The sequence below is a fragment of the Thermodesulfovibrionales bacterium genome (genome assembly GCA_035686305.1).
Taxonomy (GTDB): domain Bacteria; phylum Nitrospirota; class Thermodesulfovibrionia; order Thermodesulfovibrionales; family UBA9159; genus DASRZP01.
Window position 1 is genome coordinate 1 of record DASRZP010000053.1, and the last position, 56,878, is coordinate 56,878.

The 56,878-nt window shown below is 51.7% G+C and carries 59 protein-coding genes and 1 pseudogene (1 of these 60 cut by a window edge); 46 read left to right on the forward strand and 14 right to left on the reverse strand.

What is annotated here, in order from left to right; translation table 11 throughout:
• The 3 genes from VFG09_06320 to VFG09_06330 form a co-directional block, all read left to right on the forward strand.
• Positions 1-626 (forward strand): DUF116 domain-containing protein (locus VFG09_06320; protein HET6514760.1); only part of this gene is annotated, 626 nt, incomplete at its 5' end.
• A 307-nt stretch (positions 627-933) separates the two neighbouring features.
• A complete protein-coding gene (locus VFG09_06325) occupies positions 934-1,134 on the forward strand; it encodes a cold-shock protein (protein HET6514761.1) in 201 nt (66 codons plus the stop codon).
• Between the two features lie 79 nt (positions 1,135-1,213).
• The gene (locus tag VFG09_06330; GenBank protein ID HET6514762.1) at positions 1,214-1,414 is read left to right on the forward strand and encodes a cold shock domain-containing protein; all 201 of its coding nucleotides are present in this window, start codon (positions 1,214-1,216) and stop codon (positions 1,412-1,414) included.
• A 453-nt stretch (positions 1,415-1,867) separates the two neighbouring features.
• On the opposite strand, the gene VFG09_06335 is transcribed toward VFG09_06330, so the two are convergent.
• Positions 1,868-2,746: a helix-turn-helix domain-containing protein gene (locus VFG09_06335; GenBank protein ID HET6514763.1), complete on the reverse strand. Its 879-nt coding sequence runs from the start codon at positions 2,744-2,746 to the stop codon at positions 1,868-1,870.
• A gap of 436 nt (positions 2,747-3,182) precedes the next feature.
• Between VFG09_06335 and rplU the strand changes: the two genes are divergently transcribed.
• From rplU to proB, 4 genes are all read left to right on the forward strand, one after another.
• Complete coding sequence (rplU, locus tag VFG09_06340) at positions 3,183-3,500, forward strand: 50S ribosomal protein L21 (GenBank protein ID HET6514764.1); 318 nt, start codon at positions 3,183-3,185, stop codon at positions 3,498-3,500.
• Positions 3,501-3,502: 2 nt separating this feature from the next.
• The gene (rpmA, locus tag VFG09_06345) at positions 3,503-3,778 is read left to right on the forward strand and encodes a 50S ribosomal protein L27 (GenBank protein ID HET6514765.1); all 276 of its coding nucleotides are present in this window, start codon (positions 3,503-3,505) and stop codon (positions 3,776-3,778) included.
• 121 nt (positions 3,779-3,899) lie between these two features.
• Positions 3,900-4,925: a GTPase ObgE gene (gene obgE, locus VFG09_06350; GenBank protein HET6514766.1), complete on the forward strand. Its 1,026-nt coding sequence runs from the start codon at positions 3,900-3,902 to the stop codon at positions 4,923-4,925.
• Between the two features lie 142 nt (positions 4,926-5,067).
• Positions 5,068-6,162 carry a glutamate 5-kinase gene (proB, locus tag VFG09_06355; GenBank protein ID HET6514767.1) on the forward strand — a complete coding sequence of 365 codons (1,095 nt, stop codon included), beginning with the start codon at positions 5,068-5,070 and terminating at the stop codon, positions 6,160-6,162.
• Between the two features lie 302 nt (positions 6,163-6,464).
• On the opposite strand, the gene VFG09_06360 is transcribed toward proB, so the two are convergent.
• From VFG09_06360 to VFG09_06395, 8 genes are all read right to left on the reverse strand, one after another.
• Positions 6,465-6,812, reverse strand: a complete 348-nt coding sequence (locus VFG09_06360; protein HET6514768.1) for a nitrous oxide-stimulated promoter family protein — start codon at positions 6,810-6,812, stop codon at positions 6,465-6,467.
• 122 nt (positions 6,813-6,934) lie between these two features.
• On the reverse strand, positions 6,935-7,453 hold the full coding sequence (locus tag VFG09_06365) for a DUF4416 family protein (protein ID HET6514769.1): 519 nt from the start codon (positions 7,451-7,453) through the stop codon (positions 6,935-6,937).
• Positions 7,454-7,483: 30 nt separating this feature from the next.
• Positions 7,484-8,011 (reverse strand): TlpA disulfide reductase family protein, encoded by a 528-nt coding sequence (locus VFG09_06370; GenBank protein HET6514770.1) that lies wholly within the window; start codon positions 8,009-8,011, stop codon positions 7,484-7,486.
• Between the two features lie 17 nt (positions 8,012-8,028).
• Complete coding sequence (locus VFG09_06375) at positions 8,029-10,467, reverse strand: ATP-dependent Clp protease ATP-binding subunit (GenBank protein HET6514771.1); 2,439 nt, start codon at positions 10,465-10,467, stop codon at positions 8,029-8,031.
• Between the two features lie 211 nt (positions 10,468-10,678).
• The gene (locus VFG09_06380) at positions 10,679-11,434 is read right to left on the reverse strand and encodes a nucleoside-diphosphate kinase (GenBank protein HET6514772.1); all 756 of its coding nucleotides are present in this window, start codon (positions 11,432-11,434) and stop codon (positions 10,679-10,681) included.
• A 17-nt stretch (positions 11,435-11,451) separates the two neighbouring features.
• Positions 11,452-12,378: a malate dehydrogenase gene (mdh, locus tag VFG09_06385; GenBank protein ID HET6514773.1), complete on the reverse strand. Its 927-nt coding sequence runs from the start codon at positions 12,376-12,378 to the stop codon at positions 11,452-11,454.
• A gap of 83 nt (positions 12,379-12,461) precedes the next feature.
• The gene (locus VFG09_06390; protein HET6514774.1) at positions 12,462-13,778 is read right to left on the reverse strand and encodes a hemolysin family protein; all 1,317 of its coding nucleotides are present in this window, start codon (positions 13,776-13,778) and stop codon (positions 12,462-12,464) included.
• A gap of 86 nt (positions 13,779-13,864) precedes the next feature.
• Positions 13,865-14,020, reverse strand: coding sequence for a hypothetical protein (locus VFG09_06395; GenBank protein HET6514775.1), 156 nt, complete (start codon positions 14,018-14,020; stop codon positions 13,865-13,867).
• 131 nt (positions 14,021-14,151) lie between these two features.
• On the opposite strand from VFG09_06395, the gene fabG reads away from it, so the two are divergent.
• The 4 genes from fabG to rnc all read left to right on the forward strand — a co-directional run bounded on the left by fabG (position 14,152) and on the right by rnc (position 17,168).
• The gene (fabG, locus tag VFG09_06400) at positions 14,152-14,892 is read left to right on the forward strand and encodes a 3-oxoacyl-[acyl-carrier-protein] reductase (protein ID HET6514776.1); all 741 of its coding nucleotides are present in this window, start codon (positions 14,152-14,154) and stop codon (positions 14,890-14,892) included.
• 70 nt (positions 14,893-14,962) lie between these two features.
• Complete coding sequence (gene acpP / locus VFG09_06405) at positions 14,963-15,193, forward strand: acyl carrier protein (protein HET6514777.1); 231 nt, start codon at positions 14,963-14,965, stop codon at positions 15,191-15,193.
• A 15-nt stretch (positions 15,194-15,208) separates the two neighbouring features.
• Positions 15,209-16,456 (forward strand): beta-ketoacyl-ACP synthase II, encoded by a 1,248-nt coding sequence (gene fabF / locus VFG09_06410; GenBank protein ID HET6514778.1) that lies wholly within the window; start codon positions 15,209-15,211, stop codon positions 16,454-16,456.
• Complete coding sequence (rnc, locus tag VFG09_06415) at positions 16,419-17,168, forward strand: ribonuclease III (protein ID HET6514779.1); 750 nt, start codon at positions 16,419-16,421, stop codon at positions 17,166-17,168. The genes fabF and rnc overlap by 38 nt, the downstream gene beginning before the upstream one ends.
• Here rnc and VFG09_06420 read toward each other — a convergent pair.
• Positions 17,145-18,119, reverse strand: a complete 975-nt coding sequence (locus tag VFG09_06420) for a potassium channel protein (protein HET6514780.1) — start codon at positions 18,117-18,119, stop codon at positions 17,145-17,147. The two genes, rnc and VFG09_06420, sit on opposite strands and share 24 nt — an antisense overlap.
• Before the next feature lie 177 nt (positions 18,120-18,296).
• Here VFG09_06420 and VFG09_06425 point away from each other — a divergent pair, with 177 nt between their 5' ends.
• The 9 genes from VFG09_06425 to VFG09_06465 all read left to right on the forward strand — a co-directional run bounded on the left by VFG09_06425 (position 18,297) and on the right by VFG09_06465 (position 26,495).
• The gene (locus VFG09_06425) at positions 18,297-18,563 is read left to right on the forward strand and encodes a hypothetical protein (GenBank protein ID HET6514781.1); all 267 of its coding nucleotides are present in this window, start codon (positions 18,297-18,299) and stop codon (positions 18,561-18,563) included.
• 128 nt (positions 18,564-18,691) lie between these two features.
• Positions 18,692-20,161 (forward strand): adenylate/guanylate cyclase domain-containing protein, encoded by a 1,470-nt coding sequence (locus tag VFG09_06430; GenBank protein ID HET6514782.1) that lies wholly within the window; start codon positions 18,692-18,694, stop codon positions 20,159-20,161.
• A complete protein-coding gene (locus VFG09_06435) occupies positions 20,151-21,200 on the forward strand; it encodes a polysaccharide deacetylase family protein (protein ID HET6514783.1) in 1,050 nt (349 codons plus the stop codon). Before VFG09_06430 ends, VFG09_06435 begins: the two co-directional genes overlap by 11 nt.
• Entirely contained in the window at positions 21,197-22,258 is a 1,062-nt protein-coding gene (locus tag VFG09_06440) for a tetratricopeptide repeat protein (protein HET6514784.1), read from the forward strand. Before VFG09_06435 ends, VFG09_06440 begins: the two co-directional genes overlap by 4 nt.
• A 149-nt stretch (positions 22,259-22,407) precedes the next feature.
• Positions 22,408-22,782 carry a fluoride efflux transporter CrcB gene (gene crcB, locus VFG09_06445; protein ID HET6514785.1) on the forward strand — a complete coding sequence of 125 codons (375 nt, stop codon included), beginning with the start codon at positions 22,408-22,410 and terminating at the stop codon, positions 22,780-22,782.
• Between the two features lie 9 nt (positions 22,783-22,791).
• A complete protein-coding gene (locus VFG09_06450) occupies positions 22,792-23,508 on the forward strand; it encodes a DUF190 domain-containing protein (GenBank protein ID HET6514786.1) in 717 nt (238 codons plus the stop codon).
• A gap of 13 nt (positions 23,509-23,521) precedes the next feature.
• Positions 23,522-24,715 carry an MFS transporter gene (locus VFG09_06455; protein ID HET6514787.1) on the forward strand — a complete coding sequence of 398 codons (1,194 nt, stop codon included), beginning with the start codon at positions 23,522-23,524 and terminating at the stop codon, positions 24,713-24,715.
• Positions 24,716-24,787: 72 nt separating this feature from the next.
• A complete protein-coding gene (locus tag VFG09_06460; protein HET6514788.1) occupies positions 24,788-25,708 on the forward strand; it encodes an ABC transporter permease in 921 nt (306 codons plus the stop codon).
• Positions 25,701-26,495, forward strand: a complete 795-nt coding sequence (locus tag VFG09_06465; protein HET6514789.1) for an ABC transporter permease — start codon at positions 25,701-25,703, stop codon at positions 26,493-26,495. The genes VFG09_06460 and VFG09_06465 overlap by 8 nt, the downstream gene beginning before the upstream one ends.
• 3 nt (positions 26,496-26,498) lie before the next feature.
• On the opposite strand, the gene VFG09_06470 is transcribed toward VFG09_06465, so the two are convergent.
• Entirely contained in the window at positions 26,499-27,173 is a 675-nt protein-coding gene (locus tag VFG09_06470) for a TraR/DksA C4-type zinc finger protein (GenBank protein ID HET6514790.1), read from the reverse strand.
• 136 nt (positions 27,174-27,309) lie between these two features.
• Between VFG09_06470 and VFG09_06475 the strand changes: the two genes are divergently transcribed.
• The 4 genes from VFG09_06475 to VFG09_06490 all read left to right on the forward strand — a co-directional run bounded on the left by VFG09_06475 (position 27,310) and on the right by VFG09_06490 (position 31,535).
• Positions 27,310-28,779 (forward strand): leucyl aminopeptidase, encoded by a 1,470-nt coding sequence (locus VFG09_06475; protein HET6514791.1) that lies wholly within the window; start codon positions 27,310-27,312, stop codon positions 28,777-28,779.
• On the forward strand, positions 28,766-29,494 hold the full coding sequence (locus VFG09_06480) for a zinc dependent phospholipase C family protein (protein HET6514792.1): 729 nt from the start codon (positions 28,766-28,768) through the stop codon (positions 29,492-29,494). The genes VFG09_06475 and VFG09_06480 overlap by 14 nt, the downstream gene beginning before the upstream one ends.
• Positions 29,495-29,613: 119 nt before the next feature.
• Positions 29,614-30,855: a gephyrin-like molybdotransferase Glp gene (gene glp / locus VFG09_06485; GenBank protein HET6514793.1), complete on the forward strand. Its 1,242-nt coding sequence runs from the start codon at positions 29,614-29,616 to the stop codon at positions 30,853-30,855.
• 269 nt (positions 30,856-31,124) lie between these two features.
• A complete protein-coding gene (locus VFG09_06490; protein ID HET6514794.1) occupies positions 31,125-31,535 on the forward strand; it encodes a hypothetical protein in 411 nt (136 codons plus the stop codon).
• A 116-nt stretch (positions 31,536-31,651) separates the two neighbouring features.
• On the opposite strand, the gene VFG09_06495 is transcribed toward VFG09_06490, so the two are convergent.
• Positions 31,652-32,998, reverse strand: coding sequence for a sigma-54 dependent transcriptional regulator (locus tag VFG09_06495; GenBank protein ID HET6514795.1), 1,347 nt, complete (start codon positions 32,996-32,998; stop codon positions 31,652-31,654).
• A gap of 377 nt (positions 32,999-33,375) precedes the next feature.
• On the reverse strand, positions 33,376-34,068 hold the full coding sequence (locus VFG09_06500) for a type 1 glutamine amidotransferase (protein ID HET6514796.1): 693 nt from the start codon (positions 34,066-34,068) through the stop codon (positions 33,376-33,378).
• A 725-nt stretch (positions 34,069-34,793) separates the two neighbouring features.
• Between VFG09_06500 and VFG09_06505 the strand changes: the two genes are divergently transcribed.
• From VFG09_06505 to VFG09_06565, 13 genes and pseudogenes are all read left to right on the forward strand, one after another.
• On the forward strand, positions 34,794-35,111 hold the full coding sequence (locus VFG09_06505; GenBank protein ID HET6514797.1) for a TusE/DsrC/DsvC family sulfur relay protein: 318 nt from the start codon (positions 34,794-34,796) through the stop codon (positions 35,109-35,111).
• Between the two features lie 190 nt (positions 35,112-35,301).
• A pseudogene (locus VFG09_06510) lies at positions 35,302-35,430 on the forward strand (transposase).
• 17 nt (positions 35,431-35,447) lie between these two features.
• Positions 35,448-36,101, forward strand: coding sequence for a PAS domain S-box protein (locus VFG09_06515; protein HET6514798.1), 654 nt, complete (start codon positions 35,448-35,450; stop codon positions 36,099-36,101).
• A 338-nt stretch (positions 36,102-36,439) separates the two neighbouring features.
• A complete protein-coding gene (locus VFG09_06520) occupies positions 36,440-36,805 on the forward strand; it encodes a hypothetical protein (GenBank protein HET6514799.1) in 366 nt (121 codons plus the stop codon).
• Between the two features lie 596 nt (positions 36,806-37,401).
• Positions 37,402-37,869 carry a winged helix-turn-helix domain-containing protein gene (locus tag VFG09_06525; GenBank protein ID HET6514800.1) on the forward strand — a complete coding sequence of 156 codons (468 nt, stop codon included), beginning with the start codon at positions 37,402-37,404 and terminating at the stop codon, positions 37,867-37,869.
• Entirely contained in the window at positions 37,866-38,648 is a 783-nt protein-coding gene (locus tag VFG09_06530) for a substrate-binding domain-containing protein (GenBank protein ID HET6514801.1), read from the forward strand. The genes VFG09_06525 and VFG09_06530 overlap by 4 nt, the downstream gene beginning before the upstream one ends.
• A gap of 77 nt (positions 38,649-38,725) precedes the next feature.
• Positions 38,726-39,541 (forward strand): substrate-binding domain-containing protein, encoded by an 816-nt coding sequence (locus tag VFG09_06535; protein ID HET6514802.1) that lies wholly within the window; start codon positions 38,726-38,728, stop codon positions 39,539-39,541.
• A gap of 28 nt (positions 39,542-39,569) precedes the next feature.
• Entirely contained in the window at positions 39,570-39,854 is a 285-nt protein-coding gene (locus VFG09_06540) for a hypothetical protein (GenBank protein HET6514803.1), read from the forward strand.
• Positions 39,855-39,941: 87 nt separating this feature from the next.
• The gene (locus tag VFG09_06545) at positions 39,942-40,649 is read left to right on the forward strand and encodes an ABC transporter permease (GenBank protein ID HET6514804.1); all 708 of its coding nucleotides are present in this window, start codon (positions 39,942-39,944) and stop codon (positions 40,647-40,649) included.
• Positions 40,646-41,338 carry an ATP-binding cassette domain-containing protein gene (locus tag VFG09_06550; protein ID HET6514805.1) on the forward strand — a complete coding sequence of 231 codons (693 nt, stop codon included), beginning with the start codon at positions 40,646-40,648 and terminating at the stop codon, positions 41,336-41,338. Before VFG09_06545 ends, VFG09_06550 begins: the two co-directional genes overlap by 4 nt.
• A 112-nt stretch (positions 41,339-41,450) precedes the next feature.
• On the forward strand, positions 41,451-42,602 hold the full coding sequence (locus VFG09_06555; protein HET6514806.1) for a RuBisCO large subunit C-terminal-like domain-containing protein: 1,152 nt from the start codon (positions 41,451-41,453) through the stop codon (positions 42,600-42,602).
• Positions 42,603-42,664: 62 nt separating this feature from the next.
• Complete coding sequence (locus VFG09_06560) at positions 42,665-43,048, forward strand: cupin domain-containing protein (GenBank protein ID HET6514807.1); 384 nt, start codon at positions 42,665-42,667, stop codon at positions 43,046-43,048.
• Between the two features lie 57 nt (positions 43,049-43,105).
• Entirely contained in the window at positions 43,106-43,387 is a 282-nt protein-coding gene (locus VFG09_06565; protein ID HET6514808.1) for a hypothetical protein, read from the forward strand.
• Positions 43,388-43,614: 227 nt separating this feature from the next.
• Here the strand turns inward: VFG09_06565 and arsM are convergent, their stop codons facing one another.
• Positions 43,615-44,235, reverse strand: a complete 621-nt coding sequence (arsM, locus tag VFG09_06570; GenBank protein ID HET6514809.1) for an arsenite methyltransferase — start codon at positions 44,233-44,235, stop codon at positions 43,615-43,617.
• A 316-nt stretch (positions 44,236-44,551) separates the two neighbouring features.
• Here arsM and VFG09_06575 point away from each other — a divergent pair, with 316 nt between their 5' ends.
• The 9 genes from VFG09_06575 to VFG09_06615 all read left to right on the forward strand — a co-directional run.
• Positions 44,552-44,965, forward strand: a complete 414-nt coding sequence (locus VFG09_06575) for a metalloregulator ArsR/SmtB family transcription factor (GenBank protein ID HET6514810.1) — start codon at positions 44,552-44,554, stop codon at positions 44,963-44,965.
• A 53-nt stretch (positions 44,966-45,018) separates the two neighbouring features.
• Complete coding sequence (locus VFG09_06580) at positions 45,019-46,413, forward strand: TolC family protein (protein HET6514811.1); 1,395 nt, start codon at positions 45,019-45,021, stop codon at positions 46,411-46,413.
• Between the two features lie 18 nt (positions 46,414-46,431).
• Positions 46,432-47,649, forward strand: a complete 1,218-nt coding sequence (locus VFG09_06585) for an efflux RND transporter periplasmic adaptor subunit (GenBank protein ID HET6514812.1) — start codon at positions 46,432-46,434, stop codon at positions 47,647-47,649.
• A gap of 6 nt (positions 47,650-47,655) precedes the next feature.
• Positions 47,656-50,910, forward strand: coding sequence for an efflux RND transporter permease subunit (locus VFG09_06590; protein ID HET6514813.1), 3,255 nt, complete (start codon positions 47,656-47,658; stop codon positions 50,908-50,910).
• A 308-nt stretch (positions 50,911-51,218) separates the two neighbouring features.
• Positions 51,219-51,377: an FmdB family zinc ribbon protein gene (locus tag VFG09_06595; protein HET6514814.1), complete on the forward strand. Its 159-nt coding sequence runs from the start codon at positions 51,219-51,221 to the stop codon at positions 51,375-51,377.
• A 309-nt stretch (positions 51,378-51,686) separates the two neighbouring features.
• Positions 51,687-52,079 (forward strand): FixH family protein, encoded by a 393-nt coding sequence (locus VFG09_06600; protein HET6514815.1) that lies wholly within the window; start codon positions 51,687-51,689, stop codon positions 52,077-52,079.
• 36 nt (positions 52,080-52,115) lie between these two features.
• Positions 52,116-53,423: a TolC family protein gene (locus VFG09_06605; GenBank protein HET6514816.1), complete on the forward strand. Its 1,308-nt coding sequence runs from the start codon at positions 52,116-52,118 to the stop codon at positions 53,421-53,423.
• On the forward strand, positions 53,420-54,676 hold the full coding sequence (locus tag VFG09_06610) for an efflux RND transporter periplasmic adaptor subunit (protein ID HET6514817.1): 1,257 nt from the start codon (positions 53,420-53,422) through the stop codon (positions 54,674-54,676). Before VFG09_06605 ends, VFG09_06610 begins: the two co-directional genes overlap by 4 nt.
• Positions 54,677-56,878: the 5' portion of a CusA/CzcA family heavy metal efflux RND transporter gene (locus tag VFG09_06615; GenBank protein ID HET6514818.1), read on the forward strand. It continues 1,077 nt past the right edge of the window; the window shows 2,202 of its 3,279 coding nt (coding positions 1-2,202); its start codon is at positions 54,677-54,679; the stop codon falls past the right edge of the window. It abuts the gene before it with no gap.

Below are 56,878 nucleotides of genomic sequence, written 5' to 3' on the forward strand. Positions count from 1 at the left end.
TTAAGAAGGGTTCAGGCTACACACCTGACGATGCTCTCATTGCTCTTATGCGAAAGACATTGCACGATGAACTCTACCCGTATACCCGGGCAGTCAAAGAGCATCTCAAGAGCATCCGATTTTCTCAGAGGTTTGACAAGACCATTCGAACACAAGAGGAAGAATATCATCTCTATATGCTCGAAATCGAACTTACCAACCGAATATATCGGGAAGCTTTTCGAAAAAGTGACTACAAGTTTGCACTCCTCCCCCACTGTCTGAGAGATTTTAGATCACGGTGCGATTCAGTCCCCGGAGACATGGAGTATGTTTGTGTGGGTTGCACTAAGGATTGTTTCATTCGTCTCGGCAGCCGTCTGCTTAAGAAATACGCTATCGAGCCCTACATATCTATAACGATAGACCAGGAGAAACTCTTCAGAAGGCTAAAGGAGGAACATCCGAATATCGGAGCATTCGGAATTGCTTGTATCCCGGAGCTGGCTCAAGGCATGAGGCTTTGCTCCAAACTTGGAATCTCTCCCATCGGGATACCGCTGAGCGCCAATCGGTGTGCAAGGTGGATGAAACAGGCTTATGAGACCTCATTCAGCCTTGGAGAGCTGGAAGAATTGATAAAATAAACTCTTGCCCGAGATACACTGCACCTGATAACCTGCACGAAAAAGAACCCTTCGGGAATGAAGATTATTGGTTAAAACATGTTCTGACCGGTGGAACCTGCAAGAAACAAGACTTGACTCTCCCCGACACCTGTTGTGAAATTTTCTGTTGTCAGAATTTTCTTGACGGAATGTTCAAGACAATGCTACTATAATCATAGAATTTTGGAAGTTTTTGCGTTTATGAGGCCACAAAGACTTTTGATCTTGTGGCCTTTTTTGTTGGCATCTTCTGAGATTTGAGTCTATAGAAAAGGAGGTAAAGGAAATGGAACAAGGAACCGTAAAATGGTTTAACGACACCAAAGGTTTTGGCTTTATTACAAATGAAGACGGAAGCGATGCGTTTGTCCACCACTCGTCCATCCAGGGTAATGGCTTTAAGAGTCTTGCCGAGGGTGACAAGGTGAGCTTTGACCTTGAAAAGGGTCCGAAAGGCCCCAAGGCGATCAATGTAGTCAAGCTGTAAATGACAGAGGAAGGCTCCTTTCCGTAGAAGGGAGCCTTCCCAAATTGTCATTCTGCCCGGCACGAAAGGAGTTACTGAAATGACCAAAGGAAAAGTGAAATGGTTCAACGAATCTAAGGGCTTTGGCTTTATAGTGAGAGACGACGGTTCCGATGTCTTTGTCCACCAAGCCTCAATCCAAGGCAATGGACCGCAATCCCTTGCTGAAGGCGACATGGTGAGCTTTGAGGTCGAGAAGGGCCCCAAGGGTCCAAAGGCAATCAAGGTCGTCAAACTTTAAGCCACCAGAGGCTCCTTTTTTCTGCAGGGGGTCTTCATGTGAAAGGTAAGAATAAGAATATGAACTACCGTGAAAAAAGTGATGCAAGGATGGAGAGGACCCGTCACAGGATTGAGGCAGGCCTTATTTCGAAACGCTTCCCGGAGGTCTCACGCATCGTAGTGGATATGAGACACACCAGGAAAGGAATGATGCCGCTTCCTTTATTGAGGACGCTCCATTTTTCAGCCGACAGTCATGCATATTTTCACGTTGAATGCCTGAACAAGGATTGCAAAGATTGTATAAAGGGGTTTGATTTGGACTTGGTCATCGCGTCGATGGTGAGAAGTCATGCATCATCGAAAGAGGGTGAGTTGGATTGTAAAGGAGATGGGCTCACTTCAGGTGATGTGCACATTGCCTATAAAGTTACGATCCAATATATCGGTAAAAAAGATGACTTGCGAACTATCAGGCGATAGCAGGATCAATGTCCATCCGTCTCTCTATGAGCAGGTTAAAATATGGGTATTTCTGAGGTAACATAACACTCTTCGACTCGACTCCATCCAAGAGAGTGCGGGAGAGAGTAAATACACAATCGCAAGCCTGACCCCTTTGTTCTCTTCGGACGACCGAGGAGGAAGGCAGCAAAATAGGGGATGTGTCCCTGATTAATCCGCTCTCTGCAAGCTTCTTGGTGGACTTGTAGGTCGTGTGCCTGTCCAGATACTCGCTCACAGGAAGTCCGTACTTCCTTATATAGCGTTTAAAGCTGTCCATCGCAGGCTTCGTCCCCTCATGATCATAGAACCTGCCAAAGACCTCATTGGTGGCATCATCGATATAGCCCATGAGCACAAGCTCCGACCCCCTGCCTTCGAGCCAGTCATGATGAGAGCCGTCCATCTGAACCATCTCGCCAAAGCACTCCTTCCTCGGCCGCCACTGCCGGTGCCCAGATCTTCTTCGTCTCCGCTTCCATAAGCCCGCCTCCACAAGCCACTTCCTCAGCGTCTCCTTGCTTATGACGATGCCCTCACTCTCTGAGAACTTCTCCGAAGCCAGCGTAGGGCCAAATTCGCCATACCTGCCCCTGTACAGACCTAACACCTTCTCCCTGACCTTCTCTGAAAGTTTCCTCTTCGATGGCTTCCCACGAGCTTTATGAATAATTCCTGTTTCACCTTCTTCTCTTACCACCCTTACCAGTCGCCGCACCTGCCTTTCGCTGATCCCCACCATCGAGGCAGCTACCTTCTGCGTTATGCGCCTGTCGATCGCCTCCTGAATCACCTTCAACCTCTTTACTTCCTTTAACCTCATCTGGATAATGTCCTTTCCGGCCATCACTTTCTCCCTTCAAAAGGGAGAAATTATAACCTCCGATTAGGACATTTTCATTTTGCTACTTTAGGACATTATCACTTTGGCGGGACATTAGGCCGCCAATTGCAGGTCATTGTCGTTTCTGATATCCATGCCATCTCGCAGGAATTTCGTGAACGTATCGTTTGAGGGGGCAGTTGCGAGAAAATTCGGGAAGGCATTTCTCAGGGGAGGCACTGCCAGGGACACTTCCCACAATTATTAGATCGGCGTCGCGCTTCTCCCTGGTTTCATCCGTAACACGCCCTCCGACATTACCTGTCTGTACCGTCGACTTCTGTGAGGATCGATGCTCGGTCGGAATAGGACATTTCTACTTTTGCTTGACAGTCCATTGCCCACTCATTGACTTTTTACGGGGCGTTGGTGTTTAATAAGTGTTCGGAGGTGAATAAAAATGTACGCGATCATAGAGACCGGTGGAAGACAGGTTGCGGTTGCTGCGGGCGACACCGTGAAGGTCGACAAATTGTCATTAGAGCCTGGAACGGGCATACAGATCGATAGAGTGCTCGCAGTTGTGGACGGGACAAAGACTGTCTGTGGGTCGCCGTATGTCTCCGGTGCTGAGGTCAAGGCCGAAGTTGTCGGCACCATCAAGGAAAGAAAGGTCCTTGTCTACAAGAAGAGGCCGCGCAGGGTCTACGAAAAGCTCAGAGGACATCGGCAGCCTTATACGGTTGTGAAAATTACGGAAGTGAACGTCGGAGGGTAGAGATGGCACATAAAAAAGGAGTGGGCAGCTCAAGAAATGGTCGTGACAGTCAGGCGAAGAGGCTCGGCGTAAAGAGATTCGGAGGCCAGTTCGTTCGCGCCGGGAATATCCTTGTCAGGCAGAGAGGTACACAATTCCATCCGGGAAACAATGTAGGAGCCGGCAGGGACTACACTCTGTTCGCAAAGATTGACGGTGTCGTGACCTTTGAACGGAAAGACAGAGATAGGATGAAGATAAGCGTATACCCTCTCCCAGAAGCATCTGCGGCAAGCTAGGGTAAGGCAAATTACAGAGCATCGGCAGAGGCGGGGTCACCCCGCCTTTTTTGTTTATCGCAAATGATGGCAAGGAGTTCTCTGTAATCGGAAGGATTGTTCTTCGGGGAGGGAGTTTTGTGTGCAGTTTGTTGATTATGTAACGATCCGCGTGAAAGCAGGGCATGGAGGAAGGGGCTGCGTAAGCTTCAGGAGGGAGAAGTATGTTCCGAGAGGAGGGCCGAACGGGGGAGACGGGGGGAGGGGAGGGCATGTCATTCTGAGAGCAACAGCTCAACTGAATACCCTTCTTGATCTGAGGTATCAGCGCGAATATGTTGCAAAGCACGGCGAACACGGCATGGGGAAGAATATGCACGGAAGAGACGCTGAGGATGTGGTCATTCCGGTTCCTGTCGGAACGATCGCAAAGGATGAGGGCACGGGTGAAGTTCTCGCGGACCTCGACGAGGAGGGGAAGGAGGTACTGGTTGCCAAAGGGGGGAGAGGGGGGCTCGGCAACCAGCATTTTGCTACCCCGGTGCGCCAGGCGCCCCGCTTCGCACAGGGCGGAGAAGAAGGCGAGGAGCGCCGCCTTATCATTGAACTGAAGCTCCTTGCCGACGTCGGACTCATCGGACAACCGAATGCCGGCAAATCTACGTTGATCTCGGTCATCTCCTCTGCACGGCCGAAAATTGCCGATTATTCCTTTACGACCCTGGTGCCGAATCTCGGGGTTGTGAAGCGGGACAGCATGAGGAGCTTTGTTGTTGCCGATATCCCGGGTCTCATTGAAGGCGCGCACAAAGGAGCAGGACTGGGCTTTCAATTTCTCCGCCACGTTGAGCGGACATCGATGTTGCTCCATCTCGTTGATATTTCTGTGACGGCACATGGAGATCCGGTGGAAGCTCTTCAGAAGATAGACAAGGAGCTTAGACTTTACAGCGAAGATCTCGTGAAAAAGCCTCAGACCGTCGTAGCCACGAAACTCGACGCAGCAGACAGGGAGAGACTTGACAGACTTACGGGATACTGTAATGATGAGAAGATTCAGGTCTTCGCCATATCCGCAGTGACGGGCGAAGGAGTGGAGACACTCATAACGTATGTGGGAAGAGCATTGGAAGGACTGGTGAAACATGAGAAGCTATCTCAAAATTAGTTCTCGGTTTAAGGCTGTCATTCCCGCAAGCGGAGCGCGTCGGGAATCTTTCTGAAAACAAAGAAAGATTCCGGACAAGCCGGAATGACACAAGCATCGAATATCATAAGGTTGCAATTTTGGGATAGGTTCTGGGGTTAAGATGAAGATTGTCATAAAGATAGGAAGCAATATTCTGACTTCTGAACACGGTGGCCTCGACATGGAGAGGATCGGTGTCCTTGCAGATGAGATATCCTCGGTCAAGGATGCAGGCAACGAGGTGGCCGTGGTGTCCTCGGGCGCTGTTGCCGCCGGTATGAAGAAGCTTGATCTGAAGGAGAAGCCAAGGGATATCGTACTCAAGCAGGCTGCCGCAGCTGTTGGTCAGTCAACCCTCATGTGGGCATATGAAAAGAGCTTCAATGCCCATGACCAGAAGGTCGCCCAGATACTCCTGACACGGGACGATTTTTCAGACAGGAAGAGATATATCAATTCGAGGAATACCCTCATTACCCTCCTTTCCTTTGGGATCATACCAATCATCAATGAGAATGATACCGTCGCCTCTGATGAGATACGCTTCGGGGACAATGACCATCTCGCCTCCCTCGTATCAAGTCTCATCGAGGCGGAGCGGCTCATCATCCTTTCGGATGTTGACGGGCTTTTTTCGGATGACCCGAGAAAAGACCCTGACGCAAGACTTATCGAGGTCGTCGATGTGATCACGCCCGAACTCGAACGAAAAGCTGGCGGGTCGGGTACCATGGTCGGAACAGGCGGCATGTATTCGAAGGTACTCGCGGCAAAGAGGGCTGTGAACAACGGGATTGCCGTAAATATCATAAACGGAAGGAAGGCGGGAACCCTGCATTCGCTCCTCCAAGGGCATCATCGCGGCACAGAGTTCAAGACCATGAAGACCAGGATGTCGTCTAAGAAGGGCTGGATCGCCTATGGAACCAGGGCAAAGGGAAGCCTGACAATCGATGACGGTGCAGTGAGGGCACTGGTTCAGGGAGGGAAGAGTCTTCTTCCATCAGGGATTGTGGCCCTTTCGGGAAGGTTTGAGTCCGGTGATGCCGTCTACTGTAATGATTTTTCCGGGAAGCGCATTGCAAAGGGTCTCGTGAACTACGCCTCTTCCGAGGTGGAGAAGATTCGTGGAAAGAGGACCTCGGAGATCGAGGAAATCCTCGGTTACCGCTATACGGACGAGGTCATACACAGGGACAACCTCGTATTGCTGTGAGGGCCAGCCTACATCATTCATCATGTTGTCTTATTGGGTACTGACATCCGCTTCTTGGCGAGAGAGTAACCCTCCGCGGCTATTGCGACGGCGTTGTCCTAAAATTGCTCTGTCCCGAGCACGTGCTCGCTTCCGCATGAGCGAACCGACCCAATATTCCCGAGTCTTGCCTGCGAAGCGAAAGCCAGTCCCCGAAGTTTATGAATTACGTGAAGGAGCGGAGCGGCCCGCATTCTCGATGCCCGGCTTCCCGCGGGTAATGGGTTGCCGGCGAATCGGACGTTAACTCCGAAGCCCGCGAATTATGTGGGCTGGGATCTTTTCCTGAGCGGCTTTTTTCTCCTTCCATCGATGAGATGATAGAGAGCCAGGACAGGATGCCGGTAAGTCATACGGGGACCTGAATACCGCATTACCGTCTTTACCTTCTCTCTCATTTCCGGTATATAGCAATGGACAGGACAGTTGGCGCAGGTTGTCTTTCCCTCCTGAAAGGGACAGTTCTCGAGGCGAAGGAGTGCATAGTCCAGGAGGCCCTTGCACTCAGGGCACACCATGCCTTTTGTTCCATGATGATCATTGCAGTAGAGTCTCACCATAGCCTTGATGGTCTTTTCTTCTCTGGCCATCCTCGGTTGGTTAACGGCCATGGAAGCTCCAGCGGTGCATGACAACCTGAAGCATACAATTTATGCCAAATTCGGCAGTTGGAAGAGCAGACTTGAGCGACTTTGCTCGTACTTCGTTGCCGTTCTAAGTGCGTTTCCTACATTCATGATCTTGCCTTCAGCAGTTCCCGCGCCTTGGCGAATATCTCGATGCAGGCTTCGCTTGCATAGTCCCTGTATGTGAAGAGATGGGGCCGGTATCTTCCTTTGGTGTTCACAAGGGTCAATTCTGCGAAGATGCCTTTGCCGATATAGAGTCGGTGCGAATAGTTCTTTGTTGATGCAAGGACAACCTTGGAGAGGGTCATGTATCCGGGGTCAATGTTGATCTTCCTCTTCCCCCCCGTTGACAAGCGCTCTTCAATTTCATCCGTCGTCTGTTTAATCTCGGGGAGTCTCAGAGGATCGATCCTGTCTCTAAAAAAGAGAAAGGTCCTCGTTATTGGCCATCCGAGTTCGTCCCTATAGTATTCTGAGTTCTTCCATTCCAGGTCGGGGCTCTCGATCGCAATCTCTCCAAAGAAACCTTTCAGTTCTTCTTTTGCCAAGAGAAAGACCTCGGGATTTTGGTACAGAGTCCCTGCAAAAAGGATCGTAGCCTCAACAGGGGATGATCTTTTCATTACCTCATGTACGGTTCGACATGGCGAAGATCATTCCTGGAGGAGGGACGATATGAGGGAGAGCGCCTTCGGACTATTCCAGTCGGCAGGTCCTATCACCTTTTCCCTGAGGACCCCTCTCTTGTCGACGACATAGGTCTCAGGAACGCCTGTAACACCATAGGATCTGGCCGAGCGGCCATTAATATCCATAAGCACGGGGAATTCATACCCTTGCTCCTTCATAAAGGCCCTTGCCTTCTCGTAGTCGTCTTTATAGAGGACGGTGAGCATGCGGAAACCTCTCCGGTCCTTCAACTGGTTGTACAGGCCCTCGATGGAGGGCATTTCGTCCTTGCACGGCTGACACCAGGATGCCCAGAAATTGATGAATACCACGGATCGCCTGAACTCTGAGAGGAGATAGGTCTTCCCGGCTCCATCGCGCAGTTCTATCTCAGGTGCTTCAAGACCAACTGTGGATGATATGCGGGATGTCTCTTCCTTTTTGACACCGAAGATGATTACCGCCAGCCCTGCCAGAAGAATGAGCAGCAGGATGATTGCCCTTGATTTCAAGAGAGAGTCCGGCGGGGTCAGTTGACCGAAAGCATGGCTGTCTCTTCAGCCTCAACAAATACCGGGGTATCTACCTCGATAACGACCCTGATGCGCTGCGGACCCTTGAATCTTCCTTTCAAGAGAGCCTCGGCGAGAGGATTTTCTATCACTTTCTGTATCGCCCTGCGCATGGGTCTTGCACCATAGGCAGGCTGGTAGTGTTTGTTGATGATCCATTCCTTGACGGCCTGATCGAGTTCAATGAAGAGCTCCTGCTCTATGAGCTGTTTGTTGAGCTCCTCGACGAGAAGATCGATGATGGACATGAGATGGTCTTTTTCCAAGGGATGAAATACAACGATCTCGTCGACACGGTTGAGGAATTCGGGATTAAAGGTCTTCCTCAGTTCGTTCAGGACACTGTCCTTTATCTTCTGGTACATATCTTCCGATTTGGCTTTATGAAAACCGAGGGGTGTTGCCTTCTCCATGATCCTCGCCCCGAGGTTTGAGGTCATGATGATGACCGTATTCTTGAAGTCGACCTTTCTCCCGAAACTATCGGTAAGGACGCCTTCGTCCAGGACCTGGAGGAGAATGTTGAATACGTCGGGATGGGCCTTCTCGATCTCGTCGAAAAGGACGACGGAGTAAGGCCTCTTCCGAATCCTCTCGGTCAGCTGTCCCCCTTCCTCATAGCCGATGTAGCCGGGAGGAGCGCCTGTTAAGCGAGATACGTTGAACCTCTCCATGTACTCGGACATATCGATCTTGACGAGGGCGTTTTCGTCGTTGAAAAGGAATTCTGCAAGGGCCTTTGCCAGCTCGGTCTTTCCCACTCCTGTGGGGCCGAGGAAGAAGAAGGAGCCTATCGGCTTCTTCCTGTCCTTCAGGCCCGAGCGTGAACGCCGTATCGCCCTGGAAATGACCTCGATAGCCTCATCCTGGGCAATAATCCTGTCGTGAAGGGCCTCTTCCATACGGATGAGTTTTTCCGATTCCTTTTCTTCAAGTTTAAAGAGCGGCACACCCGTCATTTTTGATACCGTATACGCCACATCGTCAACGGTGACGACAGGTATTTCTTTGTTCATGTTCTCTTTCCAGCGTTTCTGCATCTGCTCGTACAATCTCTTGAGTCGCTCTTCCTCACCCCGGATGAAGGTCGTCCGCTCAACGTCATGAAGTTTTACATAGAGATTCTTTTCCCTCGACAGTCGCAGGAGTTCCTGTTCCATCTCCTTCATTTCACTTGGAGGGGTTGAACGCTTCAATTTGATCCGCGAACCTGTTTCATCGATGACGTCTATTGCCTTGTCAGGGAGATAGCGGTCGCTGATGTAACGGTCGGACAGTTTCACTGCCGCCATAATCGCATCCTCGCTCATCTTGACGCGATGATGTGTCTCGTAGCGGGACTTCAGGCCTTTGAGGATGTTTACCGTTATGTCCGTAGACGGCGACTGTACATAAATCGGCTGGAAACGCCTCTCCATGGCCTTGTCTTTCTCAATGTACTTCCGGTACTCATCAGGGGTTGTGGCGCCGATGCACTGGATCTCGCCGCGGGAAAGCGCGGGCTTGAGCATGCTCGACGCATCAACAGAACCCTCTGCAGCACCTGCCCCAATGAGGGTGTGCAATTCGTCGATAAAGAGAATCACGTTGTCCGACTGCGTTATCTCCTTCATGACGATTTTGAGCCGCTCCTCAAACTGGCCCCGGTACTTCGTCCCTGCAATAAGGGCCCCGAGGTCAAGGGAAATGATGCGTTTTCCTAAGAGGTTGTCAGGGACGTCGCCGGTCATGATGTTTTGTGCAAGACCCTCAACGATCGCTGTCTTCCCGACACCGGGTTCACCAATGATGACAGGATTGTTCTTGATCCGTCTTCCCAGTATCTGGAGAACACGCTCGATCTCATCTTCTCTGCCGATGACGGGATCCAGTTTCCCGGCTTTTGCAAGCTGGGTAAGATCACGGCCGAACTCGTCAAGGGCGGGGGTTGAACTTTTGCGCTCCTTGACCTGCGTCTGGGTCCTCAGAGAAAGGTTGATCGTCAACTGGCGCGCGCCGAGAAGATTCGCGCCGAAATTCCTCAGAATTTTACCTGCGATTCCTTCTTCCTCCCTGATGATGCCGAGAAGGAGATGTTCGCTTCCGATATAGTTATGGCCGAGGAGGCGGGCTTCTTCGACTGCCAGTTCCAAGACTTTCTTCGCACGCGGCGTAAAGGGAATATCTCCGAAGGTCAGAACATTTGTTCCTGCAGGGAGGTTCCTTTCTATTTCCATATAGAGGTCCTCGACGGAGAGCCCCATCTTTTTGAGGATAGCAACATGAAGGCTGTCTTCTTCTCTCAGAAGGGCGAGAAGAAGGTGTTCGGTACCGAGGTAATCGTTCTGTCTCTTCTCCGCCTCTTCGCGGGCATAGATGATTACCTTTCTTCCTCTCTCGGTAAACTTCTCAAACATTGCTACCTCCTGGATTCATGATACTGCTTTTCTGTGGCGAATGTCAACCGGAGAAGAGGCCTCAAAGGTTGAATCGGTAAGGGATCAGAGGATATCTGAGAGCGAAGAATAAAGAGAGAACCGTTTCACCGAATTTCGCGTGCGTTCCCGCAAGGCACGAGTCTCACAACATCTTGGGAAAAGGAAGCAGTGCTCCGAAGAAGACCGACCATCATTCCGCGGTATAGTTGATAAGATACTTGGCTGCCACTGCCTTGAGGGAAGCCTGACCCGGCAGACCCTTGCGGAGCGACCGTAACGTATCGAGATCAGACTTCCAGACGACATCTCCGGGGGCTATCAGTGAGACGCTGCCCGGAGCGTGCTCTGCGGAGAGGGCGTCATCCTTGAAATAATAGGGAGCGTCCTCACTGAGTTCTGTGGGGAAGGACCGCATGAAGGGAGGGAAATCACTTGGCCTGAACCAGAGCTTGATTTCCCGTTCAGCTTCTCCGACGCTTGCTGAGGCATGGATGAGATTATCCATGCGCTCGCCGATCTCCCTGCCCCCGGCGTCCTTGAGAGGAACCACCGTTCCCAGTGCACGAATGCATCCCGGTCTTGTTTCCCTGGCCACATGAGGATTCGTGGGGCCGCAGATGTCCCGAATCTTCTTCACACCCTCCTCACCCTGATAAACGAGGGCGATCACTCTGCGCCCCCGAGGCTCGTCCGGATAATGAATGAGTCCCCGAATATATTCAATGAGCGAGGGATAGAATACCTTCCCACGGTGTTCTGCATAGTGTTCTTCCGCAAGCATCTTGCTTACGTGGACGATCTTTGCCCCGGCAAAACGGAGACCGGTATGAAACTCAGACAAGAGAGAGAGCACGTACCCTGTCAAGGAGTTCTTGAGGGCGTCGGGTTTGATCAGTACCAAAGTTTGCTCGATGTTTTCTTCGGAGATTTCTTTATCCATATCCATGACGTTTCTTTCTGTTCTTAGATGCCGAGTTTCTCCAAGAGCGACGTTACCGAGGAAACGGATCTGTCGAAGTCCGCTCTTTCTTCCACGTTCAATTTCAGTTCTACCACCTTCTCGACACCGGTCTTGCCGAGGACGACAGGTGCGCCGACATAGACGTTCTGAATGCCGTATTCACCCTGGAGATAAACGGCACAGGGGAGGACCCTCTTTTCATCAAGGAGTATGGCCCGTATCATCTCACAGGTCGCAGCGGCAGGAGCGTAGTATGCGCTGCCCGTCTTCAGGAATGCAACGATTTCAGCTCCGCCCTGCCTTGTCCTCTTTATGAGGGAGGCAATCTTTTCCGAGGGCAACATATCCGTTATCGGCACGCCCTTTACGGTTGTGAAGCGGGGCATGGGAACCATCTGATCGCCATGACCTCCCATCACGAGGGCCTCGACGTCGGCGGGAGAGACGCCGAGTTCAAGAGAAAGAAACGTCCTGAAGCGGGAGGAGTCAAGAACACCACCCATCCCGATCACTCTCCTGTGATCAAACCCGGAGACCTTCCAGGCGAGCTGGGCCATCACATCCATCGGATTCGTAACAACGATCAGAACGGCACGAGGAGAAAGCTTCGCTGATTCCGCAACAACCTGTTTTACAACGTTGGCATTAGCGATAAGGAGGTCATCCCTGCTCATGCCTGGTTTTCTGGGGAAGCCCGCAGTCAAAACAATAAGGTCCGAGCCTTCAGTCTCCCTGAACGAATTGGTTCCTGTCACAGAAACAGAAGAATTCCACAGGGGACATGCCTCGGCTATGTCGAGGGCCTTTCCCTGAGGCACGCCTTCTGCGATATCGAAGAGGACAATATCCGCGATACCGTCACGGGCTATAAGCTGTGCAGTCGATGCGCCTACGTTGCCGGCTCCTAGTATGGACACTTGCGCTCGCATAGGGTCCTACGACCTCCCTTTTTTTGCAACAGTATATAAGGAAAGAGAGGAAAATATCAAATGATGATCTCCGGCCCAAGACGTTATTTGCTCTCCAGTTCGCTCGTCGGTGTTTCCGGCAGTTTTTCGAGCTTCACCTTAGCTATCCTCTGACCCACCATCTCGACGATTCGGAGTCTCTTTCCCTCAATTTCCACTGCGTCGCCCGTCTGGGGTATCCGTTGCAGATAGGTAAGGATAAAGCCGCCGAGTGTCTCATATTCGGGAGACTCAGGTATCTCCACTCGATAATCTTCAACAAGGTCTCTGACGCTTATTGAGGCATCTATGATCATGGAACCATCGCTGAGCTGGATCACGGGGCTCTCGGTATCGTATTCGTCCCTGATTTCGCCGACGATCTCTTCGAGAAGGTCTTCGAGAGTTACCAGTCCCGAAACAGCTCCGTATTCATCGATTACGACGGCCATATGGACCCGTTTCTTCTGCATCTCCCTGAGGAGGATGCTGATCTTCATCATTTCGGGGATGAAGATCGGAGGTTTGATAATCCTCCGTATATCAACGCTGCCGGTTTTTGCAAGGATGTTGAAAAAATCCTTGGCATAGAGGATACCCCGAACATCGTTCATGTCTTTCCCGATAACCGGATAACGGGAGAATTTCTCCTCGGAGATGATCGACTTGATCTCCTCGACCGGCATTGCAAGACCTATGGTAACCATCTGAGGGCCGGGGATCATGACTTCTCTCACGAAGGTGTCGGTGAACTCAAAAACGCTGTGGATGAGCTCCTTCTCTTCAGGTTCAAAGACACCCTGCTCGCCTCCCTCCTCGATGAGAAGCTTGACTTCCTCTTCAGTGATATATCCCCTTTGGGTGAAGGCCTTTTTGCCAAAGGGCTTCAGGAGGATGTTGGTGCTCGCCGTCAGGACGCGCACAAAGAGGAAAGCCAACCGCGACAATCTCTCTATCGCGGGCGCAGTCATAAGACCGATTTCCTCAGGGTTCGAAAGTGCTATCGACTTCGGCATGAGTTCCCCGAAGACAAGGGAAAAATAGGCGACAACGGAAACAACGATCCCGACGGCTACTACTTCGGCGGAGGCAGAGACGAAGGGTATGGGCACGTTCTTTAAAGCCGGCTTAATATATTCGATGGCAATGGTTCCACCGATGGCTGAAGCGATGGCGCCGGATAGGGTTACACCGATCTGGATTGTGGCAAGGAATCTGTCAGGCATCTCCCTGAGCCTGTTCAAGGTTACAGCGTTCTTCGATCCCTCGTCGATGAGCTGCTTGATCCTGCTTCTTCTTGTTGTGACGACCGCTATCTCAGCAGCGGCAAAGAAGGCGGTAAAGCAAATGAAGATAGCTATAAGAAAGAGTTCAAGCCACATGGAGGCTTATGACCGGCTGCATCCGGGCTGAGATGCCTGATGGTCGCCGAAAAAGAGGCGATAGTGTCTTCCGGCCCTTCGCTCCATTACGGGGTCACCGTAAGGGTCTTTGCACCGCCGATATCGTGATGCACATCGATCATGGCCTTAAGGAGTGTCGCCGGCAGTGTCCCTGACGTCCAAACCCAGCAGTCGCGAGTTACTCCTGTCGCATACACCGATTGCTCATCGCAGCCTTTCATTCCGTTCGTTTCCCGCAGGCTCTATTATAACTAAAGTGTTGGTTATTATTGCAAATCTGCCATCACGAAAAAAAGTGGAAAATAGAAACGATCTCTGTTAAAATTATAGCCGTCTTTTTCGGGAGGTCAAAATGGAACTGAAAGGGAAGGTCGCACTTGTGACCGGGAGTGCACGAGGGATTGGCAAAGCGATAGCGCAAGGATTGGCCCGGAGAGGTGCGGACGTCGTGGTGTCAGATGTTAGCCATGATGATGCGCGGCACAGTTCTGCCGAAATTGGCGGACTTGGCGTGAAGACCATGGCCGTGAAGCTTGATGTCTCAAAGTCTGAGGAGGTGGTCAAGACATTCGATGATATTGTGAAGACCCTTGGTAGGCTCGACATTCTCGTAAACAATGCCGGGATAACAAAAGATAACCTTCTTCTCAGGATGAAGGAAGAGGAATGGGATGCCGTTCTCAGTGTAAACCTGAAGGGGGTCTTCCTCTGCGCAAAGGAGGCTGTCAAGATCATGGCAAAGCAGCGGTACGGGAGGATCATCAACATCGCTTCCGTCGTTGCCTTTATGGGCAATCCGGGACAGGCAAATTACAGCGCCTCAAAGGCCGGCATCATCGGATTGACAAAGACGATCGCAAAGGAATATGCGAGCAGGGGCATTACTTCGAACGCCGTTGCTCCCGGCTTTATTACGACTGCAATGACTGATGCCCTTCCGGAAAATGTGAAAGAGGAGATGAAGAAGGTTATTCCGATGGCACGGTTTGGGACGATAGATGACGTGGCAAATGCAGTGCTCTTTTTCGCATCACCTGATTCAGGGTATATTACGGGGCAGGTGATTCATGTGAACGGCGGGATGTATATGTGATGCGAGATGATATGCTTGAGCGGGAAAAAGCAAGAGGATACCGAGAAAAAACTACAACGGAGGTGTAATGATGGTAGACGAAAAGGTGAAGGAAATTATAGCGAAACAACTCGGCGTGAACCCCTCTGAGGTGACGCAGGAGGCATCATTCGTAGAAGACCTTGGAGCGGATTCTCTCGATACGGTAGAGCTTGTCATGGCGTTCGAGGAGGCTTTCAACATCGAGATCCCTGATGAGGACGCCGAGAAGATCGCAAAGGTCAAGGACGCAATTGAATACATTAAGAAGAAGATGGCATAACTCACGCTGAGACGTATGGAAAAACGCAGGGTTGTCGTAACAGGTCTGGGACTCATCCTCCCGGTCGGTGTTGGGGTTGGGGATGCATGGAAAGCGCTCCTTGAGGGAAGGTCGGGGATAGGGATAATCAAGACCTTCGATTCTTCCGGCCTTCCCGTTCATATTGCCGGAGAGGTGAAGGATTTCGATCCATCTCTCTATATCGAGGCGAAGGAGATAAAGAAGATGGACCGCTTCATCCATTTTGCCGTCGCAGCCTCGACTATGGCTATGGAAGATTCGGGCCTGAAGATTACTGACGAGAACGCAGAAAGGGCAGGCGTCATCATCGGTTCGGGGATGGGTGGCCTTCCCACCATTGAGCACTATCATAAGATCTATCTCGAAAAAGGTTATCGCAGGATAACGCCGTTCTTTATCCCCATGCTGATCATCAACCTGGCATCGGGTCAGGTCTCCATACGGTTTGGAGCAAAGGGGCCGAACAGCGCCGTCGCCACTGCCTGTGCCACCGGCAGTCACGCCATAGGGGACGCCTTCAGGATCATACAGAGAGGAGACGCCGACGTTATGATTGCCGGAGGAACGGAGTCTGTCATAACGCCCATGGCGGTGGGAGGTTTTGCCGTGATGAAGGCGCTCTCCACAAGAAACGACGAACCAGATCGCGCCAGCAGGCCCTTTGACCGGGACAGGGATGGCTTTGTCGTGGGCGAAGGCGCGGGCATCGTCATCCTCGAAACGATGGACAACGCGAGAAAGAGGAATGCGAAGATCTATGCCGAGGTTGTTGGGTACGGGATGACAAGCGATGCTTACCATATCACTTCTCCTGCGCCCGGCGGCGAAGGTGCGGCGTCGTGTATGTCGAAGGCGTTGAAGGACGCGGGAGTTTTACCGGAGGTCGTGGATTACATTAATGCGCACGGCACATCGACAAAATATGGCGATGAACTGGAAACAGCGGCGATCAAGAAGGTTTTTGGAGAACATGCGTATGATCTCTGTGTTAGTTCTACAAAGTCCATGACCGGTCATCTCCTCGGAGCTGCGGGCGGAGTTGAGTCGGTCATCAGCGTTCTCAGCCTCCACACCGACAGGGTTCCGCCGACAATAAACCTCGATAATCCCGATCCTGAATGCAATCTCGATTATGTCGCGTGGAAGGCGAGAGAAAAGACGGTCGAGTACGCCCTGTCGAACTCCTTTGGTTTTGGGGGGACGAATGCGTGCCTCTTATTCAAGAAATACCGAGAGTCTTGAGGACAGTCTCGGCTATGTCTTTAAGAAGAGCGCTCTCCTTGCAGAGGCCCTGACCCATAAATCCTATCACCACGAAAATCCTCGGAAGGCGCCCGTGTATAACGAGCGTCTCGAATTTCTCGGTGATTCCGTTCTTGCCCTTGTCATCGTTGAATACATATTCAGCGACAGTCGGATGTTTAGCGAATCCCTTATGGCGAAGATCAAATCATATCTCGTTACGGGGTCTCTCCTGTCTGAGGTTGCGGGGGAGATAGACCTTGGCCACTATTTACGACTGGGAAAGGGCGAAGAGGATACCGGGGGAAGACGCAAAAAATCAATTCTCGCAGATGCGATGGAGGCTGTCTTCGGGGCAGTCTATCTCGATGGCGGATACGAGGAGGCACGGCGCGTGATCCTCAGGCTTTTTCGGGAAAGGATGCTCGCAGTGATCGAATCGGGGCAGTGCCACGATTACAAAACCGAATTACAGGAGAAGAGCCAAACCCTTTTCGGCGTCCTGCCTGAATACCGGTTGATCGGGCAGGAGGGCGACGAACACCGTAAGACCTTCACCGTGGAAGTTTTGATCGGGGGCAGACTCTTTGGTTGCGGCGAAGGGAAGAGCAAGAAAGAGGCGCAGATGACGGCCGCAAGAGAGGCAATAGGAAACCTCGATCGAGACGGGGGATTGGAGCGGTCCTCCTCATGGGGAAAAGAGTCTCGCTAAGTTACGTCGCTCTTCAGGAGTTGTCATGAAGATCAAGGTGTCTCCTTCGGTCATCGTATGATCGGGCGAAGGGTTGTAGACCAACCCGTCCTTTGTCTTCATGGCAAGCAGCAAGATTCGCAGGGGCTTCTTAAGGAAAAGGGCTGAAATCGGTTTCCCCGTGAACGCATGGGGCACGGTAATCTCTTCGATCCTCAGGTTCTTTTCTTTGTCGCGCAGCATGCTGTCGAGAAAGGAGGCGACGGTAGGGCGTATCATCTCTGAAGCCATTCTTAACCCGCCGATATAGGTCGGCGATACCACGGTATCGGCGCCGGCCTTCTTGATCTTTTCGACGTTCTTGAGATCTTGGGAGCGGGCGACAACCCGTATGGCAGGATTCAGCTGCTTCGCCGTCAGACTTATCACGAGGTTCTGGTTATCATCGTCGGTCACGGCAAAGAGTCCCTTCGCCTCCGCAATCCCTGCCTTCTGGAGCGTGGCGCTGTCAGTGGCGTCACCCTCGACAAAGAGGTCCTCATGAGATGTTTCAAGGACCCTATCAATCTTTTTTCTGTCGAGATCAACAATGATATAGGGTCTCTCTGTTTCGCGAAGCTCTTTTGCGATGTAGAAGCCTGTACCTTCTATCCCGCAGATAATAAAATGGTCTTTGAACTTTCTGATCATCTTCTCCATCCTCCTCCTCCGAAAGACCTCTTTGAGTTCCCCTTCCACGAGGAAGGCTGTAAAGTTCGAAAGAATGTATGTCAGCGTCATGATGCCTGAAAGGGCTACGATTATGGTAAAGACCCGGCCAGGAGGATTTTTCGACAAGTCGATGATCTCTCCATATCCAATCGTCGTGATCGTGATGAAGGTCATATAAAAGCAGTCCAGGAGGGAATACCCTTTGCCGCCGATCACCCGATAACCGGCTGTCCCGGCAAGGAAGATAACCACGAGGGCCATGCCTGCACAGATGAATTTTCTATATAACTGTCTGTATAAGTGTGAGGTTAAGGTGTTTGCCATAACTGGGTCAGTTGAATGTCACTCCTCTCTTCTTTCCTCTGCCCATCGTTGAAAGCCTTGCCTCTGCCACTGTAATATTACCCTAACGAGAGAAAACTAATAAAGAGGCATTCGTTGAAGACTAAGATTCTCCTGGTCAATCCCAGGATCTATGACTTCGCCGACGTACGGCCTTCCTGGTCAGGGACTGGAAGAGGTGCAGGCCCCATGAGGGGAACCGAGAGCTGGAGGGCGCTGGTGAGGGAGGGTCTGATTACCGACGACCTTAATCTGCTGCTTACGAACAATACCGTCTTTTCATCACTCTATTCTGGGTATGATGAAGGGGAGGTGACACGGTTGAAGCTTGCTGTGAAGGAGTACAATGCAAGGTCAGGATAACATGGCACCCTCTGAGTTGCCGGGCACTGGTGTGCCGTTCCGGAACTGCTGTGGAAAGGCGGGGAGCATTGATATTTTCCCATCCGATGCTTATCATAAAACGTGGTTCACGCATTTCTCAGGGGCGTATGGTAGAACGAGCGGAGGAGGGGAAGGCGGAGAAAGAGCCTTCGTTGTGGGAGAGGCTCTCTTTTTTCCATTTCCCGATCAGGGTCAAGCTTTCGATCGCTATCACCTTTATTATCTGGCTTACCATACTGATCCTCAGCTTTGTGATCCTCGCCCGGCAGAAGGAGCAGCTCTATCTCCAGACGGTAAAGACAGGAAACGTGAGCCTGAACTATTTTGCTTCGAACGCGAACATTCCCCTCCTCAACGATGACCTCCTCAGACTGAATCAACTGATCAAGGAAGCAACATCTGTCGAGGGTCTGCTCTATGCGATCATTGTTGACCGTCAAGGTGTCATTCAAGCTGACACAGACCAGAGCAGGCTCGGATCAACGTATCAGAAGATGGAGAATGCGAAGGAACTCAAGAAGGAGAAGGATGTTACCTATTTCAATTACCTTCTTCCCTCGGGGACCCATATCCTCGATCTTTCAAAGCCGGTGATGTTCAAGAATAAGGCTTTGGGCGAGGTCCATGTCGGTGTTTCGCTCGACTTCATAAACGATCTCATCCGGAGGGAGCGGGTATTCATCCTTGTCCTGAGCCTCTTCATCGTCCTCCTGGGGATTTCGATCGCCGTGCTCCTTGGATTCAGCTTCTCCCGTCCTATCCTGAAACTTGTCCTGGCAACCAAGGAGATCGGGAAGGGAAATTATCAGTACAGGATCGACATGGCGAGAAAGGATGAATTCGGAGACCTGGCAACTGCGTTCAATTACATGGCACAAGAGCTCCTGACAAAGCTCCTCATCAAGCAATCCTTCGGACGGTACGTGAGTCCTGAAGTCCTCGATATGATCCTGTCCCATCCGGAAGAGGCATGGCTGAAGGGCAAGAGGAACGAGGCGACCATCCTCTTTACGGACGTGCGGGACTTTACGGCCTTTTCGGAAACGAGGAACCCTGAAGAGATCGTCGACAACCTCAATGAGTACTTCGAAATCGCCACGCAAGTCATACTGGAACACGGCGGATATGTCGACAAGTTTATCGGAGACGCAGTCCTCGGTGTTTTCGGCGTCCCAATATCCCATGAAGACCATGTCTTCAGGGCCGTTGACGCGGCGGTCGCCATGCAGAAGAGATTTCACGAGAAGGCAGACGGTGACAAGAATCCTCTCCTCACGAGGATAGGGATCGGCATCAACACCGGCATTGTCGTATCAGGGAGCCTGGGCTCTCAGGTCAAGATGGAATACACCGTTATCGGTGACAGTGTCAACGTGGCTTCCCGAATCAATCATATCGCGGGAGCCGGGGAGATTATCGTCAGTAAAGGGATCTATGATGTGATGAAAGACCGCGTCACAGCGAATGCCCTGCCGCCGCAAAGGATAAAGGGGAAGACAGAGGCGATTGAAGTCTATCAAATCGTCGATGTCAAGACTTCGAAGGACGATCAAGGAGGGGGCAATAATGGTGCCTAAGACAAAAGGCAGGAATGAGCATCTATTCGCTCTCGTCGCTCTTATACTGGTCATAATCCTTATCGGTGGATGCGCCGCCGGCAAGGTCGAGACCAAACCTGAAGGTGTGCCGCAGGAGAAGCCGCGGGAAAGGATGGAGGATTTTGGTTTCCAGGCGATCAGGGTGGGGCAGGGCGATACCCTGTCTTCTCTGGCAAAGAAATATCTGGGCGACGCCACAATGGACTGGTTTATCGCAGAATTCAACGGGATAACCGCGATCACTCCGGGACAGGAATTGATCATACCTCTTAAGCCCTATGATAAGGGTGGGCTGAGTCTGAGGGGATATCAGACCGTTCCGGTATTGAGCTACCACCAGTTTTCGGAGACCGTGACGAACAAGATGACCGTTAGCCGTTCCGCCTTTGAAGAACAGATGAAGTTCCTCAAGGACGACGGATATCATGTGATCACGATCGACGACCTCCTTGACTTTCTCGACTTCAAGAAGCAGGTGCCGAAAAAATCAGTCGTGATCACGATTGACGACGGCTGGCGCTCGATGTATGACATTGCCTTCCCTATTTTAAAGCAGTACGGATATCCGGCGACGCTCTTTGTCTATACCGACCTCATCACCGGAAGCTATAAGACCTTGTCCTGGGACCTTATCCAGAAGATGGCGGAAAGCGGTATCGACATTCAGTGCCATACCAAAACGCACCGCGATTTAACGAAGCCGGATGCAAATAAAAAAGAGACCTTCAAGGAATATTTTGAGGCGATAGAGAAAGAATTGTCGGGATGCATGACATTGATTAAGAAGAAGCTGAACCAAGAGGTGAAGTATACAGCCTATCCCTACGGCGAAACCAATCACCTCGTCATCGAACTTGCGAAGAAGGTCGGGTATCGCGGCGCCTTCACGACGAAACGCGGGGGCAATCCCTTTTTCGTCAACAACTACCGCATAAACCGTTCCATGATCTACGGCGAGTTTAACCTGAAAAGCTTCGAAAAGAACCTCTCTCCCTTCAGCGAGGAGATATTGCAGTGAGAGGGTCTGTAGGCAGCAGCCTGTGGGGTATCAGCCTTATTATCCTCATGATCGGAGTCTTGGGTTGTGCTGCGCCAGCTAGGAAGGAGACGGTGGAGAGGGTCCCGGAACAGATCGAGAAGATTGCGGACCCTCGTGAGGCATTACTGCGATGGAAGATTGTCGCCACCCGTTCCCCGTCTAACGAAACCGCCATGAGGAAGATAGCAGAGCTTACGGCGCAATGCAACGCCCTTGCCGATGAGCACTTCAGGAAGGGAGTATCATATTATCAGAACAATCAGGTGGGGAACGCCCGTAAGGAGTTTCTCCTGACACTCTATTATAACCAGGACCACAAGGAGGCACTGGAATACCTGAAAGAAAAGCTGACAGGCGAGGATGCCACACTCTATGATGTCAAAAAGGGAGATACGGCAAATAAGATTGCGGAAAAGGTCTACGGCGACACGCAGAAGGACTTCCTGGTGAGCTATTTCAACGACCTTAAGAAAGACCATCAGGTTAAACCGAATGCCGTGCTGAGACTCCCGATCCTGGAGGCGGTACCCTTGAAACGGGAAGGAGTCGCGTCGAAACAGGCTCCTGTCAGTGCCGAGACCGTTGAAGAACCGAAGGAGGTCCCCTTCGATAGCACTGAGATGCTCGTTCAGGCACGGACATCTCTGAAGGCCAGGAAATATCAGGATGTGGCATCGATCGCGGAGAGTGTTCTCGGCTACGATCCGGCCAACCGGGAGGCCCATGACCTCGTAAACGAATCATACTATCAGATGGGAAAGGCCTTTGTCCAAAAGAAGAAGTACGAGGACGCCCTTGCGATGTTGGGCCGTGTCGAGCCCGGCTACAAGGACACGAGGGATTCCCTCACCTTTGTGAAGAAGCAGCTCGCCGAGACGCATTATCTTGCAGGGGTGAGATATTTTATCAATGAAGACCTTGAAAAGGCGATCAGGGAATGGGAAGAGGCCCTGAAGCTGAACCCAAATCATTCAAAGGCAAAGAGTGATATGGAGCGGGCACAGGGCCTTCTCGAAAAGTTGAAAGAGGTTAAGTAGCTCCCTCAAGGGATCGCTACGAAAGACGTCCTTGACAACGGGGAAAATCGAAGATCGAGAGTTGGCTCCTCGGCTCCGTTTCGAAGAGGGTAGTCTCCTACGCGCCCTCACCGTGACGATTGTGAAATAGTTCGAGCTCCTTGCAAAGGATGACAGACTATCTGATAATAGGCATAGGCGGTTTCCTCGGCGCAATCGCGAGGTTTGCCCTTGCGTCGTATGTCGGCGAGAGGTGGGGAAGGAGTTTTCCCCTTGGCACGTTCGTTATCAATGTGAGCGGGAGTTTCCTCATAGGATTGCTTATGGCGCTTTTTACGGAACGGTTTATGGTAAACCCGCAGTGGAGACTTCTGCTTGTCGTCGGCTTTCTGGGAGCCTATACGACTTTCTCTACGTTTGAGTTTGAGACAGGGAACCTCCTGAAAGACGGAGAGATCATGCTTGCAACCCTGAATATTGTCCTGAGCGTCATGCTTGGTTTTGTGGCTTTGAAACTCGGACAAGTGCTTGCAAAAGCGGTATAGGAGAAGGAAATGATAACAGGAGGCCCGGCTAAGAAGCTTACGATTTACACTGACGAGACGGACAAGTTCCATGGAAAACCCGTCTATGAAGTCCTGCTGGACATTTTTTTTAAAAAAAAGATAATCGGGGTCAGCGTTTTCAGGGGTATCGCTGGGTACGGCAGCGATGGCGTTTTCCATACGGCAAAAATGCTCGAGCTTGCGACCAGTATGCCGGTAAAGATAGAGGTGGTGGAGTCAGAGGAGATGATCAACAGAGTCCTTCCCGATGTCTATCATGTGGTCGAAAAGGGTATGGTCGAAATCACCGACACGAATGTCGTCAAATGCTGCCCTATGGTGGAAAAGAAACAGGGAGAAAAAGGAGAGCATATGAAGCTCGAAGGTAAAGCGAAAATGCTCAGGATCATCATCAATGAAGACGACAAATGGGAGGGGGAGCCGCTGTATGAGGCGATAGTGAAAAGACTCATCATGACCGATATCGCAGGAGCGACGGTTTACAAGGCCATCGCAGGCTACGGGCCTCACAAGCGGTACCACAAGAAAAAAACGTTGACAACGCATGGAGAGCTTCCGATCCTGATAACTGTCATGGATACCGAAGAGAAGATCAATAGAGTAATCCCGATTCTGGATGAGCTGGTGGGTGAGGGAATTGTCGTTCTTTCGGATGTAAACATCATAAAGTACACTCACAGGGATGTGAACGCGGAAATCCTGTGATGGTGGTCCGGGGGTGAACAAAGAAAAGAGAGTGTTTTTCGGTCTGCAAGAGAATGTCTTCATCACCGGTCTGGTCAGTCTTTTCATGGACATAAGTTCAGAGATGATCTATCCCCTTGTCCCCCTCTTCCTCTCAAACGTCCTCGGCGTCAATAAGTCAATCATCGGTCTCATAGAGGGAATCGCTGAGTCGACGGCAAGCCTCCTCAGGGTCTTCTCAGGATGGTTTTCCGACAGGGCGGGGAGACGGAAAGACTTTATGGTCCTCGGTTACGGCATATCGACGCTGAGCAGGCCGATCATGGCCGTGGCAGGCGGCTGGCACACCGTTTTCGGGGCACGGTTCATCGACCGGTTTGGCAAAGGTATTCGGACAGCGCCGAGGGACGCGATCATCGCTGAAGCCACGGAGACTGCCTTCCTCGGAAGGGCGTATAGTTTCCAACGCTCCATGGATACGATGGGAGCGGTCATAGGACCCGCTCTCGCCTTCTTTTTCCTCGCCTTCTTCTCGAATGACTACAGAAGAGTCTTTTGGCTCTCCGTGATTCCTGGTGTCATCGCGGTTCTCCTGATCATCCTTTTTATTACGGAAGAAAAGAGTTTCCAGATCGGGGCACAAAGGCCGAAACTCAGACTCAGTCGCTTCGACGGCAGGTTCAAATTCTTTGTCTTCATCACAGCCCTCTTTGCTGTCGGGAATTCCAGTGACGTATTCCTCATATTAAGGGCCCAGCACGTGGGTATTCCGGCTGTTATGATCCCCGTGGTTTACCTCTTTTTCAACATCGTCTATTCCGTATCCGCAATCCCTGCGGGCATAGCCGCAGACAGATTCGGAAAAGGGAGGCTCTTATTCGTGGGATTCGTCCTCTTCGCCATTGTTTATACGGGCTTCGGTTTGGCGAAGGATGTTACAATCGTCTGGGTACTCTTTGGCTTCTACGGCCTTTTTATGGGACTTGCCGATGGGACGCAGAGGGCCTTTCTCGCGACGATCATCCCTGCCGATTTTAAGGCTACGGCCTTCGGGATCTATCACACTGTCGTCGGCCTTGCCCTCTTTCCTGCAAGTCTTATCGGCGGGTGGCTCTGGGACCATGTCTCGCCTTCAGCAACGTTTTACTACGGGGCGTCTACTGCAGTTCTCTCGGCACTGTTGTTTGTCGTCTTTCTTATCACGACTAAAAGGGCCGGGCTGAAATGATATAATAGACGTCGGCAGAGGGCCTGCCTTCTTGATCACAGATGTTCTTGGAGCACGACTATTCAGAGATATATTCTTCAAAGGATACTTCTCCTGATTCCTCTCTTGCTGGGCATAACGGCCCTCACGTTCACGCTCACGAAGGCCCTTCCCGGCGATCCCGCTTTAAGCCTCGTCGGCGAGAGAGCGAGGCCCGAGGTAATCGAGAGCATTCGCAAAGAACTGAATGCGGACGAGAATGTCTTGATCCAGTATGTCGGGTATGTAAAGCTCCTCATGAAAGGAGAATTCGGCCGTTCCTACTATACGAACAGGAAGGTCGTTGATGACCTGATCATAAAGTTCCCGAACACCTTCCTCCTTGCCGTCGGTGCGATGATGATAGCCGTTCCCACCGGCATTCTCCTGGGCTTTCTTTCAGCCCTGAGAAGAGGGACGCTCCTCGACAGGAGCATATCCTGCCTCTCTGTCGTCGGCCTCAGCATGCCGGTCTTCTGGGCAGGTATCCTGATTATGCTCATGCTCAGTCTGAAACTGCGGTTGCTGCCTCCTGCGGGAATGGGCGATTTCAGGTTTCTCATTATGCCGTCCCTTACGCTTTCTTTGCCTGCCCTTGCAACATTGACGCGTATCTCACGGACTACGCTCATCGACCTCTTCCCTATGCCCTACGTGAGGACTGCTCGGGCAATGGGGATAGGGGAAAAGAGGGTGAACGCAATCCACGTCTTCAAGAATGCCCTTTTACCGATCGTGACGGTGATCGGTCTCGATTTCGGAAGCTATCTTAACGGTGCTGTTCTCACCGAGACGATCTTCGGCTGGGACGGCATTGGAAGATACGCCATGGAGGGAATCATGAAAAGGGACTATCCCGTGATCATGGGATGTATCCTCGTCGGCACGACCCTTTATGTCCTGATCAACCTCGTCGTCGATATCACCTATCACTATCTCGATCCCAGGGTACGGCTCCATTCGGGCAATGACTAAGTTCATCGGCATTATGCTCTTGAGTGTTATCCTGGTGTCGGTCCTGGCACCCCTTCTGTCACCCTACGATCCTGAGGAGATCAACCTTGACGAACTGAGAAGGCCGCCTTCCTTAAGGCACCCTTTCGGCACTGACAACAAGGGGAGGGACGTACTTTCAAGGGTCCTGTATGGAGGGAGGATCTCTCTTTCCGTGGCAGGCATTGCAGCAACCCTTTCCCTGGGCATAGGACTCCTCGTGGGGCTGGCATCGGGTTATGCCGGTGAAAAAATCGATACCGTGATCATGGTATTCGTCGATTTCATCCTTGCCTTTCCTTCTTTGCTCCTTGCTATCGGGGTCTCAGTAATCCTCCCGCCGGGCGTCTATACCGTTATGATCGCCATAGCCTCAGTAGGCTGGGCGTCATTTGCAAGACTCGTGAGGGGCCATGTCTTGTCCCTGCGGAGTATGCCTTTCATCGAGGCCGCTCGGGCCATCGGCTGCAGTCCGCAGAGGATACTCCTTGTCCATCTCCTGCCGCAATGCGTTCCCCTTGTCATTGTCATGATGGGAGTGAGGATTGGAGGCTACATCCTGACCGAGGCTGCGCTAAGTTTCCTCGGCCTCGGCGCTCAGCCCCCGACGCCTACGTGGGGCTCCATGATCAGCGCCAACAGGGTCTTTGTCGTTTCCGCGCCGTGGATGGTGATCTTCCCGGGGCTCGCGATAACAGCAACGTCTCTCTGTTTCAATATGCTGGGAGATATCCTGAGGGACAAATACGGGCTGAAGATAAGCGGGTAAAGGTTAGAAACCTCTGATCTTCTCTTCCTCTTCCTGTTCCGTCTTGCAGTATATACACATCGTCGTGACCGGCCTTGCCTCAAGCCTCTTCACGTCGATCTCCTGTCCGCAAACCTCACAGGTACCGAAGGAACCGCTTTCGATCTTCTCTATTGCCTCTTCAATTTTCTTGAGAAGTCTCTGTTCCCTTTCCCTGAGACGGAGCATGAAGTTGCGATCGATCTCTGCGCTTGCCTGGTCACCGAGGTCGGGGAATGTCGTCTGACCGGGGAGTGAGTTGAGTGCCTCTTCGGCTTCGCAGAGGATGACGGACCTCTGCTCCAACAACATCTTCTTTATGTCTTGCAACTTTTTTTCTCTCAACTGATGCTTCTGCTGTCCCCTGGTTTCCGGTTTCGAGGGAGCAACGTTCCTGGCAACCTTCCCGGAAGTGCTTTTCTTAGGTTCAGCCTTTCCACGGGCAAACCTCTTGGAAACAGCCCTTTCCGTCTTCTTTGTCTTTGCCGGCTGCGATGCTGTGACCTTCTTTGTCGTTTTTTTCATCTTCAGGGCCGTTTTCTTCTGAGCGGTTGTCTTTGGACGGGTCTTTTTCGACGCCGTCATCTCGGTAGTCCTTCCGGCAGTCGCCTTGCCCGCACTTCCTTTCTTTGCTGTCTTCTGAATCGTTTTTTTTGCCATAACGTCTCCCCAAAAAAGCGTTCTGTAAGACTAGCACAAAAAGAAAAACTTCGTCAACACCGGCACAGTCAAAGAACATTTTTTCTCACAAAAGGCCGGGGTTTATGGTAAAATAAAAATCGTTTGGATATTCTTTATGAACATTACCATTAAGCATGTAAAGGAGACCGATCATCCTTGTGATGCCCTCATTCTTCCGCTCTGTGAGGGTGAAAGGATAGCTCCCTATCAAGATATCGATGGCGCCCTGAACGGTTCACTCGGCAAGATCATGGCATCAAGGGACTTCTCAGGCAAGCTGAACCAGGCTTCTCTTGTCCATACCCTGAATGCCATTAAGCCCAGGAGGGTCCTTCTCGTAGGCATGGGCAAAAGGGGAGAACTCAGCAGCGAAAGGATCAGGCAGGCAGGTGGCAAGGCCGCTTCGTACCTTGACGGTCTTAATCTGAGGAGCGCTTCCCTCGCAGTCCGTTACATCCTTTCCATAAAGGCCTCACCCGTCCCCTTTGTTGAAGGAGCTCTTCTGTCTCTCTATAAGTTCAGGAAGTATAAAGAGGACAAGAGTCAGAACGGTCTCGAAGCCCTGACGGTACTGGGTAAGTATGAAAAGGCCTTCCATGATTCGATCCGATGGGCAGAGAAGATCTCCTCTGCCGTGCATTTTGCCCGTGACCTCGTCAATAGCCCGTCGAACGATATGACGCCTTCAGTCCTGGCAAGGGTCGCAAGGGGCATTGGCAGGGGCAAGGTCTCGGTCAAGGTCCTCGACAGGGATGATGCTGAAAGGGAAGGGATGGGGGCGTACCTGTCGGTTGCGAAGGGTTCGGGGGAGCCGTGCCGTTTTATCGTTCTGAAATACAGCGGCGGCGAGGGAGCGCCTGTTGTCTTGATCGGCAAGTCCATTACCTTTGACAGCGGCGGTATTTCGATAAAGCCGAGCGAAGGGATGGAGCGGATGAAGTACGACATGGCAGGAGGGGCAGCTGTCCTTGCCCTCATCAGAGTTGCGTCGGAAGGGAATCTTCGTCTCAATCTCGTCGGGATACTGCCTGCTGCAGAGAACCTCCCCGGAGGCAGGGCATCGAAGCCCGGAGATATTGTGAGGGCGATCAGCGGGAAGACGATCGAGATCATCAACACCGACGCAGAAGGACGGCTTGTTCTGGCAGACGCCATCGGCTATGCACAAAAGATGAAGCCGCGGGCTATAATAGATATAGCAACATTAACGGGTGCGTGTTCTGTTGCCCTGGGGAATGAGGCAATCGCAATGATGGGCAATGATGAAGGATTGATGAGCGGATTAAAGACAGCAGGTGAGAAGACCCATGAGCGCGTCTGGCAGATGCCGCTCTTCGATGAGTACCTTGAGTATATAAAAAGCGATATTGCAGACATAAAGAATAGCGGCGGCAAGACAGGGTCCCTCGTCACTGCCGGATACTTCCTGAAGGAGTTCGCCGGCAAGACGCCCTGGGTTCATCTCGACATTGCCGGTACTGCCTGGGCTGAAAAGGACAAGCCCTATATACCGAAGGGAGCCTCGGGTGTCGGGGTGAGACTCCTATCACAGTTCTTAAAGGAGTGTATTCATGAAGATTCTTAAGATCACGCTTTTTCTCTCTATCCTTTTTCTCCCGTCCCTTGCCTTTGCATGGGGACCCCTTACCCACATCTATCTCGGGAGTGAGATTTTCTCCCTCGGTTCGCTCTTGCCTGCCGGTATCTATGCCCTCATACGGAAATACCGGCATGATTATCTCTATGGCAACCTCATGGCCGATATCATCATAGGCAAGAAATTCCTGCCGGAAGACAAGAACCCCCACAGTTGGGATATGGCTCTGAACCTCCTTGATGCCGTCGAGACGCAGCAGCAGAAGGCCTTTGTTTTCGGGTACATGAGCCATCTTGCCGCTGATACGATCGCTCATGGAAAGTTCGCGAGCAGCAGGAGAAATATCGAACATACCCTTGTTGAGATGCGGGCGGACAGCATCATTGACAAACGGTACTGGTTCCAGGCGATCAGCATCGACAGGAAGGTTCAGATGAGAAACGATCGCTTTCTTGAGCGGTCTCTCGAACGGGTATTGTTTTCTTTCAAGACGAACAAGAGGATATTCAAGGGCATGCTCCTTCTTTCCTGTTTCAACAAGGAGAGGCTCGGTGAGTTTATCCAGAGGAATGCCGTTTACCCTTCGGACCTGACGAGGAACAACATTGAGCAACTCCACCTTGAATCTCTTGACCGTATCATCGATATCCTCAGCAACGGCACTGAGTCGGAAGTATTGTCCCAAAACCCCATGGTCTCCTAGCGTCCATAACCAATGCTCCCTGAGCTGTAAAGAAGCCGAAGGCATGCTCATCATGCATTCCGTACAACCGAAGACTTATTCCCTGTCACTCGTGACCGGTCACTGTTTTTATGCGTGATATGCTCGGGAGGGAAGACGCAATCTCTGTTGCAGAAGCTCAGAGACGCATGATGGGGCACAGTACTTTGAGGGAGCCTGAAGCCCTCAACCTTTCTGTCGATCATGGCTATGGGCGGATTCTGTCTCAAGACGTTTTTTCGCCCGAAGATATGCCAGGTTTTTCACGCTCTACCGTTGACGGCTATGCGGTGAAATCTTCCGACACCTTTGGCGCGAGCGAAGGACTCCCTGCGTATCTCACCATGGCCGGTGAAATTCTCATGGGGGAGGAGCCCTCTTTCAAACAGAGGAAGGGGACGGCGGTGAAGATATCGACAGGCGGCATGCTTCCTGAAGGTGCTGACGCCGTTGTCATGCTCGAGCATTCTCAGTCTGTGGATAATAGTCTTATCGAGATATTCAGGCCCGTGGGACCCCGGGAGAATGTGATTACTGCCGGTGAGGACATGAAGAAGGGCGACCTCTTATTGAAGAAGGGGAGCATACTCAGGCCCCAGGATATCGCCGCCCTTGCGGGGGTCGGCGCACAGTCGGTGATGGTCTATGAGAAGCCGAGGGTTTCGATCATTTCGACGGGAGATGAAATTGTCACCATCGAGAGTCCCTTGCGCCCCGGTCAGGTGCGGGACATAAACTCATTCAGTCTTGCAGGGCTCATCCAGGAGGAGGGCGGGGTGCCGGTGAAGAAGGGGATCCTCAGGGATGTCTATGAAGAGATACGCCGGGCTGTTCAGGAGTCCCTCGATGAATGCGACATGGTTCTCATTACCGGCGGCAGTTCAGTCGGCGCGAGGGACATGACAGGAGAGATCATTAACAGCCTCGGCTCGCCCGGGGTCCTCTTTCACGGCGTCGCCCTGAAGCCCGGTAAGCCGACTATTGGTGCTGTCCTCAAGGGAATCCCTGTTTTCGGTCTTCCCGGGCATCCGGCGGCAGTGGTTGTCTGCTTTGATATTTTCATTAAACCCATATTGAGGGTCTTATCCGGCAGAAGAATAAAGAGCTGGGAGGGTCGGGGAAGGGTGAGGGCGAGACTGACAAAGAACATCTCATCAACCGTAGGGAGGGAAGAACATATCAGGGTCTCTCTTGAAGAGAAGGACGGAGCGCTCTGTGCCCTGCCGGTGCTCGGCAAGTCGGGGCTTATCAGGACCCTCGTGAAGGCTGACGGAACAATCGTTATCCCTCCCGAGGCGCGTGGCATTGAGGAAGGCGCTATCGTTGATGTGATTCTTTTCTAAAGTGAGCAAAAAGGTTTTACCCTTTTGAACATCACCATCATGAGATTGTCTTATTGTAAATCAAGGGGTTAAAAAACGATAGGCAAGAAATGAAGGAGGGATATTTTTTCTCTTGACAAATTACGATAGTAATACTATACTAGTACTATAAGAGGACAGTTGAAATGAAGATCTGCGGTGTTGAAGGGATACCAAGGTGCTTACAGAAGGAATGAAAGACTGACGGACTCGTGGAGACCCAAAGAGTTCGTCGCGGAAAGGAGGTGCAGATGAAAGAACCGCTTGAGAAAAAAGGCAGTACAACGAGTAAGGAAGTGGCAGGAGCTCTCCCGGAAGGGAAAGCCTCTCACAAAGAACCAATAAAGCCAATAACAAAAAAAGGAGATCTAACAATGGAAGCAACAAACTATCCAGGCTTTGATGTCAAGACCGTCAGCGAGAATGTTTTGAAGGCAGTGAAGTTTTCTCTCGATACGACATTCGACAATGTCTCCAAGGTGCAGGAGTTCAATGACAAGATCGTCAAAGAGATGATCAACGCGAACAAACAGATTCAGGCCGGTACAGAGAAGATCATGGGCGAATGGCTCGCTAATGGGAAGAAGGGCCTCGATGAATACAGGAAGGTCGTTGAAGAAGGCTACAAGAGATTTGAAGAGCTTATGACGACCCCGAAATAAGACATCTTTCGGTCCGATGAAATGGGGATAGAACTATCCCCATTTCATCCTCTTTCTTTACTCATTTCATCAGTTTTTCCGACAAGGACCGACAAAAGAACTAAGAAGTCCTTTGGTCAGCGAGATGTACCAACCTTTTTTCTCAGCGTTAGCCTGTTGATCCCAAGTATGCGGGCAGCTTCGGACTGGTTCTCCCTCGTCTGGGACAGGATATAGTCGAATACGCTCTTGTCCACTTCCCTGTGGATCTTCTCATAGAGATTCCTCTCCCTCGTCTCAAGGGCCTTCTTCATAAAGGGGATGAGAACCGAAGAGAGGGTTTCGGGAAACGGCATCTCCTTGTGCTGCGCAGCATGATACCCGAAGTCTTTGAGGTCATGAGTTGTGAGATAGGGCGTCTTGCTGATTGCGATGGCCGATCGGATCGCATTTTCGAGCTCCCTGATGTTACCGGGCCAGTCATAGGAACGGAGCTTGTTCAGAAAGGCATTGGTGATTCCTTTCAGAGGTTTCTGGGCTGAGTGGCGGTAACGATAAAAAAAGAACTGAACGAGTGGAAGGATGTCGTTCTTGCGCTCGCGGAGTGGTGGAACGTGAATCTCCGCAACGCGCAGCCTGTGATACAGGTCCTCTCTGAACTTTCCTTCCCGCACCATCGCGGCAAGGTCACGGTTTGTGGCGGATATGACCCTCACGTCCACCTGAATTTCGCTTGTGCTGCCGATGGGATAGAACGCCTGGGTCTGGAGAAAACGGAGGAGTTTCCCCTGGAGCGCGAGGGGCAGTTCCCCTACCTCATCAAAAAAGAGCGTTCCGCTGTCCGCAATCTTGAGCATTCCTTCCTTTGAAGAAATCGCACCGGTGAAGGCGCCCTTGGTAAAGCCGAAGAGTTCGGATTCGAGAAGGTTCTCCGGTACGGCTGCGCAGTTGATCACGACAAAGGGTTTCCCGAAGCGGGGGGAGAGCTGGGCAACGGACTCGGCGATCAGTTCCTTGCCTGTGCCTGTCTCTCCGGTGATCAGTATCGGTACTTCCACCTGCGCCAGCCGGGCCAGTCTCTTGCAGACATCCATGATGAGGGACGATTGCCCTACGATCGCACAGGTCGCGGTCGGAGGAGGGTTGGAGAGGAGAATCGGTCTCTCTATCTCTTCTCCGAGATCGAGCAGCTCCTGGATGATACGTGACACCGTCTCTTGCTTCAGGGGCCGGTGTATCACCTCATATGCGCCGGACGTCGTTGCTTCCATTACCGGCTCTGTTCTCTTCTGGCCCGTGATCGCAACAACAAAGGCCCTTTCACTGAGTTCCCTGACGGCGCCAACCCCTGAGGAGTCTATATCGACGAAGATAACGTTGCTCTCAGACCCCGACTGCTGACGTGTCAGCCTGAAGCCCTTCGGCAGCACAGCCTCCAGATCCCTTTTCAGAACGTTCTCTTTTGTAATGAGGAGAATTTTCATGGTGATTAGTTATTATACGCTATGGCTAAGAAGTAATCAATGGTGCGCATGTGTGTATTCCAACGATTATGGACACCTATTCTGTCTCGCGGCGGCGACATTCCTGAGCGATGCGGCCTCGAATTCCGGACGATTGCGGACAGTTCTCTCCCCACTCTCGTGCCACGTCTGGTATGAGCGCATCACGTCGATGAAAGTTATTTTATGTGGTGTACACCGACTAACTCTCGCTGGCGTGCTCTCAGCAGACGCAAGAGTTCCACTTCAAACATGCACACCTATGTTGAGACATCATTTGCGGGCTTCATGCAGAATCATGCAACCTAATATTGCGGCGATTAGATAAGGAAAAGAGACGAGTCAATACTGGACGGTTTTCAGCTCATAAATCGAGTTAGATATGATAATACGTCGCTCATTGATGCATTGATAGTCATGTAGGTGTTCGATGAAACCGCCAGAAGAGCAGCTTCGCTCTGTACAAAAGGCCCTGGTATTAACTCCTCCCGGCAGTTGTCCAGAATTGCAATTGCACTCTGAGGGGTAGTTTCAAGGTGAAACTGCAATCCAATGACATTACTCATGATCTCAAAGGGTTGGTTTTCACAACCCGCGCTCTTCGCCAGCCGCACAGCACCTTTAGGCAGGTCGAACGTCTCTCCGTGCCAGTGAAAGACGAGACACTCCGAGGGAAATAGAAAAACGGACTCGGATGTTGGCATAGCCTGGATCGGAAACCACCCAATCTCTTTGAGTGGGTTTCGATACACACGCGCACCAAGAGCACTTGCGATGAGCTGAGCGCCCAGGCAAATTCCCAAGACAGGAACACCCCGTGCGATTGCATCTCGCAGGAACTGCTTTTCCTGCTTAAGCCAAGGCAGTCCCACCTCGTCGTTGACACTCATGGGGCCTCCCAGAGCTATGATCATGTCAAAGCTATTCAGCGCAGGCAATTTGTCGCCTCGGAAGAAGCGAGTGTAGGCAATCTTTGCCCCTCGCGTTTGAAGCCAGGATTCGATACATCCGAGTCCCTCAAAGTGTACGTGCTGTAGAACTTGAACTTTCATGTTCACTACTATTTTATCCTTCGCATCAGGTTCTTTTTTGCAAGAATTCAATCGAGTACTTGTATATCAGTAAGTTCCGAGCCGCCAGCTATTTATTGTGACAAGGGATACAGCGCTCATCACCGATCATTTGGTCCTTTTAACCTTCGGGAGTCTTAGCCATCCCTTGCCCATGACAATTGAAGCAATCCTTAAGGCCTAGTTCCTCATTCATTTTGACCATCTTGGGGTTCTTGCTGTGACAAACATTGCAGCCGTACGCTTCATGGATGGCCAGGGCGATCCCCATAGCTATCAACAATGATATAAAAACTAATGCTTTCATGAACATAGTATGAGTGTTACCAACCGGATTGAGTATGAGCTGTATCATATTGTGTCCTGTAATAATTGCCTTGTTCGTATTTGGAACGCATAGTTTGTACTGATAGATTCGAGAATTTCAACGGGGGTTTAGTAAGTCTCATACTGCACGAGTCACCCAGTACGGTTACGATTAAATTTCAATAAAAAAGTCGAAGTAATGGGCAATGAGCATAGGCAAACGGTTAGCCTTCGAACATAATCACATGAGATCCGTGAAGTTCTTCTTTTTCGCCAGTCTGCATACATATATATCTATGTCAGACACTTAAAGCCGCAGGGCCTCCCAAACCTTCTTTATGATTTTCATCATAGTATTTCTTTACGAGGAAGACTATTCTTGGGATCAAGGAGGTGTAATTATGGCAAAGAAAACAGCAGTCCATGGGAGAGAGCTGGAAGTCGACGAAGATGGTTTTCTTGTGAATATTGATGACTGGGATGTGAATGTGGCGGAACATCTTGCCCGCAAAGAAGGCGTGCAGGAGCTGTCAGGCGAACACTGGAAACTTATTGCTGCCCTAAGACTCCATTACGAAAAACATCGCGAGTCACCACTGTGCCGTGACATCCTTATCGAAGCCGGATTTACTAAAATGGATATGTACAGACTATTCCCCTCTTTGGGGTATAGGAGTGCCTATAAGCTGGCCGGCTTACCGAAACCAACCGAATGTTAGGATCTTCGAGATGACGGCAGTAAGTGTCAATTCACATGGTGAATCTCCCCTCTGCAAGCAACGGGGAGATTCTTTTTTTTATCGAGACTGCCAGAAAACCCCGAGCTTTTAAGCTCGGGGATGAATGGCTGCCCGGAGCGGAGCCAGCAGAAGCTGGCGAAGCGGAGGTATCTTTTGGCATAATCTGGCCATGGCCAGATATTGGACAGGGGCACACACGAAGCATCGGTTGCAGGTACACCTGGTATGGATACCGAAATACCGGCGGAGGGTGTTGCGAGGCAAAGTAGCCATACGGTTGAGACAGTTGCTGCATGAAGCAAGCAAAATGAATCGATGGCAAATAAGCGAGATGAGACAGCTCATCGTGATCTTGGTTACTCACGGGCGGAGTTTGCAAGACTGCGTATCTTTGATATAGATCCTGTCCAGACTGAAGAGGAAATACAATTGAGGATGAGTGAGGTGCTCAACAAAGGACAAGCCGAATTCGACGTAAAGCATAGGACCAAAGGTGGCGATATAAGGGATGTCCATGTCCTTACACGCGCATTGGATTTATTTGGCGACAAGTATTTGCAAGCCATATGGCAGGATATCACAGATCGCAAACTTGCTGAAAAGGACCTTGAGCTTTATAGGCAGATTCTAGCCTATATGGCAGAGGGGGTCTTGCTTATCCGAGTTAAAGATGGTGTAATTGTCTATACTAATCCGAAACTTGAAAAGATGTTTGGTTATGCTCATGATGAGCTTGTGGGACATCATGTTTCATTGCTCAATGCTCCTGCGGAGAAAAGTCCAGAAGAAACGGCTCACATGATCATGAACGCTCTTCATCAATATGGGGTATGGACGGGTGAGATCCTAAATATTAAAAAGGATGGTACACCGTTTTGGTGCTACGCAGTTGTTTCCACATTTGAACATCATGTCCATGGTACCGTATGGATTTCAATTCATCAAGACATCACTGACCGAAAGAGCTAACAGAAAAGCGGCTCCTCAAGCATGCTTGTTTCCCTTCAACTGATTCGGACAGACCATCAAAGTCACTGATTTGCCATTGAAGAAGTAATACAATGTTCGCTCATACATTTGTTGACTTCTACAAGTAAGCCTCAGTGACTGACCTTTGACCGTGCGAGTGTTTCTGCTCGAACACCTTACTGCTGGCAAAAATTATACAGGTTCGATTTCAGGAAGGACCTGATAGCTTGGGCCTGTGGAACATAAGGCGGTCTCCCATCACGTTTGCGATCACCAGTATTTTCTATGCTCCCGCTCAGTGATATAATAAGGAAGAGTCTTTTACACAAGGAGGAGTTATGGCAAGATTGTATCGGATTGTGGCGCTCTCCTATCTTATGATATTCATCACGGGAGCATACTTGCATTCCGCAGCTGCCGCGAACAAAAGTGAAATAATAAAGCCTTCGGAAATCCATGAAGACTGCATGGAACTGGTTCCCGGTGAATCCCTATACTATTCTTTTGAAGCCTCAGGGCCTCTCAACTTCAATATCCATTACCATGAAGACCATAATGTTGTCTATGGAATCACAAAGGACGAGATCTCTTCAGACAAAGCAACGTTCCGTTGCGAAAAGAAGCAGTATTATTGCCTCATGTGGACGAATCCAGGTGCTGGCCAAGTCAGTCTCACGTATTCTTACAGCACAAAAGAGAAATGAAAAGAAAAGTTGACGGTAAGCAATTCTAACTGCTACCGGCTCACGGTTTCAGAACATTGCTCTCCAACACGAAATGAATGGCCGTTTGCACGCTCTCATAGCGCAAGTTCTGGTAGTATGCCTCACAGGCATATCGGACTTCAGTGGCGTTGAGTTCAGAAAGAAGATATGCCTCAGCTCCCTCGTATAGCAGTTTGAACGTTTCACGTGGTAATACATTGTTTCTGCCTGTACTGGAAGTGTCCCTCTTGTTTGCCGAAAGGGGAAACTTTTAGACTGACGCAAAAATGCTCTGGGTTCACTCAGAAAGGCTCAACCTGGATGCGTGTGCCCTCAATTCGAGTTTCAGGTGTGCGCTCCTCCTTACCGTCCAGATCTTGGACTATACCTTCTTGGGGGAAGGGTTTCAAGTGTGAAGTTATCCCGATGCCAGCCATTTTTTGCTGTGGTAAGTGAATCTGCTACAAAAGGGTCTCCTTTGCCATGAGGAGAGGGTGGAACACGCACCGATGCGGTAGCCCCATGAGTCTCAAGAGTCTCAAAGGGCCGGAAAAGGTCTTCTTGCATTTCGTTATTCCCTGTAGTATATTACGCTTATGCACGGGAAGGGACACGGGCGCAAGGGGGCGCAGTCGACTGCGGGACTCCGTGGCCGTGTCTGGATCGACGGAGGAGAAGGAACGTTCCTGGGATACGGCAGGATCGTGCTCCTCGAGAAGATTCAGGAGATCGGCTCCATTACAAAGGCCGCCAAGGCCATGGAAATCTCCTACCGCCATGCCTGGAAGCTCGTGGATTCAATGAACAGGCAGGCGGGCCATCCTCTTGTGGAATCTTCTGCGGGTGGAAAAAATGGCGGCGGAGCCCGTCTGACGGAAGAGGGCGAGAAGGCTATCAGCCTTTTCTGGAAACTCTATGATGATTTTCAGCAGTTCCTGAGGCAGGAAGAAGGGAAGCTCGGTGTTTCTTTTAAGAAACAAGGGGATCACTCAAAGGATACATCAGGCTCTCTGAAGTTCTTTGCCTCGAGCACGGCAACAAGTAGAGAAAGGAGGAGACGATGAAGAAAGGGAAGACGAGACTGGTTATTGCATCGACAACAAGCACGCAAAACTCGGGGCTCTTTGATATTCTCATCCCCGCCTATGAGAAAGCGACGGAGTACAACGTAGCGACTGAGATTGTTGCGGTGGGAACAGGCAAGGCCATACGGATAGCCAAAAAGGGAGAGGCTGACATGCTCTTCGTGCATGATCCCTTTAGGGAGGAAAAGTTCGTAGCCGAAGGATACGGTGTCAATAGGAGGGCTGTCATGCATAATGACTTCGTGGTCGTCGGTCCGGTCAAGGACCCTGCAGGGATTAGGGGCATAGCATCGGCAGTGGAAGCCTTTGAATTGATTGCAGAGCACGGTGCAGCCTTTATTTCCCGGGGAGATGATTCGGGAACGAATATCCGGGAACTCGATATCTGGGACGACGCAGGCATCAATCCGAAGGGCAAGGCATGGTATATGGAGATGGGCAGTAAAATGGGCGAGACCCTGCTCGCGGCCAGCGAGAGGGAGACCTATACCATTGCTGACATGGGAACCTTCCTGAACTATGAAGACAGGCTCAAGCTGAAGGTCCTCGTAAAAGGCGACCCGATTCTCAGAAACCAGTACAGTGTTATTGCTGTGAACCCTGCAAGATTTCCTGACGTGAGGTACCGTGAGGCTATGGATTTTATCGCCTTTGTCACGTCTTTCGAGGGGCAGAAGCTCATCGCAACGTACCTAAGGCATGGTGCTAACCTTTTCTATCCTGACGCAATCCCGTTGGCTGCTCAGAAAAGGAAATGACGGGGAAAAGACAAATGCGGCGAGTCTCTTTTCTTCCAAACCCTCTGGAAGGAAGGAAACTCTAAGGAGGCATAACGATGAAAAGAATTGTTGCTGTAATTCTTGCCATTATCGTTTCCGGCTTTGCAACCGCTGCCTTTGCCGAGACGGCGATTATCTGTTCCTCGACGACAAGCACAGAGAACTCCGGTTTGTTCGGCTACATTTTGCCGCTCTTTGAGAAAAAAACGGGCATCAAGGTAAAGGTCGTCGCGAGGGGGACGGGCGCTGCCATCGAAATGGGCAAAAGGGGAGATGCCGACGTCGTCTTTGTCCATGCGAAAGAGCAGGAGCTGAAGGCCGTTGAGGATGGCTTCTTTGTGAACCGCCATGATGTCATGTACAATGATTTCGTCATCATAGGCCCCTCCGATGATCCGGCAAAGCTCAAGGGAACAAAATCGGCCTCCGACGCCTTCAAGAAGATTGCCGATGGCGGCCTTCTCTTCGTCTCCCGTGGCGACAACTCCGGCACCCATACAAAGGAACTCTCGATCTGGAAGAAAGTCGGCATAGATCCGAAGGGCAAAAAATGGTATCTCGAGGTAGGCCAGGGCATGGAAAAGACCCAGAGGATCGCCAACGAAAAACGGGCATACACCCTCACCGATAGGGGCACATGGCTTGCAACAAAGGATAAGGACAAGCTTGAGATGGTCATCGTCCTTGAGGGTGATCCTCTCTTGTTTAATCAGTATGGTGTCATGGCGGTAAATCCTGAAAGGCATAAGCACGTTAAATACAAAGAGGCGACGGAATTTATTAACTGGCTGATATCGAAGGAAGGGCAGGAGGCGATTGCTTCATTCAAAGACGCCAACGGCAATGCCCTTTTCATCCCCAATGCAAAGTAACGACGGGGCCCTGCCCGGAGTTGAGCGGATGAGCGTTCTCATTCATGCCCTGCGGGACTATGCCGTTCAGAACGCTCGGGCTTACTATGAGGAGCATCTCTTCCAGACCTATTGCGCCCCCTGCCTTGCCACATGGGACGCCTTTGCATGGTTCGAGGTCGTCCAGGACTGGGAACTTGTCGATTTCCTCACCTCAGGCACGGTTAAGGCGGATCGGTTGCTGAGGAGTCTTCAGGCATGTCTTCAATGGTATGGACAGACAGAGATTGATGACATTCTTGCGCGCATGGACACGGCAAGGATAAGAAACTGAGGGAGACGAAATCAGGGTGGGGCGCGTTCAGAAACGGGGCGCACAACCCTTCTGTCCCGCATCTTTGATCCGGGCTCTCTTGAGACAATGAGTTCGATACTGGAGGGATTGAGCAAGGCCTTTTCCCTTATTCTGCATCTCAATGCAGAACTGCTGGGCATTATCGTGCTCTCCATTGAGGTATCAGGGACTGCCCTTCTTATTGCTACGCTCTTGGGGCTTCCCCTCGGTGCTCTCCTCGGATTCAGGAAGTTTCCCTTAAAAGGTCTTTTCATCAGTGTCATGAATACCCTTATGGGACTGCCCCCTGTGGTTGTCGGTCTCTTTGTTTATCTTTTGCTTTCAAGAAGCGGACCCTTTGGTTTCCTGTCGCTCCTCTATACCCCCGAGGCCATGGTTCTTGCCCAGAGTATCCTTGCCTTTCCTATCGTCACGTCACTAAGCCATTCAGCAATCACCAGTGTTGATCCGATCATTCGACAGGCTTCCATGACCCTCGGGGCTACCCCTTTTCAGATCTCATTCAGGATCATAAGAGAGGCCCGCTACGGAATCATGTCCGGGATCATTGCGGCCTTTGGAAGGGTCATGGCTGAAGTGGGTGCAATACTCATTGTCGGTGGAAACATCGCGGGTTTTACAAGGGTGATGACGACAACCATAGCCCTCGAGACCGACAAGGGCAACTTTGAACTTGCCCTTGCCCTCGGCGTCATACTCCTGGCAATTTCGCTGTCGATAAATTCCGTTCTCCACGTCATCCAAAAGAAAGGCTCGATCGGAGGAAACAGATGAGCCTGAGACTCGATGCCTCGAATATCGGGAAGGTATACAACGGCAACGAGGTATTGAGAGACTGCTCTTTTTCATTCCATGAAAAGGGTATCTACGTCTTGACCGGAATGAACGGCTGCGGCAAATCTACTTTCCTCAGGATCTGCGCCCTTATCGAGACCCCCGACAGCGGTGAAGTAAGGTATCTTGCCGACGGGAAGAGGGTGGAGAACGATCTGGCAGTCAGACGGAGGATAACCCTGGTGCTTCCTAGGGTGGGAGTTTTCAACAGCACGGTCTTAAAGAATGTAGCATATGGATTGACAATCCGTGGAATAAGGCAGGACGAGGCGGAAAGGAAAGTCAGCAGCGCCCTTGAGTTTGTGGGTTTGAGTAACAAGAGAGAACAGAACGCCTTGACTCTTTCGAGCGGAGAGACGCAGCGCCTCGGCATTGCGAGGGCATTGGTTATAGAGCCTGAGATCCTCTTCCTCGACGAGCCGACGGCCTCTGTCGACCTCAAGAACACCGAGATCATAGAAAACATCATCCTGGAGATGAGAAAGAGTAGCCGTGCGATCGTCATCATCGCGACCCATGACAGAGGGCAGGCACAGAGACTTGCGGACCGCCTCCTGGTAATGCGTGACGGAAAGATCACAGTCAGTCCTTCCTCGGGTGCCTGCCTTTCCGAAAAACGACAGTTTTAAGCCAACTGAATCCTTTTTTTGAGCGCCCTTTTTGTTGTCGTAGACGATTCTTCTCATTACCCGGCACAAAGGAGATTGTCAGAGTCCGGAGGAGAATATTATACTAACGCTTATGGATGAACATGGACGCAAGGAGAAGGTGATAACGATTACCTACGCTATCACTTCTTCTTCAGGAGAGATCGGGAAGATTGCGGAAGAAATAGCCCTGGAACAGACTGTCGAAGTTCCTGCGGAGGTCATTGGGGACGACAGGGTGCGAGAGGAGATTGTCGGCAAGGTCGTCTCGATTCACAGAACCGACAGTGAAACGGAAGAGCGCTGCATCGTTGAGATAGCCTATCCTGTTATCGTATCGAACTATGAGATCCCTCAGTTTCTCAACCTCCTGTACGGGAACATCTCGTTCAAGAGGGGAATCAGGATTGTCGACATGCACTTTCCGCCGGAATTCATCCGCACCTTCAGGGGCCCGAAGGTAGGGCTAGAGGGCATGAGAAGACTCATCGGCGTTTTCGACAGACCTCTCGTCTCTACTGCATTGAAACCGATGGGCAGATCGCCGGAAGAGCTGGCAGAAATGTGCTACCAATTTGCGCTCGGAGGAATCGATATCATCAAAGACGACCACAGTCTCGTGGATTTTCCCTTTTGCAGGTTTGAGGAGAGGGTTACGGAATGCATGAAGGCCATTGAGAGGGCGGAGGCGAAGACAGGCAAGAGAGCCCTTTACTTTCCGAACATTACTGGCCGCTTCGAAAGGATCATGAACAATGTGGAATACGCGATGGAGAAGAACGTTGGAGGTCTCCTCGTCTCTCCTTTTGTCATGGGGCTCGACTGCGTGAGACATATTGCAGAACGTGACGGGATCGACAAACCCGTCATGTCCCATCCCTCATTGACCGGAATTTTTTTTGCAGATAGCGAGACCGGCATTGCTCCCGGTCTCCTCCTCGGTAAACTCTTTAGGCTCATCGGCATAGACTGTTCCGTCTTTCCGAATTTTGGAGGACGGTTCTCCTTTGACCGGCCGACCTGCCTCTCGATTGCCGGTGCCTTGAGGGAGGAGTTTTATCATATGAGAAGCGCCTTCCCGACGCCGGCCGGAGGAATGCGCCTCGAAAACATTGCTGAAATCCTGCACTTTTATGGTAAGGATATTATCCTCCTCATCGGGGGGGCGCTGTATCTCAAATCCCGTGACCTTCAGGAGGGCGCACGATATTTTTGCGAAAGGGTTTCGGCTGCTTGCAGGCAGTAAGGTATTCTCGGAGAACTCCAGACTCTTTCTCGTCATTCTGTTTCGAACAGGGAGGTTGAGCGATGGGCGTTATTCACCGTTTTACCGGAGAAGAGAATAATTTCAATTGGGAGGGCGCGATCCCCCGAGGCTATATCAAGGCAAACACGAAGGGCGCTGACGGCAAGGTCCTCATCGGCAAAACCGATGGAGCCCGGCAGTTTATTATCAGGTATTTCCGCGTAGAGCCCGGCGGCTGGACTGCCCTCGAGAACCATCCCCATGACCATGGGATCTTTATCCTCCATGGGAGGGCCCGTGTTTTGCTTGGTAATGAAGAGGTAGAGGTGGGGCCCCGTGATGCCGTCTACATCAACCCTGACGAAGTCCATCAGCTGCGGCCCGTCGGGGACGAAGCCCTTGGTTTCCTCTGCATCGTGCCGCCGAAGGACAATGAGATTGGATGAGAAGGCCCAGGAACCGGCATACGGAATGACATCGCTTAAGGCACTCGGTGCTTGGTGATGAAAGGTCTTCTCAAAAACCTTGTCTTGAAGAACAGGGAACTCATATGGAAAGAAGCCGAGAAGATGCAAGGTTTTATGGCGCTCCTTATGAAGCCCAGGAACACGGGGGCAGGGTGGACGGAGGATGAGAAGAAGTCATTAAAGGCTCACCTGAAGCACCTTTCCGCTTTCCTTCCCGCACTCGTCATTTTTCTCTTGCCCGGCGGTTTCCTTCTCCTGCCCCTTCTTGCCATTGCCCTTGACAGGAGAAAAAAGAAGCGGCACGAGCTTGAAAAGTGATCTCAATGATCGGCGAGACTAAAGAGGGAGGTTCTCTTTCCATGCTCTCGTCCCCTGGGCTTCAGCGCCGTTATATATGCGGAAAAGACCATCGTCTCCACTCCCTCGCCAAAGTTCCAGCTTCTGATGATCTCGTCGCTGTTATCTTTATCCTGAACGACAATGTTGGTGAAGCCTGCCGCTGAAAGAATCCTTTTCAGTTCCTCAACGGGAACCGCTCCGGTAATTCAACCACTATAGGCATCTTCATTCTTCGTGATCTCTTCCGAAAATTCGCCTTTCTTCAGCACATCGGAAATCGCAAGCCTGCCTCCCGGTCTCAAGACTCGGTATGCTTCATTGAAAACGGCCTGTTTGTCAGGAGAGAGATTAACGACACAGTTGGAAATAATGACATCGATTGAAGACCCATGGAGGGGCAGACGCTCTATCTCCCCATGTCTGAACTCCACATTCTTCATCCCCAGCTTTTCCGCGTTTGCAGTCGCCTTTGCGACCATCTCAGGTGTCATATCAACACCAATGACATGACCGTTTGGTCCCACCTTCATGGATGAGAGGAAGGCGTCAAAACCGGCGCCGCTCCCAAGGTCGAGAACCGTTTCCCCAGCCGTAAGCTCGGCAATGGCATGGGGATTTCCGCAGCCGAGGCCGAGGTTAGCCTCTCCGAGGCCCACCTTTAATTCCTCTTCGGAGTACCCAAGCATCTTTCCCGTCTCCAGCAGGCTTATCGTATTGATCTCAGGAGCACAGCAACGTGCAGAAGAAAGGCACGATGGTCCGCCTGCTGCCACGGCAGAGTAGCTCTTCAATACCAGCTGTTTAATCTTTGCTCTTTTTTGATCCATCTTTCCGATCTTCATCATACCACAGAAGAGGGATGGTGTTCATACTCTTTGCATTCTCCTCTTGACCTTCCAGGCGCTCAAAAACATTTTGTTCGGGAAGGCAGGTATGGTGAGACGCCTCGTATCGCGATACCTTTGAAGGTTGCCGTCCACCGATGTCAGCTCAATGGGGGAAATCACTTTCGGTGGAGTCCCCCTCAGGGCACCTCTTTGCTGAAGGCTCACCGCATGTACGGGGCTTCGATCACCCCTGCCTTCCCATTGTGCACCGTTGGGGTTGACAAACTGTGATATAATCATATACCATTACGTTTATATGAAAGACATAGCGAAACTCTGCGGCGTCTTTTCCGATGAGACGAGAATGCGCATTCTCATGCTCCTCACGCGGAAGGAGATGTGCGTTTGCCAGATCATGGGGGTCCTCGGCATATCGCAACCTCTTGTGTCCCGAAATCTCTTTCTCCTCAGGAGCGCCGGGCTGCTCTCGGAGCGGAGAGAGGGAAAGCTCGTCTTCTATTCATTGATAAAGGACCTTCCCGCTGTTGCAGGAGGAATCATTTCCCTGCTGAAGAAACATCTGAAAGATGATCCAGTCTTTACCTCCGATCTCCAGTCCCTTGCCGACTGTTCCGCCTTTCAGAAGAGGTCCGGGAAATGTGATATGAAGACCTTCCTCGCCTTTATTGAAGAGCAAAGGAAAAAGAGGCAACGCAGTGTCAGGAAATAATACGAGGGGCATCAAGGGCACCGAAAAGCTTTTCTCGTGCTGGAGGAAGATTTATGGATAGACCTGTCATCTCGGCACTCATTGTCGTTGTATTCTGCTGCTGTGCCATACCACGGGACGGTCAGGGTACCGCGGGTGTCATGGGACGGTTTCTCGGTATCTCCGAAGCCCTGGCAGAAGCAAAGCCTGTCAGCCTCAGAGAGGCTGTAAGGCTTGCCCTTGAGAATAACCATGAAATACGGGCATCACAAAATGCCCTCTCGTCGCAGGGTGAAGATGTGGGGGTGGCGCTCAGCAACCTCCTCCCGAAGATAAGCTTTGAGGAACGGTTCTTGAGGACAACGAATCCCTCCTTCGCCTTTATGGCAAAGCTCAATCAGGCGCGGTTCACGCAGGAGGACTTCGCGATCAACTCGCTCAACAATCCCTCCGCCACAAACGACTTCCAGACATCCTTTTCCTTCGAGCAGCCGGTCTTCGTGAGGAAGGCGGGCGTGGGGCTCGATATGGCGAAGACGGAATATGCCGCGGGCAGGGAGGAATACATACGGAGACAGCAGGAGCTTGCCCTGAAGGTTGCGAAGACCTACCTCTCGGTGATGACTGCAAAGCAATTCGTGAGGGTCTCTGAAAAGGCGCTGGAAGACAGTCGCGAGCACTTGAGGGTGGCAGGGGTGCGATACAGCGATGGTGTCGGGCTCTATTCTGATTCTCTGCGGGCATCGACATCGGTGACCGAAGCAGAGCAGAGACTCGTGAGCGCTCAAAAGAATCTGAATGTTGCGAAGAGGGCCCTGGGACTTCTCCTCGGCAGGGACGAGGCCATCGAGACGACGGAGGGAGCACCCGATATCGCGTTGATGCCTGTTGAATACTATATGAATTCCTCACTCGCAAGAAGGGACATCAAGTCCCTGGAATTACGCTATGAGAACGCAAAGAATAATGTGAAGCTCGCTGAGGCCTCCTATTTCCCGAATATCGGAATCGGCGGGAACTATCAACTCAATGACCATAATACGCCCTTCGGCAGCGAGGGGACGAGCTGGACGCTCCTCGCTTTTCTGCGCTGGGACATTTTTGACGGCACGAAGAGGGAGCGTGAAAGGACAAAGGCTAAATTCCAGGTTGCCGAGACCGAAGAGCATCTCAAGGGGCTGAAGAAGGCTGTTTCCTTCAAGGTCTATGATGCCTATCTCGGCGTTGAGGAGGCGAAGAAGAACGCTGAGCTTTCGAGTTCGGCCCTTGCTACAGCCGAGGAAGGCACAAGGCTCGTGATGGCGCGGTACGAACGTTCCCTCTCGCCGGTCGTCGACCTCCTCGATGCGCAGGCGACTCTCGATCAGGCAAGGGCGAATGCAGTGGCCCGGTCAAACGACTATCTGCTCTCTGTTATCAATCTCTCTTACGAGGCAGGAACCATATTGCAGGACCTGAAGACAGAATAAGGAATCCGGAGGAGTGTTATGAAAAAAAAAGAGAGGACAGGCTGGAAGCGTTCGCGGAGAGGGGATGGCTGGAGAGGGAGAGGGAGACTCTTCCTCGTCCTCTGCTCTTCCACAATTGCCGTCTCTTCTCTTTTCGTTGCGGGCTGCAAGGAAAAGGTGAAGCCCGGCACTGCCGAGATAAGGAGTCAGGTCGTGAAGGGTGTCGTTGTTCAGGAAGTAAGACCGTCACGGGTCGATGAGTACTATGAGACTTCTGCCACGGTCAGGGCAAAGACGACGACCATGATTGCGAGCAGGATCATGGGCGTCGTGACGTCGGTGAAGGTGAGGGAAGGTGACAGGGTAAGAGCGGGACAGGTGCTGATATCGATTGACGACAGCGATTCCGCAGAAAAAGTGGCTGCAGCTGAGGCCGGGGAGCGGGAGGCGCTTAAGGCCCTGGAGGCGGCGAAGCAGAACAAAGCTCTCGCAGACATAACATACCGGAGGTATAAAGGCCTCGTCGATGAAAAGGTCATTACCCAGCAGGAGCTCGATCAGATCGAAACGCAGAAGAGGGTCGCAGACATCGAATGTGAACGGGTTCAGGAGATGGTGAACAGGGCAAAGGCGGGTCTCTCCGAGGCTCGGATATACCATGGCTTCACAAGAGTAACCTCTCCTTTCTCCGGAATAGTGACGGAAAAGAAGATCGAACAGGGGGGGATGGCGGTGCCGGGGGCTCCCCTCATGACGGTCGAAGATCCGTCCTCCTTTAGACTCGACGTGAACGTAGCGGAGAGCCTCCTAGGTAAGATGAGGACCGGCATGCCCGTCGATATCGTCCTTGAGTCGATCGGAAAGAATCTCAAGGGCAGGATATCCGAGATCGTTCCGGCAGTGGATCCCCTTTCAAGGACCTTTCTTGTGAAAGTTGAAGTTCCCGTCGAAGGGTTAAGGAGCGGTCTCTATGCAAAGGTGAGGATCCCCGTCGGGACGAAAGAGGCCCTTGTGGTTCCCGGGAATGCGATCGTCGAGAAGGGCCAGCTCACCGGAGTCTACACGGTCGATGAGAAAGGGATAATAGCCTACAGGCTTATCCGGACAGGAAAACGGTATGAAGAGGGCTTCGAGATAGTATCGGGGATAAACCCCGGAGACAAGATCATTAGCGAAGGTTCTGATAGGGCAATGGACGGGGGAATACTTGATCGAAGCGACAAAAAACAGGAACCATCTCAGACTCGACAGAGGTAGAATCGGATGAAGGGTATCGGCATCGCGGGCAGGATCGCAAAGTCATTCATACGGTCGAAACTTACTCCCCTCATCGTCATTGCATCTCTGCTCCTCGGGGTCTTTGCGATCATCGTCACGCCGAGGGAAGAAGAGCCGCAGATAGTCGTTCCGATGATCGATGTCATCGTAACCTATCCGGGCGCGTCGGCGCGAGAGGTCGAGGCGCGTGTGACGAGGCCCATGGAGAAGCTCCTCTGGGAAATAAAGGGTGTCGAATACATTTACTCTATCGTCAAGCCCGGGATGAACCTTACAATCGTGAGGTTCTATGTGGGGGAAGACATGGAGAAGAGTCTCGTCAATCTGTACAACAAGCTCATGTCGAACTACGATAAGATACCGCCTGGTGTGTCTCAGCCAATGGTAAAACCGAAATCGATCGATGATGTGCCTATCCTTACCCTCACGCTGTGGAGTGAAAACAAGCGGTATTCAGGATATGAGTTGAGGCGCGTTGCATGGGAGCTGGGCGACGAGATCAAGAAAGAGAAGGATGTCTCGGAGCTTACAGTCAAGGGAGGACAGAGGAGACAGGTCAGGATCGCCCTCGATCCTTCCAGGCTCAGGGCATACGATACTACAGCCTTTCAGATCATGGGCGCTCTGCAGAAGGCGAATGTTTCCCTCCCTTCCGGCGCTTTTCCTTCAGGGAACAGGGAGTACCTTGTTGATACAGGAAGATTTATCAGGGATGCCGGTGAGGTCGGCAGCCTCGTTGTCGGGGTAGTGAACGGCAGGCCCGTCTATCTGAAGGACGTGGCTGAGATCAAGGACGGACCAGAGGAGCCGGCCGATTACGTCTTCATGGGCCTGGGACCATCGGCCGAGAAGAAGGGGATTACAGCCGGTAAATCCGGGTTGTACGAGGCGGTCACCATAGCCATCGCAAAGAAGAAGGGTGCAAATGCAAGCATCGTCGCCCACGAAGCCCTCAAGAAGGTTGAGGCCTTAAGAGGCAACCTCCTGCCCTCTGCTATCAACGTGACGGTGACGAGGAATTACGGAGATACGGCAAAGGAAAAGTCAGATGAGTTGCTCGAGCATATGCTCATCGCCACCATCTCGGTGATCTTTCTCATCGCCCTTGCCCTTGGCTGGAGGGAATCTCTTGTTGTGGCGGTGGCCGTGCCTGTCACTCTTGCCCTGACGCTCCTTGTGAACTACCTCTACGGATACACCCTGAACAGGGTGACGCTCTTTGCCCTCATATTCTCAATCGGTATCCTCGTCGATGACGCCATCGTCGTTGTCGAAAACATACACAGACATTTCAGGCTCCGCAGGGTAGAGCCCCTTACTGCCGTCCTTGCTGTCGATGAAGTCGGCAACCCGACGATACTCGCCACCTTTGCCGTTATCGCGGCCCTTCTCCCCATGGCCTTCGTCTCCGGTCTCATGGGCCCCTATATGCGGCCCATACCCGTCGGCGCCTCAGCAGCCATGCTCTTTTCCCTCCTCGTCGCCTTCATTGTCAGCCCCTGGCTCAGTTACAAGGTCCTGAAGAACGTGAAACAGAAGGAGGGGGAAGAAGAGGGCGGGAGATTCCTTGGGCTCTATGGAAGAATGCTCGGTCCTCTTATCAACGACAGAAACAGGCGAATGGCTGCCCTCGCCGCTGTGGCCTCGCTCCTTGGATTGGCTCTTCTCCTCGTTCCGCTGGAGGCAGTCACGGTGAAGATGCTTCCCTTCGATAACAAGAGCGAACTTCAGGTGATTGTTGATATGCCGGAGGGCGTGACCCTTGAGGAGACGACAGCCCTGACAGGGGAACTGGGAAAATATCTGAAGACCGTTCCCGAGGTCACCGATTATCAGGTCTATGCCGGGACATCGGCGCCCTTCAACTTCAACGGCCTTGTGAGGCATTATTTCCTCAGGTCAGGGAGCAATGTGGCCGATATCCAGGTGAACTTCGTCGGCAAGGATGAGAGGACTGCCCAGAGCCACGATCTCGCAAAAAGGCTGCGGCCTGAACTTAAGAGGATTGGTGACAGATACGGCGCCAGGATGAAGGTTGCCGAGATTCCGCCGGGACCGCCTGTCCTGAGCACCCTCGTTGCCGAGGTCTACGGACCTGAGACGAGAGGGCAGATTGAGATCGCGAAAGAGATCAAGGAGATCTTTGCCAAGACACCGGGCGTTGTCGATGTAGACTGGTATGTAGAAGACAACCAGAAGAAAGTTACCTTTGAGATCGACAAGGAGAAGGCCGCGTTCAATGGTATCAGTACGGAGACCGCATTGCAGAGCCTGAGAATCGCACTGAACGGGATGGGGTCGGGTCTCGTCCATTTCGAGAGAGAGAAGGAGCCCGTTGAACTTTTTCTGAGAAGTCCCCTGGACGAACGGGCGAGTATCGAGTCACTGAAACAGATCACTGTGCCTTCGGCCTCAGGAAATCTTGTGGCCCTCTCGGATCTCGTTACGATGAGGGAAGGGCTGGAGGATAAGACGATATACCACAAGAACCTGAAGAACGTCACCTACGTAACAGGAGATGTGGCGGGTACGGAGGAAAGCCCTGTCTACGCGATCTTCAAGATGAAGGATAAGGTGAGGGACCTGAGGCTTCCCGAGGGCTATGAACTGAAGCAGTATTCATCGGTCCAGCCGTGGATCGAGGACAGGTATGCGATGAAGTGGGACGGCGAATGGCACATCACCTATGAGGTATTCAGGGACCTCGGCGTCGCCTTCGGCGCCGTGCTCATTCTTATTTACATACTCGTTGTGGCCTGGTTCAGGAGCTTCCTTACGCCGCTCATCATCATGGCCCCCATACCTCTTACCCTGGTCGGCATTCTCCCCGGACACTGGATGTTCGGAGCCTTCTTCACGGCCACGTCCATGATAGGCTTCATAGCGCTGGCAGGCATCATCGTGAGGAACTCCATACTCCTCGTCGATTTTGTCCAGATGGAATGGAGGGAACGGGGCAGTCTGAAAGACGCCCTGATAAAGGCGGGCGCTGTCCGGTTCAGACCGATCGTGCTCACGGCCGCTGCGGTAGTTGTGGGGTCTTTTGTCATGATCTTCGATCCCATATTCCAGGGGCTTGCGATAGCGATGATGTTCGGGGCGGTGGCGGCAACGGGGCTCACGCTTATCGTTGTTCCCCTCCTTTATTATGAGGTGTTTAAGAACAGGGGATGTCCTCTCAAAGAGGGGGAAAAGGTCAAGGGGAAAGAAGGAGGAGAGAAGGAGTTTTCAGAAATATAGGCTAACGTTGCAAGACTGGATAACCTATGAGGAGGTTGTGACATGTATTTGGCTAAGACTGACAATTGGTATCTCGAAAGAATCATCTGGCTCGTGGCTGGTATTTTCACGCTCTCAAGCGGTATATTGGCTTGGGTACACAGTGCATACTGGCTGATTCTGACATGCCTTGTCGGCGTGAACCTGATTGTTTTAGGACTTACAGGCTTTTGCCTGATGGCGAACATACTGTATTCACTCGGTGCAAAGCCAAGATTGCAGAAGTAAGGGACAAAAAAATTCAAGGAAATCTATCAAGGAGGCGAAGAATGGAGACCTACGAATACCTCTGTCTTGCGTGCAAAAGGCTCTATGTCCTCCGCGCGTCAGCGGAAAAGTGTGATGAAGGCAAAGAGTGCCCTCATTGCAAGAGCAGGGACGTCGTTCAGCTCGGCGTTTCAAGTCTCTTCGGTTTATCGGGCGGTTGAAACCCCTATGGTTGCTGAGACCGGTTCGGTCTCCCACTCATTGAGCATTGACCAGTCGCACACGGGCTTCTGCTGTTTTACCGATAGAGTTCAGCTGTTGTCTCTGAGAGGAGGCGCTCCTGAATTGTTTACGGAGCCAATTGATTCGTGAGTGCCTTCATAATTCTTTCATGATTGCATGATATCGTATTTCTCATCAGATTGCAGGGGGAGGTGAATCGAGAATGTGGAGAAACAGTTCCTGAAGGGTTATCCGGTCAAGAAGATCCGGGACATCGTCGAACAGGAATATTAAACGATAGGAGGTTCATGATGCGGAAATTCGTTGTCGTTACTATGGTCGTTTTTTTGTTTGCAGGCATTGCCTATGGCAAGGACTACGAGGTGAAGAAGAAGGCAGGGGGGTATGACGTGGAGGTCACGATCGATAAGAACCCGCCTGTGGTGGGTGACAATAATGTGAAGATCGAGATCAAGGACGCCTCAGGAAAGTACGTAACGGACGCCAAGGTGGTTGTGGATTATAGCATGCCTGCAATGCCCGGCATGCCGGCCATGAATTATAAGGCAGACGCTGAAGTGAAGGGGAATGAGTATAGGGCGAAGATGAATCTTTCGATGTCCGGCTCCTGGAACGTTGCGATAAAGGTCAATAAAGGCGGGAAGACGTCGACCATGAAATTCACCGTAGACGCGAAATGAAGGCCATGCTGCGTGATGCATGAGGACGCGGGCAGCATGAGAACAAGGCGGCAGACGGGGAAGACCTTTCTTTTTCGTCTCGCGTCCGTCCTGCTTCTCACGCTCTTCTCGTTTTTTTCCTGGATTCGCTGCGGCGGTGCCGCCGAGGGTGAATTGAGGCTTCAAGATCTTATCGACGATGCCCTGAAGTATAACCACGAGATCCTCGTGAACGAAGCACGGATCTCTGCCTCAAGGTTCAGGATACCCCAGGTGACGAGCCTCCCTGACCCCATGGTCACATTTGGGTACCAGAACGAGAGTTTCAAGAAATACACCTATGGCGATAAAGAGGGCTCACAGTGGATGTTTACCGCCTCCCAGTCGTTTCCCTATCCCGGCAAGCTCTCTCTGAAAGGCGAAATGGCTGCGAAGGAGGCCGAAGGGCTCAGGGCTGCCTCAGGCAGTATACGGCTGAAGACCATAGAAAAGGTCAAGGGACTTTACTATGATCTCTTGTTTGCTTACAAGAGCATCGATATCATCAGGGACAGGGCCGCCCTCTTTTCGAGATTGGAAGACGCTGCTGTGGCGCGCTATTCGTCGGGTCTGGGACTTCAGCAGGAGGTCCTCATGGTACAGACCGAGAAGTATATGCTCCTGGAAAAAGAGGAGATGGTGAAACAAAAAATAGAATCTCTCGAGGCCATGATCAACTCCACGGTCGGCAGGAATATCAACGCTCCCGTCGGCAGGCCCGTCGAGGAAAAGGAGACTGAATTCGCAACGTCCATGGAAGAACTCCTCGCCACCCATGTCCAACATTCACCCATGGTGAGAGAAAAAGAGGAGATGATCTCGGCAGCTGAGATTGCGGTTAAGATAGCAAGGAAGGAGTACTATCCCGACTTCACAGTCAACGCAGAGTATTTCAAGAGGGCCCGGGAGTTCGAGGATATGTGGAGTCTTACGACGAGCATCAACATCCCGCTCTTTTATAAGACGAAACAGCGCCAGGCTGTATTTGAGAAGGAAGCTCTTTTGTCAGAGGCTGTTCACGACCTCGAAGCGGTAAAATTGATGCTCTCTTCAACAATCAGGGACAATTATACCATGGTCAAGACCGCTGAGAGACTCATGAATCTTTACAAGAACGGCCTCGTCCCGAAGACCTACCAGGACTTCGAGGCGGCCCTTGCAGGGTATACGACCGGGAAGGTTGAGGCCTTGACCGTGATAAACAGACTGAGATCCCTCCTCGATTATGAAACGCTTTACTGGGCTCAATTTGCCGAAAGGGAAAAGGCGATTGCCCGGCTTCAGGCTGTCGCAGGGACGATGGACTCAGGAAGGAACGATCAGTGAAGAAATCATACCTCTTTGTCATCGGCGGATTGATCCTGGCAGGAGGGTTGCTCTGGTATGGTTCGAAATCCGGCCTCTTTCATCTGAACGTAGCGGGGAATCCGGCTGTGACGGTCCAGAAGGCACAACCCGCATCCGGACGTGAGACTCGTCCGGCTGAGGAGGCAAGGGAGAAGATTCACCCCCAGGGGAACGAAGTATCATCACAGTCACAAGCTCAGGAAGAAGCCCCCACCGTCGAGATACCTCCTGAGAAGCAACAACTTATCGGCATGAAGAGCGCTGTCGTGTCGGTGAGGCCCTTACAGAAGGTCATCAGAACCGTCGGGAGGATCGAATACGACGAGAGGAGACTGGCAACGGTGAATACGAAGGTTGAGGGTTGGATAGAGCGGCTCTATGTTGATTATACCGGTAGGCTTGTCAGGAAAGGTGAGCCCCTCGCCGAGATCTACAGCCCTGAACTCGTGGCGACGCAACAGGAATTCATAAATGTCCTGAGATGGGCGCGGCAGGGCAAGGAAGTGAAGAATGAAACGATCAATGCCATGCTCTCTAAGGACGCTGAGTCTATCGTTGAGGCTGCAAGGCAGAGGCTCAAGCTCTGGGATATATCGGATGATCAGATCAGGAAGATCGGGGAGTCGGAAAAACCGACAAGGACGCTCACAATTTACAGCCCGGTGAGCGGTTATATTATTCAGAAGACGGCGCTGCAGGGCATGCGAGTCATGCCGGGAGAAAAGCTCTTCGACATAGCCGATCTCTCCACGGTATGGATCATCGCCGATATTTATGAATACGATCTGGCGATGATAAAGGTTGGACAGACGGCAACAATCGTCCTGAGCTACTTTCCCGGAAAGGAGTTTTCGTCGAGAATCGATTATTTCTATCCGAGCCTTTCGGGCGAAACGAGAACCGGGAAAATCAGATTCACGATCCCCAATCCCAGGGACCAACTGAAGCCCCAGATGTTTACCAATGTTGAGGTAAGGATCAACCTCGGCAAGAAACTCGCCATCCCTGATGATGCTGTCATTGATACGGGCACGCGCCAGATCGTCTATGTTGACAGAGGTGAAGGCAACTTCGAGCCACGGGAGGTCGAACTCGGCCTGCGTTCCGAAGGGTTCAGGGAGGTGCTCAGGGGTCTGAAAGCAGGAGAGAGAGTCGCTTCGTCCGCGGCCTTCCTCATCGATTCCGAGGCGCAACTCAAAGGTGTCACACCCCTTGGGGGCCATAAACACTGAATGATAGCCAAGGTTATCGAATTCAGCGCAAGGAACAAGTTCATCATCTTCCTGATGGTGATATTCCTCTGTTGCTGGGGGTACTGGGCACTTACCAAGATCCCCCTCGATGCAATACCCGACCTCAGTGATACCCAGGTCATCATCTTCACGGACTGGGCAGGGAGGAGCCCTGATTTGGTTGAGGACCAGGTAACCTATCCCATAACCTCAACCCTCCTCGCCGCACCAAAGGTCCAGGCGGTGCGAGGATTCTCTTTTTTCGGCAGCTCCTTTATTTATGTAATCTTTGAGGAGGGAACGAATATCTATTGGGCGAGGAGCAGGGTCCTTGAGTATCTCCAGTCGGTGAGAAGCAAGCTCCCCGCGGACGTTAACCCCGTGCTCGGTCCCGATGCCACCAGCGTGGGTTGGGGATTCAGCTACGCACTCGTCGATGAGAAGGGAGGGCACGACCTCTCTCAGCTCCGCTCACTCCAGGACTGGAACATCAAGCTCGCCCTCGAAAGCGTGCCAGGCGTTTCCCAGGTAGCGAGCGTGGGCGGATTCGTGAAGCAGTACCAGATCACCATAGACCCGAACCGTCTTTCCGCCTACAACATTTCTCTCATGAAGATCATGGATGCAGTGCGGAAGAGCAACAATGACGTTGAGGGCCGTGTCCTTGAAATGTCCGGGGTGGAGTACATGGTAAGGGGGCGGGGATATATCAGGACCGTCGGTGATCTCGAGAACATCGCAGTCGGCACCAACGGCGCGGGGACTCCAGTGTATTTGCGTGACGTGGGCAGGGTTCAACTCGGACCGGAGATACGCAGGGGGCTCGCCGACCTTGACGGAAAAGGTGAAGTGGCAGGGGGAATAGTTGTGGTCCGCTTTGGTGAAAACGTCCTGAACGTTATAGACCGGGTAAAGGACAAGATCGCGAAAGAGATCCGGCCGTCCCTGCCGGACGGGGTCAGGATCGTCACTACGTATGATCGGTCGGATTTGATCCATGAATCCATCAATACCCTGAAGGAAGAGATCATCAAACTTTCACTGGCAGTGAGCGTCGTCTGCATTGTGTTCCTCTTCCATCTTCCCAGTGCCCTTGTCGTCATACTGACTCTGCCGGTGGCGATCATCATATCTTTCATCTGCATGTACTACCTCGGCGTTACCTCAAACATCATGAGCCTCGGCGGTATCGCCATAGCCATAGGTGCCATGGTCGATGCCTCAATTATCATGGTCGAAAACGCCCACAAGAAAATGGAGGAGTGGGTATGCGACCTCGGGAAGAGAGAAGAATGTACCAGGTTCGATGTGATTATCGATGCGGCAAAGGAAGTGGGCCCGTCGCTCTTTTTCTCTCTCCTCGTCATCACCGTCGGGTTCCTCCCAATCTTTACACTCCAGGCCCAGGCAGGGAGGCTCTTCAAGCCGCTGGCATACACAAAGACCTTTGCCATGCTCTTTTCCTCCTTCCTTGCGATTACGCTCACGCCGGTGCTCATGAGCATGTTTGTGCGTGACGACATACCCTTTTTGAAGAGGATACCGGTGCTCAAATACCTGTTCACCATATATCCCGAAGAAAACCATCCTGTCAGTGTCGTTTTGAGAAAGGTTTATGAACCCGTGGCTCGAGTCGCCCTGAGGTTTAAGTCGGCTGTCATCATCATCGCTGCCGTCATTTTGGTTTTAACAGTAATTCCCTTTAGGAAACTGGGCTCTGAATTCATGCCCCCTCTCTATGAGGGAACGCTCTTCTATATGCCGGTCACGGTCCCCGCTGCCTCCATCTCGGTTGCGTCCCAGCTTCTCCGGGTTCAGGACAGAATCCTGAAGAAGATTCCTGAAGTGGCACAGGTTTTTGGAAAGGCAGGACGAGCTGAGACAGCGACCGATCCAGCGCCTTTGGAGATGTTCGAGACCATTATCAACCTCAAGCCTGAGTCACAGTGGAGAGAGGGGATGGATGTGGAAAAGCTCAAGAACGAGATGAATGATGCCCTCCAGATCCCCGGCGTATCGAATTCATTCACCATGCCGATCAAGGCAAGGATCGACATGCTCGCCACCGGTATCAGAACGCCTGTGGGGGTGAAAGTTCTCGGGCCAAAATTGGATGTAATCGAAAAGATATCTACAGGGGTGGAAGATGTCATCAAAACGGTCCCCGGAACGAGGAGCGCATATGCCGAAAGGGTGACCACG

Excerpts from the sequence above, each read along its gene's own strand:
- VFG09_06325 (HET6514761.1), top strand. The coding sequence starts at position 934 with ATGGAACAAGGAACCGTAAAATGGTTTAACGACACCAAAGGTTTTGGC.
- VFG09_06330 (HET6514762.1), top strand. The coding sequence starts at position 1,214 with ATGACCAAAGGAAAAGTGAAATGGTTCAACGAATCTAAGGGCTTTGGC.
- VFG09_06335 (HET6514763.1), bottom strand. The coding sequence starts at position 2,746 with ATGGCCGGAAAGGACATTATCCAGATGAGGTTAAAGGAAGTAAAGAGG.
- rplU (HET6514764.1), top strand. The coding sequence starts at position 3,183 with ATGTACGCGATCATAGAGACCGGTGGAAGACAGGTTGCGGTTGCTGCG.
- rpmA (HET6514765.1), top strand. The coding sequence starts at position 3,503 with ATGGCACATAAAAAAGGAGTGGGCAGCTCAAGAAATGGTCGTGACAGT.
- proB (HET6514767.1), top strand. The coding sequence starts at position 5,068 with ATGAAGATTGTCATAAAGATAGGAAGCAATATTCTGACTTCTGAACAC.
- VFG09_06360 (HET6514768.1), bottom strand. The coding sequence starts at position 6,812 with ATGGCCGTTAACCAACCGAGGATGGCCAGAGAAGAAAAGACCATCAAG.
- VFG09_06365 (HET6514769.1), bottom strand. The coding sequence starts at position 7,453 with ATGAAAAGATCATCCCCTGTTGAGGCTACGATCCTTTTTGCAGGGACT.
- VFG09_06375 (HET6514771.1), bottom strand. The coding sequence starts at position 10,467 with ATGTTTGAGAAGTTTACCGAGAGAGGAAGAAAGGTAATCATCTATGCC.
- VFG09_06380 (HET6514772.1), bottom strand. The coding sequence starts at position 11,434 with ATGGATATGGATAAAGAAATCTCCGAAGAAAACATCGAGCAAACTTTG.
- mdh (HET6514773.1), bottom strand. The coding sequence starts at position 12,378 with ATGCGAGCGCAAGTGTCCATACTAGGAGCCGGCAACGTAGGCGCATCG.
- VFG09_06390 (HET6514774.1), bottom strand. The coding sequence starts at position 13,778 with ATGTGGCTTGAACTCTTTCTTATAGCTATCTTCATTTGCTTTACCGCC.
- VFG09_06395 (HET6514775.1), bottom strand. The coding sequence starts at position 14,020 with ATGAAAGGCTGCGATGAGCAATCGGTGTATGCGACAGGAGTAACTCGC.
- fabG (HET6514776.1), top strand. The coding sequence starts at position 14,152 with ATGGAACTGAAAGGGAAGGTCGCACTTGTGACCGGGAGTGCACGAGGG.
- acpP (HET6514777.1), top strand. The coding sequence starts at position 14,963 with ATGGTAGACGAAAAGGTGAAGGAAATTATAGCGAAACAACTCGGCGTG.
- fabF (HET6514778.1), top strand. The coding sequence starts at position 15,209 with ATGGAAAAACGCAGGGTTGTCGTAACAGGTCTGGGACTCATCCTCCCG.
- rnc (HET6514779.1), top strand. The coding sequence starts at position 16,419 with ATGCGTGCCTCTTATTCAAGAAATACCGAGAGTCTTGAGGACAGTCTC.
- VFG09_06420 (HET6514780.1), bottom strand. The coding sequence starts at position 18,119 with ATGGCCCTCGTGGTTATCTTCCTTGCCGGGACAGCCGGTTATCGGGTG.
- VFG09_06430 (HET6514782.1), top strand. The coding sequence starts at position 18,692 with ATGGTAGAACGAGCGGAGGAGGGGAAGGCGGAGAAAGAGCCTTCGTTG.
- VFG09_06435 (HET6514783.1), top strand. The coding sequence starts at position 20,151 with ATGGTGCCTAAGACAAAAGGCAGGAATGAGCATCTATTCGCTCTCGTC.
- crcB (HET6514785.1), top strand. The coding sequence starts at position 22,408 with ATGACAGACTATCTGATAATAGGCATAGGCGGTTTCCTCGGCGCAATC.
- VFG09_06450 (HET6514786.1), top strand. The coding sequence starts at position 22,792 with ATGATAACAGGAGGCCCGGCTAAGAAGCTTACGATTTACACTGACGAG.
- VFG09_06465 (HET6514789.1), top strand. The coding sequence starts at position 25,701 with ATGACTAAGTTCATCGGCATTATGCTCTTGAGTGTTATCCTGGTGTCG.
- VFG09_06470 (HET6514790.1), bottom strand. The coding sequence starts at position 27,173 with ATGGCAAAAAAAACGATTCAGAAGACAGCAAAGAAAGGAAGTGCGGGC.
- VFG09_06475 (HET6514791.1), top strand. The coding sequence starts at position 27,310 with ATGAACATTACCATTAAGCATGTAAAGGAGACCGATCATCCTTGTGAT.
- VFG09_06480 (HET6514792.1), top strand. The coding sequence starts at position 28,766 with ATGAAGATTCTTAAGATCACGCTTTTTCTCTCTATCCTTTTTCTCCCG.
- glp (HET6514793.1), top strand. The coding sequence starts at position 29,614 with ATGCTCGGGAGGGAAGACGCAATCTCTGTTGCAGAAGCTCAGAGACGC.
- VFG09_06490 (HET6514794.1), top strand. The coding sequence starts at position 31,125 with ATGAAAGAACCGCTTGAGAAAAAAGGCAGTACAACGAGTAAGGAAGTG.
- VFG09_06495 (HET6514795.1), bottom strand. The coding sequence starts at position 32,998 with ATGAAAATTCTCCTCATTACAAAAGAGAACGTTCTGAAAAGGGATCTG.
- VFG09_06500 (HET6514796.1), bottom strand. The coding sequence starts at position 34,068 with ATGAAAGTTCAAGTTCTACAGCACGTACACTTTGAGGGACTCGGATGT.
- VFG09_06505 (HET6514797.1), top strand. The coding sequence starts at position 34,794 with ATGGCAAAGAAAACAGCAGTCCATGGGAGAGAGCTGGAAGTCGACGAA.
- VFG09_06515 (HET6514798.1), top strand. The coding sequence starts at position 35,448 with ATGGCAAATAAGCGAGATGAGACAGCTCATCGTGATCTTGGTTACTCA.
- VFG09_06520 (HET6514799.1), top strand. The coding sequence starts at position 36,440 with ATGGCAAGATTGTATCGGATTGTGGCGCTCTCCTATCTTATGATATTC.
- VFG09_06525 (HET6514800.1), top strand. The coding sequence starts at position 37,402 with ATGCACGGGAAGGGACACGGGCGCAAGGGGGCGCAGTCGACTGCGGGA.
- VFG09_06530 (HET6514801.1), top strand. The coding sequence starts at position 37,866 with ATGAAGAAAGGGAAGACGAGACTGGTTATTGCATCGACAACAAGCACG.
- VFG09_06535 (HET6514802.1), top strand. The coding sequence starts at position 38,726 with ATGAAAAGAATTGTTGCTGTAATTCTTGCCATTATCGTTTCCGGCTTT.
- VFG09_06540 (HET6514803.1), top strand. The coding sequence starts at position 39,570 with ATGAGCGTTCTCATTCATGCCCTGCGGGACTATGCCGTTCAGAACGCT.
- VFG09_06545 (HET6514804.1), top strand. The coding sequence starts at position 39,942 with ATGAGTTCGATACTGGAGGGATTGAGCAAGGCCTTTTCCCTTATTCTG.
- VFG09_06550 (HET6514805.1), top strand. The coding sequence starts at position 40,646 with ATGAGCCTGAGACTCGATGCCTCGAATATCGGGAAGGTATACAACGGC.
- VFG09_06555 (HET6514806.1), top strand. The coding sequence starts at position 41,451 with ATGGATGAACATGGACGCAAGGAGAAGGTGATAACGATTACCTACGCT.
- VFG09_06560 (HET6514807.1), top strand. The coding sequence starts at position 42,665 with ATGGGCGTTATTCACCGTTTTACCGGAGAAGAGAATAATTTCAATTGG.
- VFG09_06565 (HET6514808.1), top strand. The coding sequence starts at position 43,106 with ATGAAAGGTCTTCTCAAAAACCTTGTCTTGAAGAACAGGGAACTCATA.
- arsM (HET6514809.1), bottom strand. The coding sequence starts at position 44,235 with ATGGATCAAAAAAGAGCAAAGATTAAACAGCTGGTATTGAAGAGCTAC.
- VFG09_06575 (HET6514810.1), top strand. The coding sequence starts at position 44,552 with ATGAAAGACATAGCGAAACTCTGCGGCGTCTTTTCCGATGAGACGAGA.
- VFG09_06580 (HET6514811.1), top strand. The coding sequence starts at position 45,019 with ATGGATAGACCTGTCATCTCGGCACTCATTGTCGTTGTATTCTGCTGC.
- VFG09_06585 (HET6514812.1), top strand. The coding sequence starts at position 46,432 with ATGAAAAAAAAAGAGAGGACAGGCTGGAAGCGTTCGCGGAGAGGGGAT.
- VFG09_06590 (HET6514813.1), top strand. The coding sequence starts at position 47,656 with ATGAAGGGTATCGGCATCGCGGGCAGGATCGCAAAGTCATTCATACGG.
- VFG09_06595 (HET6514814.1), top strand. The coding sequence starts at position 51,219 with ATGGAGACCTACGAATACCTCTGTCTTGCGTGCAAAAGGCTCTATGTC.
- VFG09_06600 (HET6514815.1), top strand. The coding sequence starts at position 51,687 with ATGATGCGGAAATTCGTTGTCGTTACTATGGTCGTTTTTTTGTTTGCA.
- VFG09_06605 (HET6514816.1), top strand. The coding sequence starts at position 52,116 with ATGAGAACAAGGCGGCAGACGGGGAAGACCTTTCTTTTTCGTCTCGCG.